We start from the raw sequence: 55,278 nt of genomic DNA, 5'->3' as shown, positions 1-55,278 counted from the left end.
CTCGCACAATGCACACAGTTGGCCGCCCAATTGCCGATGCACCGGATGTTCTGCATAGACACGCAGCGCCTCGGCATCGGCAAACCGGATCACGAAGCCGTCGCGCCAGGCCTGCGACTTGCCCTCGAAATCGCGGTTGGGGCCATAGTCGAACCCAATCGCGCCGGCCAACTCGGCGCACAAATCCGAGAGCCCTTGCACCACATCCCGCCGCGCCTGCTGCGACGTGTCGGTGCGAAAGGTGAAGAAAACGCAGTGCAGGATCATCGGCCGTCCCTTTCTCTGACGCGCGGGTGGTCGGGTCGTCTTCGGTGGTCCAAGGCGTCCGCCCCCAAATGACAGTGCCTGATCTTGACGCAGGAAGCCGATTCGACCGCTTTCCTTTGGCGCACACACAACATATAGTGGCTGCAAACAACGTGTAGTCAAACACGACGGAACCGGGGAACACTGGCATGGCACATATCATCGTGGTGGGGAACGAAAAGGGCGGCGCAGGCAAATCGACCGTCTCCATGCATGTTGCCACCGCGCTGGCGCGGCTGGGACACAAGGTCAGCACGCTGGATCTGGATCTGCGGCAGCGCAGCCTGGGCCGGTATTTCGAGAACCGGCGCAATTTTATGGCCAACGAGCATCTGGACCTGCCCAGCCCGCGCCACCACGACCTGCCCGAGATCGACGCAAGCAAGCTCAAACCCGGCGAGAATATCTATGACCACCGCCTGTCCGCCGCCGTGGCCGAGCTGGAAAGCGACAGCGATTTTATCCTGATCGACTGCCCCGGGTCACACACAAGGCTTAGCCAGGTGGCCCATTCGCTGGCCGACACGCTGATCACGCCGCTGAACGACAGTTTCATTGATTTCGACCTTCTGGCGCGGATCGATTCGAAGGGCGAAAAGATCCTCGGCCCCTCGGTCTATTCCGAGATGGTGTGGAACGCCCGGCAACTTCGGGCGCAGGCTGGGCTGAAGCCCATAGACTGGGTCGTGGTGCGCAACCGCGTGGGCACCCAGCGCATGGTCAACAAGGAAAAGATGCAGCGCGCCATCGAGATGCTGTCGAAACGGATTGGCTTCCGCGTTGCCTCGGGCTTTTCCGAGCGTGTGATCTTTCGCGAACTGTTCCCGCGCGGGCTGACTCTGCTGGACCTCAAGGATGTCGGGGTGAAACAGCTCAACATCTCGAATATCGCCGCCCGGCAGGAGCTGCGCGACATGATGCGCGAACTGAATTTGCCGGGGGTCGAGATCGATTTCTAAGCCGTCGGCGCGTAGATCGTGAACAGCTCTTTGGGCTCGGGAACGCCGCGCAGCATGTAGCGCCCGACCGAGATCAGTTCCTGTTCGCAGGGCTGAGCGGCGCGGGCAACGTCATCCGAGATCAAGATACGCCGGTCTAGCGACCGGTGCATGCCTGCGATGCGCGCAGCCTGGTTCACTGCTGGTCCGATCACGGTGAAATCCAGCCGGCTTTCAGCGCCAATATTGCCATACAGGATTTCGCCCGAATGCAGGGCAAGGGTGAAATTGGCGATCGGTAAGCCGGCAGCAGCCCGTTCCGCGTTGAGCACCGCAATGCGCTCTTGCAGAACAGTCACAGCGGCCAGCGCGGCGCGGGCGTCCTCGTCAATCTCGCCCACGTCGAACATGGCCATCAGACCGTCGCCCATGAATTTAAGGATATTGCCGCCACAGCCCTGAACGACCTCGACCGCCACGGCCAGATAGTCGTTCAGCATGGCGATGATGTCCGAGCCGGGAAGGCGTTCGGCTAGGCCAGTAAAGCCCTCGAGGTCGAAATTCCAGATCACGGCGTCGATCTGCTGCAACGATCCGCGCCGGATTTCCCCCGACAACACGCGCCGACCCGCATCCCCCCCCAAATAGACGCGCAGCAGATCCTGCGCCATTTTTCGGTTCGAGGCCGATTTTAAGGCCAGCCCCAGATGCGGCAGGGCATATCGGATCAGATCCAGGTGAATTTCCTCGAACCCCTCGGCATGGTCCGTCGTCCAGGACATCAGAACGCCCTCGGGCATCTGGTCCAGGGCAATCCGGTTTTCGGGCTCGACCTTCTGCAGAACCAGACCGGATGCAAAGTAATCGGTGGCGCCTTTCTGATGCAACTCGTTCAGAAACGGAAATCGGCTGGGTTCGTTTTGATCTTTCAACCTTTCACGCAGCTCCTTCGCCCCGCTCTGCAGCATCGCGTAGAGTGGGCTTGAAACCCACTGATCGGGCAATTCCTCGCGGTGCTCGTAATTCTCGACGCTGCCCCCTTCGTCCCGGTACCAGTTGAAGCCGGTGCCGCCATAAATGGGGTGATAGGCGCTCTGGGCGGCGTGAAACCGCATAAGGGGAACGCCCGCATCCACAAGCCGCAGGCAATAGCCTTCGAGTATTTCCGACTGTTCGGCCCCTTCCAGCCCCCGGTCCAGCAACCATCCAATCAGGTCATCGGCGCGGGCTTTGGGGTCGGTGGATGGCATCTTGGGGCTCCGTCTGGTCTGACCCCCCACTTGGGGGTTGCGGGGCCAGAATACCAGAGGTCAGTCCATCCCGGCCAGCCGCCGCAGCATCATCCGCAACAGCGCCGCCTCGCCCGTGGTGAACATGCCCGCCAGCCGGGCGTCATAGTCGCGGGCGATGTCGCGCAATTCGCGGTACACCGCCAGACCGGCGGGGGTCAGGGTCAGCCGCTCCATCCGGCGGTCGTTTTCGTCGCGGGTGCGCCGCAGGTATCGGCGCTGTTCCAGCTTATGCACCGCGCGGCTGATCTTGGTCTTGTGCATCTTGGCACGTTCCCCGATCTGTTTGGCGGTCATCTCTCCGTAGTTGCCCAGGTGGAATAACACGCGCCATTCGGTGCGCAGCATCCCATAGCGGTTCTTGTAGACCTTCTGAAAATCCAACGAGCTTTCCTCGGCCGCCTGGTTGAGCAGGAAGGGCAGGAAATTTCGCAGGTCGAAGTCATCTTTTTCGGAGGAATCTGGCTGTGTCATGGTTGTTAGTTACAAAATCAACTATTATCCGACAAGCAGCAAACGGAGGAACCCCGATGAATCGTCCGACTGACCCGCACGCTCTGACCCAAGCCAGCACGCCCGTTGGCACCCACGCAGGCTATATGCCCGGATTTGGAAATGACTTTGAAACCGAGGCGCTGCCGGGCGCACTGCCGCAGGGCATGAACAGCCCGCAGAAATGCAACTATGGCCTTTATGGCGAACAGCTCAGCGGCACCGCCTTCACCGCCAACCCGCCCGAGCGCACCTGGTGCTATCGCATCCGGCCGTCGGTCAAGCATTCGCACCGCTATGAAAAGATCGACCTGCCGTATTGGAAAAGCGCCCCGAATGTCGATCCGGACGTGATCAGCCTGGGCCAGTACCGCTGGGACGCGGTGCCCCATTCCGACCAACCGCTGACCTGGCTGACTGGCATGCGCACCATGACCACCGCCGGGGACGTGAACACCCAGGTCGGCATGGCCAGCCATATCTATCTGGTCACCGAATCGATGGTGGACGACTATTTCTTCTCGGCCGATTCCGAGCTGCTGGTGGTGCCGCAGGAAGGCCGGCTGCGCTTTGCGACCGAGTTGGGCATCATCGACCTGGAACCCAAGGAGATCGCCATCATCCCGCGCGGGCTGGTGTACCGGGTCGAGGTGCTGGAAGGCCCCTGCCGCGGCTTCGTCTGCGAGAACTACGGCCAGAAATTCGAGCTGCCGGGCCGCGGCCCGATCGGCGCAAACTGCATGGCCAACCCGCGCGACTTCAAGGCGCCCGTGGCCGCGTTCGAAGATCGCGAAGTGCCCTCGACCGTGACGATCAAGTGGTGCGGCCAGTTCCACACCACCAAGATCGGCCACAGCCCGCTGGACGTGGTGGCCTGGCACGGCAACTACGCGCCGTACAAATACGACCTGCGCACCTATTGCCCGGTCGGAGCCATCCTGTTCGACCACCCCGATCCGTCAATCTTTACCGTGCTGACCGCGCCTTCGGGCGTACCGGGCACGGCCAATATCGATTTCGTCCTGTTCCGCGAACGCTGGATGGTGATGGAGGACACGTTCCGCCCGCCGTGGTACCACAAGAACATCATGTCCGAGCTGATGGGCAATATCTATGGCCAGTACGACGCCAAGCCGCAGGGCTTCGTGCCGGGCGGCATGAGCCTGCACAATATGATGATCCCGCATGGCCCCGACAAGGAAGCCTTTGAAAAGGCGTCCAACGCCAATCTGGGGCCGGACAAGTTGGACAACACCATGTCCTTCATGTTCGAGACCCGCTTCCCGCAGCACCTGACCGCCTTTGCCGCGAACGAGGCGCCGCTGCAGGATGACTACATCGATTGCTGGACGGACCTGGAAAAGAAATTCGACGGCACGCCCGGCAAGAAATGACACCGGTGGCCCCACGGCCACCGCACCGCACAAGGAAACGCAATGCCTTTGATGAAATCTTGGGTGGCCTCGGCCAATGACGCGAACCACCCTTTTCCGCTGAACAACCTGCCTTATGGCGTCTTTTCGACCGCAGGGTCCGAGCCGCGCTGCGGTGTGGCCATCGGGGACATGATCCTTGACGTGTCCGCCGCCGAGGCCGAAGGGCTGATTACGCTGGGCGACGAGCCGCTGTTCGACCTGCCCTTCTGGAACCCGCTGATGGAACAGGGGCCGGCCGTCTGGGCCGCGCTGCGCGAGCGGCTGACCGCCATGCTGGCGAAGGGGTCGAAAGAACAGGACAAGGTCGAACCGCTGCTGGTTCCGCAAGCCGAGGCCCAACTGCACATGCCCTTTGCCGTCAGCGAATACACCGATTTCTACGCGGGCAAGCACCACGCCATGAACGTCGGCACCATGTTCCGCGGGCCGGAAAACGCACTGCCGCCGAACTGGCTGCACATCCCAATCGGCTACAACGGCCGCGCCTCGTCGGTGGTGGTCTCGGGCACCGATATCCGCCGCCCCTGGGGGCAGTTGAAATCGCCCGACCAAGATCGCCCCGCCTTCCTGCCCAGCCGTCGTTTCGACATCGAGCTGGAGATGGGCGCCATCGTCGGCACCCCGTCCGACGGCCCTATCACGGTGCAGGAGGCCGACGACCACATCTTTGGCTATGTCCTGTTGAACGACTGGTCGGCGCGCGACATCCAGGCCTGGGAATACCAGCCGCTTGGCCCGTTCCAGGCCAAGGCCACCGCCACCTCGATTTCCCCGTGGATCGTGACCAAGGCAGCGCTGGACCCCTTCCGCTGCGACACGCCCGCGCGCGAGGTCGAACTGCTGGATCACCTCAAGGATTGCGGTCCGATGCTCTATGACATCGAGCTGGAGGTGACGATGGCGCCCCCGGGCAAACCGGCGACCACCATCGCCCGCACCAACTACAAGGAAATGTATTATTCCTCGGCGCAGCAACTGGCGCACCACACCACTTCGGGCTGCCCGATGAACGTGGGCGACCTGCTCGGCTCGGGCACCATCTCGGGGCCGACGAAGGACAGCCGCGGCTCATTGCTGGAACTCAGCTGGGGCGGCAAGGAGCCGATCACGCTGGAGACCGGAGAAACCCGCAGCTTCATCGAGGACGGCGACACGCTGACCCTCAAAGGCGCCGCCCGGGGCGACGGCTACACGATCGGCTTCGGCGACTGCACCGGCACGGTGCTGCCCGCCCTTGAAGACCCATACGCACGATAAGGAGCGCCACATGGCCAAGGCATTCGCGTCCCAGGGGGACATGACCGAAAAGAAAATCTCGTTCACCGAGGTGGGTGAAGGTCTGTACGCCTTCACCGCCGAGGGCGACCCGAACTCGGGCGTGATCATCGGCGATGACAGCGTGATGGTGGTCGAGGCCCAGGCCACGCCGCGCCTGGCGCAGAAGGTGATCGACTGCATCCGGTCCGTAACCGACAAGCCGATCACCCATGTGGCGCTGACCCATTACCACGCGGTCCGCGTGCTGGGCGCCAGCGCCTTCGGCGCGCAACAGATCATCATGTCGGACATGGCCCGCGCCATGGTCGTCGAGCGCGGTCAAGAGGACTGGGACAGCGAGTTCCAGCGCTTTCCGCGCCTGTTCGAAGGGCATGAAAGCATCCCCGGCCTGACCTGGCCCACCACCACGTTCAGCGATACGATGACGGTCTATCTGGGCAACCGCCGGGTCGATCTGATGCATCTGGGGCGGGCGCATACGGCCGGCGACATCGTGATCCACGTGCCCGACCAGAACGTGATGTTCACCGGCGACATCGTCGAATATCACTCGGCCTGCTATTGCGGCGACGGGCATTTCGGCGACTGGGGCGACACGCTGGATCAGATCCAGTGGTTCGACGTGGATGCCATCGCGCCGGGGCGCGGCGATGCGCTGGTCGGCAAGGAAATGGTGAATGCCGCCATCGAGAACACCCGCGACTTCGTCGAAAGCACCTATCGCCCGGCGGCAAAGGTGGCCGCGCGCGGCGGCAGCCTGAAAGAGGCCTGGGACGCAGTGCGGGCGGAGTGCGATCCGAAATTCTCGGACTATGCCATCTACGAGCACTGCCTGCCCTTCAACGTGGCCCGTGCCTATGACGAGGCGCGCGGCATCGACACCCCGCGCATCTGGACCGCCCAGCGCGATCTGGAGATGTGGGAGGCCCTGCAGGGCTAAGAAATGGCCCGGCGACTTGATCCAGATCGTGTCGCCGGCCTGAAAACGATGCAACCATGGAGGAGAGCCATCGGCGCCCCGCGCCGGTGGGCGGAGGTTGTGCGCCCGGCGCACAGAACTTGGGGAGAGAGCCCATGAACAAGATTTTTGAACAGCCGCTCTATGCCTATGCCCGCAGCCCCGATCAGGACGCCCCCACCCCGGTGCGGCATCAGGTGATCGTGATCGGCGCGGGCCCGGTCGGGCTGGCTGCCGCCATCGACCTGGCCCAGCAGGGCGTCGAGGTGGTGGTGCTGGACGACAACGACAAGGTCAGTTTCGGCAGCCGCGCAATCTGTTTCGCCCAGCGCACGCTGGAAATCGCCGACCGGCTGGGTTGCGCCCGCCCGATGGTGGACAAGGGCGTGCTGTGGAACACGGGCAAGGTGTTTTTCGACGACCGCAAGGTCTATGAATTCAACCTGCAGCCCGATGAGGGCTATGCCCATCCGGCCTTCATCAACCTTCAGCAATACTACTTTGAGCAGTTCATGGTCGAACGGGTCCGCGAGTTACAGGCCGAGGGCGTACTGATCGAGATCCGTGGCCGCAACAAGGTCGAGGCGATCGGCACCCATGACGACCACGTCAAGCTCGAGGTCGAAACGCCCGAGGGGTCGTACACCGTCGAGGCGGACTGGCTGATCGCCTGTGACGGGGCCAATTCGCCCACCCGCCGGATGCTGGGGCTGGATTTCGTGGGCCGCGTGTTCGAGGACAACTTCCTGATCGCCGATGTGATCATGGAGGCCGATTTCCCGTCCGAGCGCTGGTTCTGGTTCGACCCGCCCTTCAACCGCGGCCAGTCGGCGCTGCTGCACAAACAGCCCGACGACGTCTGGCGCATCGACCTGCAACTGGGCTGGGACATCGACAAGGAACGGGAAAAGCGCCCCGAAAACGTGATCCCGCGCCTCAAGGCGATGCTGGGCGAGGATGTCCAGTTCGAGCTGGAATGGGTCAGCATCTATACCTTCCAGTGCCGCCGGATGGAAAAATTCCGCCACGGCCGCGTCCTGTTTGCTGGCGACAGCGCCCATCAGGTCAGCCCCTTCGGCGCGCGTGGGGCCAATTCGGGCCTGCAGGACACCGACAACCTGTGTTGGAAGCTGAAGATGGTCCTTGACGGCACCGCGCCCGACAGACTGCTGGACAGCTATGATGTCGAGCGCATCCATGGCGCGGACGAGAACATCCTGAACTCGACCCGCTCGACCGATTTCATCACGCCGAAATCGGAAATGTCGCGCATCCTGCGCGACGCGGTTCTGGACCTGAGCGAACATTACGAGTTCGCCCGCCCGCTGGTGAATTCCGGGCGGCTGAGCGTGCCCTGCACTTATGACGGCTCGCCGCTGAATTCGGCCGATGCGCTGAATGGTCCGGCCGAAACGCGCCCCGGCTCGCCCTGCCCCGATGCTCCGCTGGGGGATGCGTTCCTGTTGCCCAAGCTGGCGGGCAAGTTCACCCTGTTGACCATCGACGCCGACGCCCCAGACAGGATCGAGGAAGAGGGCGTGATGGTCGAGCGGCTGGCGCTGTCGGTCAAGGATGACCGGACGCTGGCGCTGAAGCGGCGGTATCTGGGCGACGCGGCAGGCGCGGTCTATCTGATCCGGCCCGACCAGCATGTGGCGGCGCGGCGCGACAGCTATGAAGACAACGCGTTCCGGCAGGCGATCCGCCGGGCCATCGGCAAGGAGTAGGCACAATGGATGAACTGATCCTCACCCCGAATATCGACGGCGCGGATGATTTCTATGCCGATCTACTGGCCGCGCACGACGGTCTGGACAAGGCCGAAAGCGATGCGCTGAATGCGCGGCTGGTGCTGGTGCTGGCCAATCACATCGGTGACCGGACCATCCTGAAACAGGCAATCGACGCGGCCAAAGCCCGATGAGTGACGTCGTCCTGTATGACTACTGGCGGTCCTCGGCCAGCTACCGGGTGCGCATCGCGTTGAACCTGGCCGGGATCGCCTATCGCGCGCAGACCGTCGATCTGGTCAAGGGCGAGCAGACCGCGCCCGCGCATCTGGCCCGAAACCCGCAGGGCTTTGTGCCGGTGCTCGAAATCGACGGCGTGCAGCTGACCCAGTCGCTGGCCATTCTGGACTATCTCGACCGGACGCGGGCCTTGAACCTGCTGCCGGACAAACCGGTTGCGCGGGCCAAGGCGCAGGCGCTGGCCCATGCCATTGCGGTGGATGTGCACCCGGTCTGCAACCTGAAGGTCGCCCGCCACGCGACGCAGTTGAGCGGCGGACGGGGCGACATGCCCGGCGACTGGATGCGCCATTTCATCCGCCCCGGCCTGATGGCCTTTGAGGCGATGCTGGCCGAGTTCGAACAAGCCCCCTATTGCACGGGACCGGCGCCCGGGCTGGCCGATCTGTGCCTGATCCCGCAGATGTACAACGCCCGGCGCTGGCAGGTCGATCTGTCGGACATGCCGCGCATTCTGGCGGTCGAGGCAGCCTGTGCCGACCACCCCGCCTTTGCAGCGGCCCACCCGGACGCCCACGCGCCAGGCTGAGCCGCGCACAGGTTCTGTGTGCCGATGCGTCTGTGCACCGGCGCCTATCAGGCCTAGCCTTATGCCGGAAATCACCGCACGAGACCCCCGATGCCACAGATCACCGGCTATCACGCCCATGTCTATTTCGACGCCGAAACGCAGGACACCGCCCGCCGTGTCTGCGAGGAGGCTGCACGCCTGTTCCCCGCCCAGATGGGCCACATGCACAGCCGCAATGTCGGCCCCCACCCGCGCTGGAGCTGCCAGTTGAGCTTTGCCGCCGATTCCTTCGACAAGGTGATCCCGTGGCTGATGCTGAACCGGCAGGGGCTGACCGTGTTCACCCACCCCGAAACCGGCGAGCACCTGCCCGACCACCGCGATCGGGCGATCTGGATGGGCAAGATGCTGGACCTCGACCTGTCGATCTTTGACCGGCTGGGCGCCTAGCCCAGCGCCCGCGCCTGTTCCCTGAGCTTGAATTTCTGGATCTTGCCGGTCGAGGTCTTTGGCAAGGCGCCGAACACCACCGTCTTGGGTGCCTTGAAATGGGCCATGTGGTCGCGGCAAAACGCGATCAGATCGGCCTCGGTCGCCTCGGCGTCCGGCTTCAGTTCGACAAAAGCGCAAGGCGTCTCGCCCCATTTCTCGTCCGGTTTGGCGACCACGGCGGCCTCCATCACGGCGGGGTGCTTGTAGAGGATATCCTCGACCTCGACCGACGAGATGTTTTCGCCCCCCGAAATGATGATGTCCTTTGACCGGTCCTTCAGCGCGATATAGCCGTCGGGATGCATCACCCCCAGATCGCCCGAGGCGAACCAGCCGCCGCGGAACGCTTTCTGCGTGGCCTCGGGGTTCTTGAGATATCCTTTCATCACGATGTTGCCCTGCATGAAGATCTCGCCCATGGTCTCGCCATCGGCCGGCACCGGTTCGAGCGTTTCCGGATCGGCCACCATCAGCCCGGACAGGGCGACGTATTTCACCCCCTGCCGCACCTTGAGCGCGGCCCGTTCTTCGGCGGGCTTGTCATTCCATTCGTCCTTCCACGCGCAGACGACCGACGGCCCGTAGGTTTCGGTCAGGCCATAGACATGGGTGACCTCGATGCCCATCCCCTCCATCGCGGCGATCACCGCGGCGGGGGGCGGGGCGCCTGCGGTCATCACCTTGATCTCATGATCGAAGTCCTTGAGGTGATCGGGCGCGTTGGCCAGCATGTTCAGAACGATGGGCGCGCCGCAGAAGTGCGTGACCTTCTCGTCCCGGAAGGCCTTGTAGATCGGCTCATCCCGCACGGCACGTAGGCACACGGACGTGCCCGCATTCGCGGCCATGGTCCAGGGGAAACACCAGCCGTTGCAGTGGAACATCGGCAGCGTCCACAGATAGACCGAATGCTGCGGCATGCCCCAGGTCAGGATGTTCGAGGTAGCGTTCAGCGCCGCGCCACGGTGGTGATAGACGACACCCTTGGGGTTGCCAGTGGTGCCCGAGGTATAGTTCAGCGTGATAGCGTCCCACTCGTCCTGCGGCAGCGACCAGTCGAATTCTGAGTCGCCCTCGGCCAGTAGGGCGTCATAGGTCAGCGCGCCCAGTTTTTCACCACCATCGAAACTCGGATCCTCGATATCGATGACCAGAATGTCGTGATCAACCTGCTCCAGCGCCTGCTTCACCACGCCCGAGAATTCGGGATCGACCAGCAGCACCTTGGATTCGGCGTGGTTCAGGATGAAGGCGATGATCGGTGCGTCCAGCCTTGTGTTGATCGCGTTCAACACCGCGCCTGCCATTGGCACGCCGAAATGGGCCTCGTACATTTCGGGGATGTTGGCGGCGATGATCGATACCGTATCGCCCGTGCCCACCCCACGCGCGGCCAGCGCGCTGGCCAACCGGCGGCAACGCGCATAGGTCTGCGCCCAGCTGTAGCGTCGGTCGCCATAAACCACGGCCGGATAGTCAGGGTAAACGGCTGCCGTCCGCTCGATATAGCTGAGCGGGGACAGGGCCGTGAAATTGGCCGGGCACTTGTCCAGATCGCGCTGATAGATGTTGTGGGTCGCCATCCGCCTCTCCTCCCCAAATCGTCGGATTTTTCGTATTGAGCACAAAGGTTGCCGCAAAACAAACCCGTAAAACTACGTGTGGCGAATATACTGGAGCTACGCGATCGGGTAATCTGGCCCTACTGCGTACCGGGCTTTCGGGCTGATCTGCGGTATCTGGTTCATCCGCGCCCGCCGGGTCTCGTGATTCCTGCGCGTCGCATCTTAGTGAAAGGACATGTCATGGACGGCACGTTCAACGAAAACGATCTTTCCCGCGTGGTCGAGGCCGACCGCGCCCATATCTGGCACCACCTGATCCAGCACAAGCCGTTTGAGACGAACGATCCGCGCATTATCGTCGAAGGCAAGGGCATGCGCGTCTGGGATCAAAAGGGCAAGGAACACCTGGATGCCGTCTCGGGCGGCGTCTGGACGGTGAATGTGGGCTATGGCCGCGAATCCATCTGCAAGGCCGTCTACGACCAGTTGATGAAGCTGTGCTATTTCGCCCAGTCGGCGGGCTCGATCCCTGGCGCGATCTTTGCCGAAAAGCTGATCGAGAAGATGCCGGGCATGAGCCGGGTCTACTACACGAACTCGGGCAGCGAGGCGAACGAGAAGGCGTTCAAGATGGTCCGTCAGATCGCCCACAAGAAATACGGCGGCAAGAAGACCAAGATCCTGTATCGCGACCGCGACTATCACGGCTCGACCTTGGCCGCGATGTCGGCGGGCGGCCAGGACGAGCGCAATGCGCAATACGGCCCCTTCGCGCCAGATTTCGTACGCGTTCCGCACTGCATGGAATACCGCAAGCACGAACTGGACGGCGCACCTGACGAGAACTTTGGCGAATGGGCCGCCGATCAGATCGAAGCCGTAATCCTGCGCGAAGGCCCCGACACCGTGGGCGCGCTGTGCCTTGAGCCGGTAACCGCCGGCGGCGGCGTGATCGAAGCGCCCGAGGGCTATTGGCAGCGCGTGCAGGAGATCTGCAAGAAATACGACATCCTGCTGCATATCGACGAGGTCGTCTGCGGCGTGGGCCGCACCGGCACCTGGTTTGGGTACCAGCAATATGGCGTGAAACCCGATTTCGTGACCATGGCCAAAGGCGTGGCCTCGGGCTATGCGGCGATTGCCTGCATGGTGACCACCGAAGAGGTGTTCAACATGTTCAAGGACAATGCCGACGATCCGATGAACTACTTCCGCGACATCTCGACCTTTGGCGGCTGCACCGCAGGGCCGGCGGCGGCGATCGAGAACATGCGCATCATCGAAGACGAGAACCTGTTGGCCAATTGCGCCGCCATGGGAGATCGCATGATGGGCAACCTTCGGGCGCTGATGGACAAGCACAAGGTCATCGGCGACGTGCGCGGCAAGGGCCTGTTCCTGGGGGCCGAACTGGTGGCGGATCGTGCGACCAAGGAACCGGTGAACGAGAAACTGGCCCAGGCGGTCGTGGCCGACTGCATGGCGCAGGGCGTGATCATCGGCGTCACCAACCGCTCGGTGCCGGGCAAGAACAACACGCTGTGCTTCTCGCCCGCGCTGATCGCAACGGCAGACGACATTGACCAGATCACCGACGCCGTGGATGGCGCGTTGGGTCGCGTCTTCGGCTGACGGCGTGTGACGACCGACCGGCGCGTTCGGCGCGCCGGTCTTTCACTGGCCCCGGCCACCTCGAAGCCCGCGCAGCGAGGTGACACCGATCTGGGCCATGGCGATGTCCATCTCCTCGGACAGTACCTCCCACAAACGGTGCAGGGCGGCCTCGCCGCCCGCCGCGATGGCGAATTGCAGGACACGCCCAAGGAACAGGAAATCGGCACCAGCCATCAGCGCCTTGAGCGCATCTTCACCCGACCGCAGGCCGCTGTCGTAGAACAGCGGATAGTCTTCGCCGACCGCCGCCCGTATTTGCGGCAGGACCGAGATCGGCGCGGGCGCGCTCTCCAACTGACGGGCGCCGTGGCTCGAGACCTGAATGGCGTCGACACCGGCAGCCTTCAGCGCAACCGCGTCTTCAACATCCAGTACGCCCTTGACCACCAGCTTGCCCGGCCACCGGTCCCGCAACCGCGCCAGCGTGTCCCAATCGGCCTTTGCACGGCTTTCGGTGCGGTCGAACGCGAACCCCTCCATCAGGAAATTCGCCATCTGCGGCTTGCCCTGCAGCAGGGTCGAGATCGACCAGCGCGGATGCAGCGCGAAATCCAGAAACTGCCGCGGCCCGATCCGGAACGGCATGCGGAAGCCGTGGCGCAGTTCGCGCGGGCGGCGGCCGACTTCGGGCACGTCAACCGTAAGGATCAGGGTCTTGTAGCCCGCGGCCTTTGCCCGATCGACCAGCTTGAACGTGCCGCTGCCATCGCCGCTGAAATACAGCTGAAACCAGGCATGGCCCCGGGCCTCTTCGATCAGCACCTCCATCGGTGTCGAGGCCACCGTGGAAACGCCCAACGGCACCCGGTATTGCGCCGCCAGCCGCGCCAGCATCAGGTCGGCGCCCGGTGCGGACAGGTTGCACATGCCCATGGGCGCAATGCCGAAGGGCCTTTCGGCCGGTTGCCCGAACACGCGGGTCGCCAGAGACCGGGTACTGACATCGCGCAGGATCCGGGGCCGCAAGGTCATCGCGTCCAGCGCCGCTCGGGTGCGCCGGGCGCCGGCCTCGGACCCGGCGGCCCCGTCGATATAGTCGAACACCATCCACGGCAGACGCCGCCGGGCCAACCGGCGGGCATCTTCGGCGCTGTGGATGGCGCTTGCGCCCATCAGGCCTGAACGGCCTTCATGAAGCGGTCGCGGATGACGACCGGGTCCATCGTGATCGGCGGCATCTTGGCGTTTCCGCTTTCACATTTGCTGACGATGATGGTCATCTGGCGGGCGTCCAGCGCCTCTTGCAGCACGCGGCCGGTCTCTTCGGCCTGGCATTCGATCACGCGCTCGCAGCCCGCCGCTTCGGCCATCTTGGCCAGCGAGGTCTTCTGCCCCGCATAGGTCGGCTGATCACCGGTCGAGCCGTAGGAGCCGTTGTCGATGATCAGCAGGATATAGTTGTCGGCCACGTTGTTGGCGATAGTCGGCAGGGTCCCCAGATTGGTCAGGATCGAGCCGTCGCCGTCGATGACGATCACCGGTTTTGGCTGGGCCAGCGCCAGCCCCAGACCGATGCTCGAGGCCAGCCCCATCGTGCCCAGCATGTAGAAATTGGTGGGCTGATCGTCGATGGCATGCAGTTCCTGGCTGGGGATGCCGATGTTGCACACGACTAGTTGGTCACGCAGGATCGGGGCGATTTCCTTCAGGATTTCAGAACGGATCATTGGTCGCCATAGCCTCCCCAGAAATTGGCGTCGGTCAGGATCGCGACGGGCTTGTTGCACATGAAGGTGTATTTCAGGATCGCATCCAGCTCGGCCACGTCTTCCTGATGGTGGAAATGGTAGGTCGGGATGTGCATCTGCGCCAGCAGGGCCTTGGTGTGAACGGCCATCTCGACCTGGCAGGCGATGGGCTCGCGCAGTTCGCCCCGATACGAGATCAGCATCGGCAGCGGCATCCGGTAATACTGGATCAGCGTCGCCAACGTGTTGATCGTGACCCCGATCGCGGTGTTCTGCATGATGATCGCGGGTCGCTTGCCGCCCATCCAGGCCCCGGCGCACAGGCCCATGCCCTCGTCCTCTTTGTTCGAGGGGATGTGGTAGATGGCGTCATGGGCGTCGATCTCGGCGATGACGCCGGCCAGTTGCTTGCACGGCACCGTGGTGACGAACGAGATGTCGTTGGCCACCAGATCTTCGGTGATCTTCTTGTCTATGTTCATGTCCAATCTTCTGTTCCTGGGTTGGGGCGCCGAGGGCGCGATGGACGGGTCAGGCCCTGCGGTGGACGTGGACGGCACATTTTGCATGCCGCACCACGCGCGACGCGGTGGAGCCAAGGAAATAGTCGGTCAGGCCGGGCCGGTGCGAGCCGATGACGACGCAATCGAACCCGTGGTCATTGGCATAGTCGATGATCGTGCGCGCGGTGTGGCCCTTGACCAGTTCGGGCTTTACATCCGGCAGGCCTTTCAGCTTTTCCATCAGGACTTCGCGGGCCCGGGCAAAGCCTTCGGCCACGGCATCCTTGTCCAGATAGACGCTGACCGAGCCCTGAGGCATCTCATAGACATGCAGAGCCACGATCTCGGCGGATCCGCCGCCCAAGGCACGGGCGATCTCGAGCGTTTGCGGCGAAATGCCGTGATCAAGCGCCATGGGGACAAGAATTTTTTTATACATGGTTACCTCCAATTCCGGGCGGTCAGGCCCACGGGGACAGCACGATTTTCGGAACCGCGACCTCGCCCGAGCGTAGCTGGGCAAAGGCCCGGGCGCCATCGGCCAGATCGCGTTCTTCGATCCAGTCCAGAGGACCCAGCGCGCCGTCAAAAATGGCCTGGGCGGTCTGACGGAAATCCTGCGCGGTATAGGTGTAGGTTCCGATGAAGGTGATCTCTTGCAGGGTCATGCGCCGCACGTCCAGCCCACCGGTGTGCTCGCCCAGGCCCACATGCGCGATCACCCCGCCGGGTCGGGCCCGTTCCGATGCCAACGCACGGGTGGCGGCAAAGCCCACGGCGTCGACCACGATCGGGAAATCGCCTTGCGCTTCGGGTACGACATTGGCGCAATCCAGCCCTTGCAAGAACGTCCGCCGCAGGTCGTTGGGTTCGACCACGGTCACATCCACGACATTCATCGCTCGCAAAGCCAGCGCCGCCGCAAGGCCAATCGCCCCACCCCCGATCACCAGCGCACGACGCTCCATTGCCGGGTGCAGCGCCTCGAGCGCGAGGCGTGCGGCGTGCCAGCTGACGGCCAGCGGCTCGGCCAGGGCGGCCTTGGCAAAGGGAACGTGATCCGGCACCTCAACCAGGTTGCCCCAAGGCATCGAAACATATTGGGCAAAGGCGCCTTCGCGCGGGGGCATCGAGATGATCTGACGGTCGGGGCACAGGTTTTCGCGCTCTGCCTTGCAGGCCGGACACTGCCCGCAAGTCACCAGAGGATTGATCGTGACCCGCGTTCCGTCCTTGGGACCGCCGACCACAGTGCCCGCCGCCTCGTGCCCCAGAATCAAGGGCGCCGGGCGGCGCGCATCATGGCCCAGATATGCATGCATGTCGGACCCGCAGATCCCGACGGCCTCGACCCGGATCAGGTGCTCGCCGGGTTGCGGCGCAGCGTCCGGTACGTCACGGTAGGTCAGGTGTTCGACGCCTTCATAGACCAGAGCCTTCATTTCGCCGTGAACCCCCCGTCAACCATCAGGATCTGCCCGGTGACGTAGTCAGATGCCTGCGAGCACAGAAAAAGGGTCGGCCCGTCGATGTCGTCCATGCGGCCATTGCGACCGATGCAGGTCTGCGCCGCGTTGCGGGCCGCGCGGGCGGTGTCATCGAACACCGCCTTCGTCAGCTCGGTCGGAAAGAAGCCCGGGCCGATGGCGTTGGCGGTGATCCCGTGCGGCGACCAGGCTTCGGCCATGGCGCGGGTCAGCTGGGCGATCCCGCCCTTGCTGGCCCCGTAGGCGATCCCGCCGGGAAAGGCCCGCGTCGTCTGCAGCGAGGCGAAATTCACGATCCGACCCCAACCGCGCGCCTTCATCGCGGGCACCATGGCTTGGCTGAGGAAGAACGGCGCACCAAGGTTCAGGCCCAGCGTCGCGTCCCAGCCTTCCGGCGTGACATCATCGGCGGCCTGTCGCGTGTTCACCCCGGCGGCATGAACCACGATATCCGGCGCGCCGAACGGGGCCGAGATTTGTTCGACTAACGATGGCAAGCCACTTCGGTCGGCTACGTCACCTGCGACCACCGCAGCGCTTGAACCGATCTCGGCCTGCAACTCGGCCAGTGCCTCGGCCCGGCGGGCAACGCCCACCACCCGCGCGCCCGCAGCCGCCAGCACCTGCGCAACGCGCCGGCCCAGACCCGAACTGGCGCCCGTGACGCATGCCACCCGGCCGGTCAGATTGAACAGGTCGCGGGGGTCATTCATCTGCGGTCAGGTCAAAGTTTTCGTCCGGGAAATACTTGGCCAGACGCACATCGGCGGCGCGGGCGTGGCCCTCCATCCCTTCCAGCCGCGAGATCCGCGCGGTCGCCTCGGCGATGGGTTTCGAGCCCTCGCGCGTGGCCCGCTGCCAGGTGACGATTTTCATGTATTTGTGCACGCTCAGCCCACCGGTATAGCTGGCCGCGCCCGAGGTGGGCAGGACGTGGTTCGTACCGGTGGCCTTGTCGCCATAGGACACGGTCGTTTCTTCGCCCAGGAACAACGAGCCATAGCAGGTCAGGCGATCCAGCCACCAATCCAGATCCGCGGCCTGCACGGTCAGATGCTCGGGGGCGTAGTCGTCTGAACACGCGGCCATCTCTTCGCGGTCCGCGCACAGGATCACCTCGGCATAGTCGCGCCAGGCGGCGGCGGCGTTGTCGCGGTTCAGCTCGGGCAGATCGGCGATCAGGGTCGGAACCAGATCCATCACCCGGGTCGCCAGATCGCGGTCATCGGTCACCAGCCAGACGGGCGAGTTGTAGCCATGCTCGGCCTGGCTGACCAGGTCGGTGGCCACGACGAAGGGATCGGCCGTGGCATCCGCCAGGATCAGGCTGTCGGTCGGGCCGGCGATCATGTCGATGCCGACCTTGCCGTACAGAATGCGCTTGGCCTCGGCCACGAACTGGTTGCCCGGCCCCACAAGGATGTTGGCGCGCGGCAGCCCGAACAGGCCATAGGTCATGGCGGCCACACCTTGCACGCCCCCCATGGCCAGGATGCTGTCAGCGCCGCTGATATGGGCAGCGTAGACGATCGCCGGGGCCACGCCCTCACCCGGGCGGGGCGGCGAACAGGCGGTGATGTGACGGCACCCCGCCACTTTGGCGGTGGTCACGGTCATGATGGCGCTGGCGATGTGGCTATACCGCCCGCCGGGCACATAGCAGCCCGCCGCATCGACCGGGATGGCCTTTTGACCCGCGATAAAGCCCGGCACGATTTCCAGCTGCACATCCGACACGGTGGCCTTCTGCGCCTCGGCAAAGCGGCGCACGTTGTCCTGGGCAAAGCGGATATCGGCCTTGAGCTTTTCCGGCACCCGGGCGCAGGCGGCTTCGATTTCCTCGGGCGTCATCAGCACGTTGCCCTCGAACTTGTCGAATTTGGCCGCGTATTCCAGCGCCTTGGCGTCTCCGCCGGCCTCGATGTCGGCCAGGATGGTCTTGACCGTGTCATGCACCTCGGACGCGTGGGATTGTGCGGTCAGGGTGGCCTTCTTGAGGTATTCACGCGACATGTTCAGAAGATCCTATTGGTAGATTTCAGGAAGCAAAGTGGTCGACAGCGCCGGAACGTAGGCGATCAGGATGACGACGATCAGCATGGTCAGCACAAAGGGCACGGCGCGGGCTGCGATCTTGAGGATGGATTCACCCGTGATCCCCGACACCACAAACAGGTTCAGCCCCAGCGGCGGCGTGATGAAGCCAACGCCCAGTGCGGTGATCATCATGATGCAGAACTGGATCTCGTTCATGCCGATATTGTCCGCCAGCGGTTTCAGGATCGGGGCAAGGATGACGATGTTCGGTGTCGTCTCCATGACGCAGCCGGCCGCGATCAGAATGCCGATCATCAGCAGGATCAGCAGGAAGGGATCCTCGGTCAGCGAGGTCACCGAGGCCACGAAGCCCTGCGGCACGCCCATGATCGCCAACGCCTCGGCGAGCGGGGCCGAGAAAGCGATGATCGGCAGGATCACCCCGTTCACCTTGGCCGAGCTGACCAGCATCGACGGGAAGTCCGCCAGCGTCAGCGTCCGCAGGATGAACCCCATGATGATGGTGACGACAACGGCAGTCGCGCCCGCCTCGGTCGGGGTCAGGCGACCCGAGAAGATGCCATAGAAGATGATGCCCGGCACGATGAAGGCATACCAGCCCGATTTCAGCGCCTTGCCCAGATTGGCCAGCCATTCGCCCATGGTCATCATGCCGCCGCCCTCATAGCCATAGAGACGGTTCATGATGATGTTGGTCACGAGGATCGAGATCAGGATCGCCAGCCCCGGGATCAGAGCGGCCAGGAACAGGGTCGAGGCCGAGATGCCCAGCACGAGCCCGATGATGATATAGGCGATCGAGGGCGGGATCAGGATCCCGGTACAGGCCCCCGCCGCCACCAGCGCACAGGCATAGGGGCGCGGATAGCCGCTTTCGACCAGTCGGTTGATCGTCATCCGACCCACTGCCGCCGCCCCCGCCGCGTCAGACCCCGAAATGGCTGCGAACATGCCGCAGACCAGAACCGTGGCCGAACCGAACCCGCCCTTGGCAAAACAGGTCAGCGCCTCGGCCACGTCCAGAAACTTGCGAGACAGCCCTGTGCGCACCAGCACGTCACCGGTCAGGATGAACAGCGGCACCGCGGTCAGCGCAAAGGCGTCGATGCCCGTGAACAGGCTTTCGCCCACAAGGCTCAGCGGCAGGTCGCCCGACATGATCAGCATCACGATCGCGGCCGAGCCGATCGCGGCCCAGACCGGAACCGCCAGCGCGATCAGGCCGACGAACAGGATCACGGGCAGGTAGAAATCCCAGCCCAGTTCGACTGTTTGGTTGAGAGAACTCCACAGCATCCGGTTTCTCCTCAGTCAAACAGCTTGTCGCCTTCGAAGACGGGCGTGCCGTCACGAAGGCTTTTGATGTCGTTCATCAACGATTGGATCAGGCGCCAGATCATCAGGGCAAAGCCCATAGGCACCGCCATTAGGAACCAAACCTTCGACACCCGCAGCCCGTCAGTGACCGAGCCGAACTTGGCCGAGACATGCACCGCCTCGTAGGACCAGTAGAGCGCGATGACCGCCACCGCGAACATCACCAGATCACCGAAGATATACAGCACCGCCTTGGGCCGCGGGCCGAGGTAATGCATGATCACGTCGATCCGGATATGGGCGCGTTCCTTGACCGCCGCCGCAGCGCCGACCCAGGCCAGATAGATGAAGGAATAGCGGACGATCTCCTCGCCCCAGATCGAGGAATAGGCGAAGATCTCGCGCCGCAGCACCTCGATCGCCATCGTGATGACGAGCATTACGTAGAACACCAGCAGCAGCCAGCGTTCGGCGTTGCGGTCTATGGTTTTGAGTAACGACATCGCTTCCCTCGGCAAGGCTGGGGGGATGGGCCTGAAGGATCAGGCCGTGCAGGTCTGGAAAAGGCGGGCGCACGTCCGGCGCCCACCCGGTCCGTATCAGGCGTCGTGGACGTAGTATTTGCCTTGGGTGCCGGCCGCTTCGACCAGCTTTTCGAAGGCGTCCATCGATCCGGCCAACTCGGTCTTGAAGGGGTCCCATTCCGACCGCTGATAACCGCCGGCCTCCTGCCACTCGGCCAGTTGATCGTCGGTCAAAGAATGGAACTCGACCCCGGCCTTGTTCAGCTCGGCCATGGCATAGGCGCGGGCCGAGGGGACCTTGGCAAGGTTCTGATGGCTGGTCATCTCCGAGCCCCACATGATGCCCTCTTGCACATCGGCCGGCATCGAGTTGAACCATTCCAGGTTGCAGGAATAGACCTGGCTGTCCGGCACCGCCTGGGTGAAGGTGACGTGAGACAGAATGTCCTTGAAACCAAACACATAGAGCGCACCGACCGACGGGTCGAGCGCATCCGCCACACCCTGCTTGATGGCCGAGGGGGTCTCACCCCAGGCAACGGGCGTCGGGTTGGCACCGACCATGCGATAATACTGCTGCAGCATCTTGGACCCGGGCACGCGGAATTTCACGCCGCTCATGTCCGAGGGGGTAATGATGGCATTTCCGCCCTGGCGTACAGCCACAACGCGCGGGTCGATCACGACATAGAACAGCGCCTTGAAGCCTGCGGCCTCGACCTTGGGGTGCACTTCGTTCTTCCAGGTTTCGGAATGCACCAGATTGGTGAACCGCTGATTCGAGCCGCACAGATACGGCATGTTGATCAGGTCCACGGTCGAAGCGAAGGGTGCGAAGTTCGACAGCGAATGCTGCGCGGCCTGGATGGTTCCGCCCTGCACCTTCTGCACCAACGCGCCGCCCGCGCCCAGCTGCCCGCCCGGGGCCAGCTTGACATAGACTTTGCCGTTGGTTGCGTTCTGGATGTTCTCCTTCAGATCCAGCTGCATGATCGGATAGCTGCGCGAGGCGCCCAAAACATAGGCCGTGGCCACCGTCATCACATGCTCGGCAGCTTGTTCGCGCTCCTTTTCCTCCTTCGCGGTCTGCGCCGCAGCCTCGGATGACCACAACACGCCGCTTGCGCCCGCCACCAGTGCGGCCGTGAACGCGCCACTGGCACTGAGTTTCAGGAAATTGCGGCGTTCAGCTGACGCCAGTTCCATTTGATCTTTGTTCATTGGTTGCCCTCCCATTGGAAAAATTCAGCCGCCGTTCTCCTCGCGTTCGGCCTCTTTTTTCAGAATTGCGACAACGAACAGGATCGACGCCGCGAACAGAACCAACATCTCACCCACATCCCCAAGAAACGCGCGGCCTGCAAACGCACCCAGCGCCACGTTCGCGAAATAGACGACGAAGACGATGGCGGATGCGGCAAGAAACATGTTCGGGACCTAGAATGGAATCGGCTCTGGCTACACTTGTAAGCGCTTACATGAAAAATGCAAGCGTTTACATTTCGACTTTCAACCCCAAATGGAACCGGATAGAATTGAATAAAACGAAGATCAGGTTCGGAAATGCCAAAGCAGAAAGCCGCCCCGACATTGGATGACGTTGCCAGAAAGGCGGGCGTTTCCACGGCTACGGTTTCGCGTTGCATCAACACCCCGGACAGGGTGGTTGAATCGACCCGCAAACGCGTGCAGTCGGCGATCGAGGCCCTGGGCTATACACCGAATTTCGCGGCTCGGGTCATGGCGGCCAAGCGCACGTTTACCATCGGCGCGATCATCCCGACGATGGAAAACGCCATCTTTGCGCGCGGTCTGCAGGCCTTTCAGGAAGAGCTGCACCAACATGGATATACGCTTCTGGTGTCAAGTTCGGCCTACAAACCGGCAACCGAAGAAGAGCAGATCCGAACTCTGGTCGCCCGCGGCGCCGATGGCCTGCTGCTGATCGGTCACGACCGGGCGCCGCACATTTACGAATTCCTTCAACGCCGCGATATTCCGGCGCTGGTTGCGTGGTCGTTTTCCCCGGACGGGCGTCTGCCCTCCATCGGTTTCGACAACCGGGCGGCCATGTACGAGCTGGCGAAAAGGGTCCTCGACCTCGGGCACATTCGGCTTGCGGTGATATCCGGCATCACTCACGGCAACGACCGCGCGCGCCTTCGACTGGACGGGGTGCGCGACGCTGTTCGGCAGCACGGGCTTGACCCGCAGGTGCTTCAGGTCATCGAGACCCCGTACGAGATCGAAAACGGCGCCGAAGCGTTCGCGGATCTCATGTCGCAAGACATGCCACCGACTGCTGTCATGTGCGGCAACGATGTTCTGGCCGCTGGCGCCATGCTCAGGGCTCAGGATATGGGGTTGAAAGTGCCGCAGGATGTCTCGATCACCGGGTTCGATGACATCGAACTGGCCCGGATCCTGCGCCCGGCGCTGACGACCGTGCATGTGCCGCATCGGGAAATGGGTGGAAAGGCCGCCAAGGCATTGATCGAAATGGTTGAAAAAAGGGCCCCCGCTGCCGGTGAACACCTGTACACGCATATCGTCAAACGGCAGTCCCTGGGTCCTGCCAACTCGGTGTGATCCGTGTGACTGGATCAGGCGGCCTGGTCTTCCATCGTCCGGAAATCACCCTTCAGCCACAAATGCCGTTTGCACATCGGCTCGGTAAAATACTGCCGGATCAAGCTGCTGAGGGCCTTGTGGATCAGTTTTGAGGTGGTGTCCGGATAGACCTCGGTCGTGAACAGGGAAACGATCCTGACAAAGTTTCGACCCGGAAAAGGCGTTGCCCGGACCGAGTCATGATAGCGATGCGCCCGGTGGAAGCATCCAGCGGTGGTGATCGCCCATCCGCTGCCTTCTGCCACCAGCCCCATGATCGACTGGTTGCATTCCAACTCGAACCGGTTGGGCAGATTGTACTTGTTGCGCGTCAGCTGGATCTCGATCTGCTTGCCGATCGTGTAGTCACGCGAATACCGCAGCAGCGGCAGGTCGGAATGGGGCGAGAACAGGTCCTGAATGTCTCCCTTGAACTTCTCGGGCACGATCACGATGAACGGATCACGCAGAAGTGGGTACTCGATCAGCCCCTGCGTGCCGCCCGGCGGTCGGGTCGCCACACCTGCGTCCAGTTTGTGTTCCTGCAATTTCTCGATGATCTCGTGGCTGGGCCGTGTGAAATGCCGGAAATTGCAGCGCGGCAGCGCATGGGCTAGGAACCGGATCAGTTCGGGCGCGATCTGGTTGTCGAAATCATCCACCAGGGCCAGCCGCAGATCGGTGGCGTGGCGCCAGTTGCCAGACCGGATCTCGGCCTCGCCCCGCTTCAACACGGTCAGGCCATCCCGTACATAACGCGAAAATACCTCGCCAGCCGGTGTCAGGCTCATCGGACGGCGACCGTGATCGACGAGGCCGACGCCCAAAGCGTCTTCGAGACTGCGCAGATGGTTGGACACGGTGCTGATCGACAGGCCAGTTTCCGAGGCCACCTGTTGAATCGACCCAGACTTGGCTACCAGGCGAAACACCTCCAGCCAACGCAGGCTCAGCGGTTTGGACACGGGGCAAAACCCTCCCGCAATTTCGATTTCATCGAAACTAGCGAAACAGAGTTTTGGCTTTCGGGCAATGGTGAATGTTGGCCACCCGCTTTAGCTGCGCATGTGGGTGAAGTCGGGATCGTAGGGGCAGGCAGGGATCACCCGCGCCGGAACCCTGTCACCACACAGGTCCAGCATCATCTCGCTGCCTTCGGTGGACAGGTGCGGCTCGACAAAGGCATGTGCCAGGTTCAGCCCGGTGCGATGCCCCCAGTCGCCCGAGGTCACCGTTCCAACCACCCGATCCCCGGCCATCAGCGACGCGCCGGGATGCGCGGGCGCGTGCGTGGCCTGCACTTGCAGCGCAACCAACTTGCGCGACGGCCCGTTGGCCTGCCGTTCGATCAGCGCCGCGCGCCCGATGAACTCCGGCTTGTCCAGCCGGACAAAGCGGTTCAGCCCGGTTTCAAGCGGATCGAACTCCGTGATCAGATCCGCTTTCCAATGCAGGAAAGTCTTCTCAATCCGCATCGACTCGACCGCCCGCGCGCCGAACAATTGCAGGCCAAAGGCCTGTCCGGCCTGTCGCAGCGCAAGATAGGCCGCGTAGAGCGAGGCGTTGGGTACATGGATCTCATAGGCCAGCTCACCCGAGAAACTGACGCCCATCACGGTGGCGGGCGCGATCCCGACAAAGCACTCGCGTACGCTGAGCCACGGGAAGGCGTCCCGCGACCAATCCCCGCGCGAGCAGGCCGACAGCACGTCACGCGCCCGTGGTCCGGCCAGGACCAGGATGGTCTGGTCGTTGGTCAGGTTGCGTAACTGTACGTCCTCGTCGGGGGCGATGTGTCGGGACAACCAATCCATGTCATGCAGCTCGGCCGCGGCGGCCGAGCCGTACCAGACGCGATCCGGCCCACGGTCGCTGGCGGGCAGATTGGCGATGGTCGCCTCGGCCTTGACCATGCCCTTGTGGTTCAGCAGATAGGCCAATCCCACCCGCCCTTGTCGACGGGGCAGCGCGCCGCAGATCATCCGGTCGAGGAACGCATGCCGGTCGGCACCGGTAATCTCGATCCGGTTGAACCCGTTGACCTCGGCCAGCCCGACATTCTGCTGCACATTGGCGACCTCGGCGGCGATCACGTCGAATGTTTCGTCAAAATCGAAACTGAGCGTCGGCGTGAAATCGGGCGTGGGCTTGATGTACTCGACTCGCTCCCAACCATTCACCACGGTAAACGCCGCGCCCTCGGCGGCCAGAACCGGGGTCAACGGCGTTGTCTTGGCGGGCCGCCCGGCGGGACGGTGTTCGTGCGGAAAGTGAAAGCGGAATTCGTTCTGGTAGTCCTCGATCGCCTTCAGCGCGGTCAGCTCGACATTGGCGTGCCCGGCGAACCGGCGCGGGTCGAGGCACCAAGTGTCATAACAGGCCTCGCCATGCACGATCTGCTGGGCCAGCAGCCAGCCGTGGCCGCCCCCCTCGCCCAGCCCGGCCCGCAGGCCGATGATGCAATAGGCGTTGCGCTTGCCGGGGATCAGCCCCACCAGGGGCGCACCGTCGATCGTATAGGTGATCGGGCCGTTGACGACCGTGTGGATCCCCGCCTCCATCAGGGCGGGCATGCGGGCAAACGCGCCTTCCAGCACATCGGTCACCCGGTCCAGATCGTCCGGGCACAGCGCGTTGACGAAGTTCGGGTCGATCCCGTCCATGCCCCAGGTCTTGCAGTCTTGCTCGTAGAAACCCAGCAGCAGCCCGTTCTTCTCCTGCCGGCAGTAATAATCGCTGATCGGGCAGCGCAGCAGCGGCATGCGGTGGCCGGCATCGCGGATCGCGGGGATTTCCTCGGTCAGGAAATACTGGTGCTCCATCGAGGCCACGGGATGGTGCACGCCCATCATCGCGCCAACCTCGTTCACGCGGTAGCCACAGGCATTCACCACGATGTCGCAGTCGATGTCGCCGTGCTCGGTATGAACGGTCCAGGTGTCGTCTTTGTGCTGGGTCAGAGCCGTGACTGGCGTGTTGCGATAGACTTCGGCCCCGGCCTTGCGCGCCCGCCGCGCCAGCGCCTGACACAGCTGGGCGGGGTCGATGTCCCCGTCCAGCGGATCCCACAACCCGCCCAGCAGATTGTCGGTGGAAATGAGCGGGTGGCGACGGGCGCATTCCTGCGCGTCGATCACCTCGAAATGCACGTCCATCCCCCGCGCCATCGAAGCGAAATGGCGATAGCCCTGCATCTGCGCCTCGGTATTGGCCAACCGGATGCCGCCGTCGCCATGGTGGTAGTTGATCGGATAGTCCGGGTCTTCGGCCAGTTCCTTGTACAGGTTGATCGAGTGGGTCTTGAGCCCCACCATCGTCTGGTTCATTCCGAAATTCGTCACCTGTGCGGCCGAATGCCAGGTGGTGCCGGATGTCAGCTCGTTTCGCTCCACCAGAACCACGTCGCTCCAGCCTTCTTGCGTCAGGTGATACAGGGTTGAACAGCCGGCGATTCCGCCGCCGATCACCACGACCTTGGTGCGCGATTTCATGGGTGTGCTCCTTCTGACGTTCCCCAAACCCTGCCGAACGGCGCGGCGGGCGGGCAATGGTGCAGTCACCGGTCCCGAAAAATCGAAACGGGGATTGAGATTTCTCAAAACGGCATTTCCGCTTTGGCCGCACCCCGCGTTGCCGCGTAACCTGCAGGGCAGGATCGGATCAGGAGCCTTCGGAGATGCCAGAACAGGGCAAACGCGGCGGGCGGCGGGCGAGGCTGGCGCAACGGGCGGCCAAACCGGCCTTTGACCCCTGCGCGCCCGGCCAGATCGGCGGGCAGTACAAACCCCTGACCTTGCCCGAGATCGCGGCGATCCACGACACCGCCCTGCGCCTGCTGGAAACGCTGGGCATGGGCGAGGTGCCCGACCGCCTGGCACAAGACCTGATCGCCGCAGGTGCGCGGCCAGGCCCGCCGGGACGGCTGGTCTTTCCTCGCACGATGGTCGAAGGCGCGGTCCGACAGGCCGCCAAACGCTTTACCCTGCACGGGCGCGACCCGGCCCGGTCGATCAAGGTGGGCGGCGACCGCGTGCATTTCGGCACCGGCGGAGCGGCGGTCCAGACGCTGGACCTGGACAGCGGGCTTTATCGCCCGTCGACCCTGGCCGACCTGCATGATTTCACCCGCCTTCAGGACACGCTGGCCAATGTCAGCTGGTTCACCCGATGCTGTGTCGCCACCGACGTGCCGGACAATTTCGATCTGGACGTGAATACCGCCTATGCGCTGATCCGGAATACCACCAAACCGGTAGCGACCTCGTTCACGCTGGCCGAACATGTCGCGCCCATCGTGCGGATGCTGGACATCGCCGCCGGAGGCCAAGACGCCTTTGCGGAACGCCCGTTTTTGAAGGCGCATATCAGCCCGGTGATCTCGCCCTTGCGGTACGGCGAAGATGCGGTGGACGTGGTCTATGAATGCATCGCGCACAACATCCCCATGTCCTGCATCACAGCAGCCCAAGCCGGGGCGACCGCGCCCGCCACCATGGCCGGGTTTCTGGCCCAGTCGCTGGCCGAAACCCTGGCCAGCCTGGTCATGGTCAACGCGATCCGGCCGGGCTTTCCCATGGTGTTTTCGAACTGGCCGTTCATCATCGATCTGCGCACCGGCGCTTTTTCGGGCGGCAGTGGCGAAACCGCCGTGTTGAACGCGGCCTCGGCCCAGATCACCAACTGGCTGGGGCTGCCCTCGGGCGTGGCCTGTTCGATGACCGATGCCAAGGCCATCGACGCGCAATACGGCGCCGAAAAAGGCATCACCTCGCTGGCCGCAGCACTGGCCGGCGGCAATTTGATCTACGAAAGCTCGGGCATGACGGCCTCGCTGCTGGGGGTCAGCTTCGAGGGGTTCGTGCTGGATGACGAGATGCATTCGCACACCTATCGCGCCCTGCGCGGGATCGAGGTGACCGAAGAAAACCTGGGCTTTGACGCGATCTGCCAGTCGGTTCTGGGCGAGGGCCATTTCCTGGGCAGTGCCCACACCCATGCAGCGATGGAGCGCGACTATTTCTACCCCGCTCTTGCCGATCGGGCCGAGCCGCGCAGCTGGCAGGACAGCGGCGCACGCGATGCCTGGTCCAACGCCCGCGACCGCGCGCGTGAAATCCTGCGCACGCATCACCCGCAATACCTCAGCCCCGAACAGGAGGCCGAGATCCGAACCAATTTCCGGATTCTGTCCTGATCCGACGCCGTTGTGTCGCGGACCGGGTGTTTTTGACGCGGGCTTGCCGCTAGGCTCGGGCAAACGACGACACAGGGGGCCCCATGGCAAATGCGTTCTTTCAACCCGTCTCGGCGATGGAGCTGGCGCGCTTTGCCGGTGTCCCCACTTTCATGCGCCTGCCGGCCCTGACCCCGGACGACGACCGGATGGATCTGGTCGAGCTTGGGCTGGTCGGCATCCCCTGGGACGGGGGCACCACCAACCGGCCCGGCGCGCGGCACGGGCCACGGCAGTTACGCGACCAGTCCACCATGATCCGCGCCATGAACCCGGTGACCGGGGTTGCCCCGTTCGAACTGGTCAACTGTGCCGATCTGGGCGACGTGCCCCCCAACCCGGTGGATATCGAGGATACGTTGGACCGCGTCACCCGCTTCTACACCGACCTGATGCTGCGTGGCATAGTACCCCTGACGGCGGGCGGTGATCACCTGACCACCCTGCCCGTCCTGCGGGCGCTGGCTAGCGACGGCCCGCTTGGGCTGATCCAGTTCGACAGCCATACCGACCTGTTCGACAGCTATTTCGGCGGGCATAAGTATACCCACGGCACCCCGTTCCGCCGCGCAGTCGAGGAAGGGCTGGTCGATCCCGAACGCTTCGTGCAGGTGGGCATTCGCGGCACCGCCTACAACACCGAGGATATCGAATGGGGCGAGGCGCAGGGCATCCGCATCATCCGCATCGAAGAACTGTTCGACCGCGGCATCGACGATGTCATGACCGAGGTCCGCTCCATCGTCGGTGACGCGCCCTGCTATTGCACCTATGACATCGATTTCGTGGACCCCACCCATGCCCCCGGCACCGGCACGCCCGAGATCGGCGGCCCCAACAGCTTTCAGGCCCAGCAGGTCATCCGCAAGCTGGAAGGGGTGAACCTTGTGGGCGCGGATCTGGTCGAGGTCTCGCCACCCTTCGACCCATCGGGCGGCACCGCATGGCTGGGCATTTCGCTGATGTTCGAACTGCTGTGCGTGCTGGCCCAGGCGATCGACGCGCGGCGCTAGGCCCGGGCGACGTTCTCGGCGATCATCGAGATCATCTCGAACATCACCGCAGCCGCCGTCAGCGCGGTGATGTTGTTGGGGCTATCCTTGGTCGGCATCATGCAGACCACATCGCCGCCGACGATGTTGAGCCCCCGCGCGGCATGCAGGATGCCCACGGCCTCGTCGATGTCAAAACCCTTTTCGCCGGGTTCCAGGTTCGACACCCCCGGCGCGATGGTCGGATCCAGGCAGTCGAGATCGAAGGTAATGTAAACCGGCCGGTCGCCCAGAACCTCGCGCGTTTGGGCCACCACATCGGCCAAGCCACGCTGGCGGAACTCGCGCATGGTGACGATGTTGTAGCCATAGTCATACGAGGGTTGTAGCCAGTCCAGGCTGCGCGGATGCCCCCGCAATCCGATCTGCATCGACCGGGTCGGGTCCACCTGCCCCTGATCGGCCAGGTAAGCTCCCCAATGCGCAGCCGACTTCTTGGCCCCCAGGAAATGATCGACTTTGGTGAACACATCCGTATGCGCGTCCAGATGCAGAAAGCTGACTGGTTGCCCGCCCGCCAGTTTGCCTCGGCCCAGCGCCTGTACGATCCCACCCGTAATCGAGTGATCGCCGCCCACCGAAACGGGCCGCGCCCCGGCGGCGTCGATGTCACGGTAGAAGGCGGTGATGCGCTCGATGCAGTCCTCGTTGTCGTTGGCGCGCGGGAACGGCACGTCGCCCACATCGGCAATGCGCGCGCTTGACCACGGATCGATCTGGAACAACGAATGCACCCGGCGCTGCACGGCCGAGACATGACGCAGCGCACGCGGGCCCAGATGCTGGTCGCGCTCGGTGGTGCCGTTACCGGCGGAATGCGGCACGCCCACAAGAGCGATATCCTGATCCTGCGGCCCCACATGGGGGCACCGGAACAGGGTGGGCACGCCCCACCAGTACAGGTTGTCCATCATGGATTGTTCGTAGCGGTCCGCCATCGTGTCTCCCCGCCCTGAAATGAAACCGCCCCCACTGGTGACCCGGGGGGCGGCTGTCGCGTCAGATCTTTTCGTCTTCGCGTCGGAAGGCGCCCTGGACGATGCGGTCCATGACCATGGCCAGGAACAGGATCGCAAAACCGCCCAGCAGGCCCGGCCCCTTGGCCGCGTATTGCAGCGCCTCAAGGATTTCCTTGCCCAGACCCCCGCCGCCGATCAGCGAGATGATCACGACCATCGACAGGCACATCAGGATGGTCTGGTTCACGCCGGTCATGATCGAAGGCAGCGCCAGCGGGATTTCCACGTCCTTCAGCAACTGCCATTTCGAGGCGCCAAAGGCCACGGCGGCCTCTTTGATGCTTTCCGGCACCCCGCGCATGCCCAGCGCCGTCAGGCGGATCACCGGCGGCATACCGAAGATGATCGTGGCCAAGATGCCTGGCGGGTTGCCGGTGCCAAAGAAGGCGATGATCGGGATCAGGTAGACGAAGGCCGGCAGGGTCTGCATCAGGTCCAGCACCGGCTCGGCCGCGCGATAGGCGCGTTTTGATTTGCCGAACCAGATGCCCAGCGGAATACCGAAGGTGACGCACAGCAGCACGGCCGCGCCCACCAAAGCCACCGTCTCCATCGCCACGTCCCAATAGCCCAGCAGCGCGATATAGGCCAACGACGCGGCAGTGAAGATCGCCACGCGCGGTCCCGCCGCGCGCCACGCGGTCACGCAGATCACCAGCATGACCACCGGCCAGGGCGATCCGATCAGGGCCACCGTCAACCCGTCCAGAACCGAGCGTACACCGGCAACGATCCCGTCGAAAATGTCTCCGCCTGCGGCAGCTGCAGCGTCGATCCGGGCCTCCATCCAACTGGCCAGGGCCGAGAACAGCGTGCCCTGATCAGGCCCGAGGATCATTTCCGACACTGCCTTTTCAGGGAAAGCGTCCAACAGAGGCAGCGATGCGTTCACAGTGAATTTGTACACGATCAGCGGGCCGATCGCTGCCACCAGAACCGCGCCTAGAACCGTGTTCCGGGTCGAGCGGCCGCTTTCGGTGCTTTCGGGGTCGATCCGCCAGTTCGAATACTGTTTTTCGTACACCCGGTCAGCGTAGAACCCCTGCACCAGCTTGAAAACCAGCAGCATCAGAAGACCGGTGACCATGATCCCCAAGGCTTCGGACTGCGCCAGCTGCGCTTTCTCAAGGCTGCTGTCCGCCGCTTTCTGGATATTTGCGGCCAGTTTGTTGAATCGGTCGATGTCTGCCTTCTCGATTGCATCCGCCGCGCGAGCCAGCAACTCGTTTGCGCGTTCCTGCTGACGGGCCGCGCGTTCGGCCAGATCTGCCCCCGGGTTGCCCCAAGCGCCGCGACCGATCTGCACCCAAGCGATGATCTCAAGGATCAGGAAGGTCCAGAACATCCCCCAGATCGCCCGCGAGGCGGACCAGAACGGCCCCAGCACCGCCGCCCACAAGTTGAACGTGTTCGGGATCGGACTGGTCGCATCATGGATCTTGTGAAAGGCTTTGACGTAGTAGTCACCATTAGGGCCTGCGAATTCGTGGATCGACCGATCCAGCGCCTCGCGGTCCACCTCGATGTCGGAGGCGGCCGTGACTTTCAATTCCGTGGTTGCATCAGTCATTTTTGCCCCCCTGAATTCCGCGCAGCAGGCGTGGTTTGGTCACGACGCCCACATCCTGACCGCCGTCGGTGATCACCACCGGAAGCTCGGTGTTCACGGCCAGATCGATCAGCTGGTCGAGGTCTGCGCCCTCATCCGCGCGCGGCGCGCCATCCAGCGGGCCGGAGTAACTGTCCAACGACTCCATGATCGAATGCGCCTTGACCAGTTTGAGCTTGGATATGCCCTGCACGAACTCGCGCACATAGTCATCGGCCGGGTTCATCACGATGTCCTCGGGCGTGCCGATCTGGACGATCACACCGTCCTTCATGATGGCGATGCGATGACCGATACGGATCGCCTCGTCCAGGTCATGGGTGATGAACAGCGTGGTCTTTTTCAGCTGTGCAACCAGAGCCTTGAACTGGTCCTGCAACTGCAACCTGATCAGCGGGTCCAGTGCCGAGAACGGTTCGTCCATCAGCAGGATTTCCGGGTCCGAGGCCAGCGCGCGCGCAATGCCTACGCGCTGCTGCATCCCGCCCGACAGTTCCTTCGGCAGCCGGTCCTCATAGCCGGTCAGATCCACCAGGCCCAGCGCGTGATCGGACACTGCCCAACGCTTGGATTTCGAGACTTTGCGGATCTCCAGCGGATAGGCCACGTTGTCGCGCACCGAGCGGTGCGGCATCAGCGCCATGTGCTGGAACACCATCCCGATCTGCTGGGCGCGGATGCGGCGCAGTTCGGACTCGGAGATCTTGGACACGTCCTGCCCCATGATCTCGATCTTTCCGGCCGTGGGCTCGATCAGGCGATTGACATGGCGCACAAGGGTCGATTTGCCCGAACCCGACAGGCCCATGATGCAAAAAATCTCGCCACGTGGCACTTCGAACGTGGCGCCTTGAACGCCGACCACGCAATTGAATCTTTCAAGAACTTCAGGTTTTCGAATACCTTCATTTCGGACTGCGGCCATGGCTTCTTCGGCCCGTGCGCCGAAAATTTTCCAGACATTTTCTAGTTTTACGACAGGTTCGTCCATTTGCCCCTCATCTACGGGGTTGCATCCCGGCAAACAGGCAAAGGGCCGCCGCGATCAGTCGCGACGGCCCCCTGCGTTTCTGATTTAGTTCGTCAGCCAGCCGATAACGGTGTCTTCGTTTTCAGCCACCCACTGGCGGGCGAAATCGGCTGCTTCCACGTTGTCCACGGCCAGCGCCTTTCCCATCGCGCTCAGATCGTCACCCTGCATCTGGTAGTTGCGGAACAGGGCCGCGACCTCGGGGTGGCTTTCCTCAAGCTCTTTGGCGTAGTGCAGGTGCAGAGTTGCCCCGTTCCACGCGGTCGAGGCCTCGGACTTGTCCAGCCAATCCGGGTCATCGGTGGGCTGAACGATCGTCCAGGTGGCCGGATCATGCGGTGGCTCTTCTAGCACGGTCAGTTCCTGCGTCACAAAGATGTAGTGCGGGCTGTAGCAGAACCCGATCCACGGATCACCGGCCTTGGTCGCGTTTGCCAGGTTGGCATAGGCGATGGTTTCCTCGTACTCGGTCAGCTCAAAGATCTGGTCATAGCCGTAGGATTTGGCGCGGATCTTCTCGACCACGGTCGACGCCCAGCCGGGCGCGCCGATCCAAACCTCGGGAGTGCCGTTTCCGTCAGTGTCAAAGATCGCCATCTTGTCCGGATCGCTCAGGTCGTCGATGGATTTGATGTCATATTCCTCGGCAATGTAGGTCGGAACGCACATACCCTGCTCGGCCTGGACCGGGTTCTCGTTCATCACGACGGTGCCTTTTTCTTTGACATAGGTGTCGTGCAGGTTCTGCTGGTTTGGCATCCAGACTTCGGGGTGGACGTGCATCGCACCCGAATCCATCGCTTCGAACACGATGGGGTTGGTGCCGTTCTGCAATTCGACATCGAGGCCGAGGTTGTCTTCGATGACAACTTCAAGAATGTGCGCGGTGGCATTCACCGACGCCCAGTTCGGTACGCCGATCACGATATCCGCGGCAACCGCAGGCATGGCAATCGCCATCGATGCGCCCCCAAGCAGCATGGTCAATTTCTTCATGGCATTTCTCCGTGTTGGTCATCTGCGGTGCTGGTCTTGCATCACGCCCCCAGCCCGGTTGGGACCGCCGCGCGCATGCCAGCATCTCGGTTGTTTTCGCGCACGGCCATTCAAAGGACCGCTGCATGAAAAATGAAGCACGCGGGCCCGAACCCTTTCAAGCGCCACGATCTGATGCGGTCACATGTGCGACTTTATCTAATGCCTGTTCCGACTTTTTCGAAATGATGCCCGGCCGTTTTTGACGCCGGCAGTCTGGCCGGTTGCGCCAACGAAAAAGGCCGCCCCATGCGGGACGGCCTTTCTTTCACTGTCTCTCGAAAGAAGATCAGGCAGCCAGAGCGGCCTGTGCCTTGGCAACGATCGCGCCGAACGCTTCCGGTTCGTGCACGGCCAGATCGGCCAGGACTTTGCGGTCCACTTCGATGCCGGCCAGGTTCAGGCCGTTGATGAAGCGGGAATAGGTCAGAGCTTCGTCATGCGAACGAACAGCGGCGTTGATGCGCTGGATCCACAGAGCGCGGAAGTTGCGCTTGCGGTTCTTGCGGTCGCGGGTTGCGTACTGGTTGGCCTTGTCGACGGCCTGACGGGCAACCTTGAAGGTGTTCTTGCGGCGGCCATAGTAACCTTTGGCGGCCTTGATGACCTTCTTGTGACGGGCGTGAGTTACGGTTCCACCTTTAACGCGGGACATATCGGTATCTCCTCTTAGCGGTCGTAGGGCATGTAGCCCTTGACGATCTTGGCGTCGGGGGCGGACAGGGTGGTGGTGCCACGGGCGTCGCGGATGAACTTCTTGGTCCGCTTGATCATGCCGTGCCGCTTGCCGGCCTGAGCCGACATGACCTTACCGGTCGCGGTCACCTTGAAGCGCTTCTTGGCGCTCGATTTGGTCTTCATCTTGGGCATTTCCGTCTCCTTTCAGGGTTCGGTCCGAAACGCGACTCGGCATGCCACATCGGCCGGTCGCGCGATCAGATGCGCCGTTTACGCAAGTTCGGTCATGCTGGCAAGGGGTTTTTGACCCGGTTTTTCCCTTTTCGCACCGGTGTCGGGAACCGGGGCGGCAGGGCCGCCCCGGTTGGTATCATCAGTCGGCGAACTTGCGGATTTCGCCGCTTTTCAGCCGCGCACTGTACGAGGCCAGTTCCTGGCGCACCACTTTCATCAGGAAGTAGAGTGCAAAGACGTTAACCACGGCCATTGCAAAGATCGCCGCATCCGAGAAGTCGATGACCGGCGTCAGGTTGGCCGCCGCCCCGATCACTACGAAGATGCAGAAGATGATCTTGAACACCAGTTCCTTGGTGTGGCCTTCGCCGAACAGATAGGTCCAGGCCTTGAGGCCATAGTAGGACCAGCTGATCATGGTCGAGAAGGCGAACAGGATCACCGCGACGGCCAGGATGTAGGGGAACCAGCTGAAGGCGCTGCCGAAGGCGGCCGAGGTCAGGCTGACGCCCGCGTTTCCATCCACGGTTGCGATCGCCGTGCCCTCTTCGTTCAGCATGTACAGGCCGGTTGCCGGATCGATCACCAGCTGCTGGGTGATGATGATCACCAACGCGGTCATGGTACAGATCACCACCGTGTCGATGAACGGCTCGAGCAGCGAGACGAAGCCTTCGGTGATCGGCTCCTTGGTGCGGACGGCCGAGTGCGCGATGGCCGCCGAACCCACTCCTGCCTCGTTCGAGAAGGCGGCGCGTTTGAAGCCTTGGATCAGGGCGCCGACCATGCCGCCGGCCACGCCCAGACCAGTGAAGGCACCGGCGAAGATCTGACCGAAGGCCCAGCCGATCTTGTCGGCATTCATGCCGATGATGACCAGCGCGGTCACAACATACAGGATGCCCATGAACGGCACGACCTTCTCGGTCACGCGAGCGATCGACTTCAGGCCGCCCACGATGACCATGAAGACAACGGTCGCAAAGACCAGGCCGGTGATCCAGCCGGGATAATCGCCGACGATACCCGCGATCTGCTGGTGCGCTTGGTTGGCCTGGAACATGTTACCTCCGCCCAGCGCGCCAAGGATACAGAAGATCGAGAACAGGACCGCCAGGATCTTGCCCCCGGGAAGCCCCAGCTCGGCAAAGCCCTTGGACATGTAGTACATCGGGCCGCCCGAAACGGTGCCGTCCTCGTACTCGTTGCGGTACTTCACGCCCAGCGTGCATTCGGTGAATTTCGACGCCATGCCCAGAAGGCCGGCGAGGATCATCCAGAAGGTCGCTCCGGGTCCGCCGATGCCGATCGCCACCGCGACGCCCGCGATGTTGCCCAAGCCGACCGTACCCGACAGCGCCGTTGCCAGCGCCTGGAAGTGACTGACCTCGCCCGCATCGTTGGGGTCGGAATAGTCACCTTTGACAAGGCTGATCGCATGGCCGAAGAACCGCATCTGCACAAAGGCGAAGTACAGCGTGAACACCGTTGCGGCCACGACCAGCCACAGCACGATCCACGGGAAGCTCGTGCCCGGAAGCGGCGCGAAGATGAAGCTGACGAAGGGGCCCGTCAGATTTGAGAAGGCCTGGTTGATCTTTTCGTCCAGACCGGGGGCCTCCTGCGCAAGTGCGGGGTTGGCCAGCAGGGCCGCGGCCGCACCGGACAGGCCCAGAGTTTTGATCGATTTCATGTCTGCTCCTCCCCTCAGTTTACGACCGTGACCGGGACGTCGGCATGCATGACGAGATTCTGGGTCGAGCTGCCGAAGATGCGTTTCTTGAACCCGTCGGCGGATGACCGGCCGACAACGATCTGCGATGCGCCGTTCTTGACGGTGATCGCGTTCAGCGTTTCGGCCACGTCACCATGCCGGACGACGCCCTGTGCGTTGAAGCCTTCGGCCTTCAGCGCTGCCACTGCGGGTTCGACCACGCGGCTGTTGGCAAGGGCGATTTCTTCCTCGCGCCGCTTGTGCCGCAGGGCGTTTTCCTCGGGCGTCTGGAATGTGTAGGGCGACCATTCGATGACATAGGCGACAATCAACTCGCACTCGTCGATCCGCTTTGCCAGGGTCTTGGCAAATTCGAGAGCACGTTCGCCGGTCTCTGTCCCGTCCAGTCCTATGACAATTTTCGTTGTCATCTCGTTCCTCCGTTTTTTGTTGATTTGGCCGAGGCCCGTGCCCCCGGCAGGGCAGCCGGAACCTGGAACTCGTCGTCGAGACTGCCCTGTGGTCAAGTATCAGGAATAATCACTAGGGAAAGGGGATGATTTTGGTCTAATCTCAGGAAAAAATGCCGCTCCACCTAAAAATTTCAGGGAATTTGACTGATGGATAGGGATTTGGACAAGATCGACCAACGCATATTGGCCGAGCTGGAGGCCAATGGCCGCCTGCCCATAGTCGAACTGGCAGCGCGTGTAAACCTGACCAACACGCCCTGTTCTGAACGGGTGAAACGGCTTGAGAAAAACGGCTATATCACTGGCTACAGCGCGGTGATCGACAAAGAGAGGCTGGGGCTGGCGCACCTGACTGTGGTTCAGGTGTCACTGGCCGCCACGGCCGATCACTCTCTGGACCGGTTCAACGACGCGGTACGCCGGGTGCCCGAGATCGAGACCTGCCTGATGGTGGCGGGCTCATTCGACTATCTTCTGACGGTGCGTACACGCGACATCGCCCATTTCCGCATGGTGCTGGGCGACAAGATCAACAAGTTGCCGGGAATTCACCAGACAAGTTCCTTCACGGTCATGGAGACCGTGAAGGAACCCGTCGGGTCAAAGACACGTACCGCCTAAAGGCGCATCATTCCGGGTCGGTGGCGTAGATCAGGCGTTCGTCACAGGGCGCGACGCGCAGGATGTTGGTCGAGCCGGGTACGTTGAACGGCACGCCGGCGGTCACGACGATCTGGTCGGACTGGCTGGCAAAGCCGCTGGCGCGCGCCGCGCGGGCGGCATTGACCACCGCCCCCTTGAAGCGTTCCAGTTCCGGCGTCATCACGCAGTGACACCCCCAGGACAGGCACAGCCGCCGCGCCGTGCCCCGCAGCGAGGTCATGGCGATGATCGGCACATGCGGTCGTTCGCGGGCAGTCAGCAGGGCGGTGGTGCCGCTTTGGGTAAAGCAGCAGATCGCCTTTATGTCGGTCTTCTCGGCGATCTCACGCGCTGCGGCGACGATGCCGTCGGCCACGGTCGTGCCCTTGGTGGCGCGCGAGGCAGCGATGATCTCGGCATAGGTCGGGTCGGCTTCGACCTCGATGGCGACCTGGTTCATGGTCTTGACCGCCTCGATCGGATAGGCGCCCGCGGCGGATTCGGCACTTAGCATGATGGCGTCGGCGCCCTCATAGATCGCGGTCGCCACGTCGGAGACTTCGGCGCGCGTGGGCATCGGGCTTTCGATCATGCTTTCCAGCATCTGCGTCGCCACGATCACCGGCTTGGCCGCCGCACGGCAGCGGCGCACTAGGCGCTTCTGGATCGGCGGCACGGCCGAAACCGGCAGTTCGACCCCCAGATCGCCGCGCGCCACCATGATCCCGTCCGAGGCATCCAGGATTTCCTCAAAGGCCTCGACCGCGGCGGGCTTTTCAATCTTGGACAGGATGGCGGCGCGTCCATCGGCAAGGGTGCGGGCCTCGAACACGTCCTTGGCACGCTGCACGAAGCTGAGCGCCAGCCAGTCGACGCCCAGTTGGCAGACGAATTCCAGATCATCCCGGTCCTTTTCCGACAGGGCCGCCAGCGGCAGCACCACGTCGGGCACGTTCACGCCTTTGCGGTTCGAGATCGTGCCGCCGATCTCGACCTTGCAGTCGGCAAAATCGGCGCCGCACTTCTCGACGATCAGGCGGATCTTGCCGTCATTGACCAGCAGATGCGCGCCGGGCTCGAGCGCCTGGAAGATCTCGGGATGCGGTAGGCAGACGCGGGTGGCGTCCCCCGGCGCATCATCCAGATCAAGGCGGAACGGCGCACCTTCGACCAATTCCTCGGCGCCATTGGCAAAAACGCCCACGCGCAGCTTGGGTCCCTGCAGGTCGGCCAGAATGGCGATCGGGCGGTCCACGTCCTTTTCCACCTGCCGGATGATCCGGTGGCGTTCGCGAATCTCGTCATGACTGCCATGGCTCATGTTCAGGCGGAACACGTCGGCGCCGGCCTCGTGCAGCGCGCGGATCGTATCATAGTCGTTGGACGCCGGGCCCAGCGTCGCCACGATTTTCACATTTCTCAGGCGTCGCATCGCGCTTGCTCTCCTTGATGGCCAAATGTTACCGCAAACAGTGTTCGGGTCGCTTATTGCGCAATTCCCTTTCCGAGGCAACTGCCCTACACCTGCGACAAACAAGATGACAGGCTCATGACATACACTCCGTTTTACGTGCACGGGGCGGATCGCCCGTCCCGCTGGCTGATCACGTGCGACCACGCCACCAACACCGTACCACCGCAGATCAACGGCGGCGACCTCGGCCTTCCGCGTGAGGACATGGAGCGCCACATCGCCTATGACGTGGGCGCCTACGAGGTGTCGAAACATCTGGGCGAGATCCTGAACGCGCCGGTGATCGCGGCCAATTTCTCGCGGCTGGTGATCGACCCGAACCGGGGCGAGGACGACCCGACCCTGTTGATGAAGCTGTATGACGGGTCGATCATTCCGGCCAACCGTCATGCCGACGCCGCCGAGCGCGAACGGCGCCTGAACCTGTGCTATCGTCCTTATCACGAGGCGCTGGCCAAGATGGCCGCCCTGCCCCACGCCGTGATCGTCTCGATGCATTCCTTCACGCGCCAGTTGCGGGGCCGCCCGCCGCGCCCGTGGCATGTCGGCATCCTGCACACCGCGGACGAGCGGTTCTCGGCCCCGCTGATCGACCGGCTGCGGGCCGAGGGGGATCTGTGCGTCGGCGTCAACGAACCCTATACCGGCGTGCTGCCGGGGGATGCGATCGACCGGCACGCCACCGCCTTTGGCCGCCCCAACGCACTGATCGAGCTGCGCAACGACCTGATCGCCGATCATGCCGGGCAACGCGCCTGGGCCGAGCGGCTGGCACCGATCCTGCAGGACGCGCTGGCCGCAAGCGGTCTGTAACGCTCGTAAAATCCGCGACCAAACGACGCCCGCTCTCTTGAGCGGCGCGCGGGCAATCCCCATTTTTTGGGGTGAAAGGAGGCCGTCATGACACCTGAAACCCTGACAGCCTTTTTCGGCTGGATGACCGTTCTGAACTTTGCGGTCCTGCTGCTGTCGACCCTGATGGTGGTGGCCCTGCAGGACCGCATTGCCGCCATTCACAGCCGCATGTTCCAGATGGACAAGGCCGAGGTCAGAAAGGCCTATTTCAAGTATCTTGCGAACTACAAGATCCTGACCCTGATCTTCTGCCTGATGCCCTGGATTGCCCTCAAGCTGGTCTGAACCGGCGCGCGTTGTGCAATGGTCACGGGCTTGCTAGGTCTGGATCAAATCCCTCAAACCGGAGCCCCACCATGGACCCCAAGACCGAGATCGAACTGCAGGCTGCCGCTTTCCGCCGCCTGCAAAAACACCTGATGCAGGACCGCACCGACGTTCAGAACATCGACATGATGAACCTGGCCGGGTTCTGCCGAAACTGCCTGGCGCGCTGGTATCAGGAGGCCGCCAATGAAAAAGGCATCGAAATGGGCAAGGACGAAGCCCGCAAGATTTTCTATGGCATGACCATGGATGAGTGGAAATCCAAATACCAGACCGAGGCCAGCCCCGAAAAACAGGCCGCCTTCAAGGTCGCGTTCGAGGAAAACGTCGGCAAAAAAGACTGACGCCAAAACAAAAAAGGCCCGCCAGATCGGCGGGCCTTGGTGTTCAGATCGCTGCTTTGCGGCTTTCGTCCAGATAAATCTCGCGCAGCCGCGTGGCGATCGGGCCGGGTGTGCCGTCGCCCAGCGCTACGCCGTCGATCTCGACCACAGGCATTACGAAAGCGCTGGCCGAAGTGGTAAAAGCCTCATCGGCCTCTTTTGCTTCGTCAATGGTGAACAGGCGCTCCTCGACTTCCATCTGCGCCTCGGCCGCCATGCGCAGTACGGCCTTGCGGGTGATCCCGTGCAGGATGTCGTTCGACAGCGGGCGGGTGACGATCTTGCCGTTCTTGACGATATAGGCGTTGTTGCTGGTGCCTTCGGTGACATACCCGTCTTCGATCATCCAGGCATCGTCACACCCAGCGGCCTTGGCCATCATCTTGCCCATGGACGGGTACAGCAGTTGCACCGTCTTGATGTCGCGGCGGCCCCAGCGGATATCCTCGATCGAGATGATCTTGGCCCCTTTCCTGGCCGCGGGGTTGTCAGCCAGACCGGGCTTGTTCTGAGTGAACAGCACCAGCGTCGGCTTGGTGTCGGCCGAGGGGAAGACGAAATCGCGGTCGCCGTCGCTGCCTCGGGTGACCTGCAGATAGACCAGCCCCTCGTTGATGCCGTTCAGCTCGACCAGCTTGCGATGGATTTCGAGCAGTTCGTCCTTGCTGCAGGGTTCGGCCATCTGCAATTCGTCCAGCGACCGCTTCAGGCGCACCGCGTGACCCTCGAAATCGATCAGCTTGCCATCCAGCACGCTGGTCACCTCATAGACGGCATCCGCCATCAGAAAGCCTCGGTCGAAGATCGAGACCTTGGCTTCGGTCTCGGGCAGGTATTCGCCGTTCACGTAAACGGTGCGGGTCATGTCATATCCTTCTCGTCCTTGGGCTGCGCCCATTCCTCGCCACAGCGCGTCACCCCCAGAGCGCCGCCTGCGGCGGGTGTACGCCGGCCTCGTCGAAAACCAGCGGTGTATCGCGGTCTTCGGCCAACAGAAGCGGGCCGTCAAGGTCCGTCACCAGCGCCCCCTGCGCCACCAGTGTCGCAGGCGCCATCGCCAGAGAGCTGCCGACCATGCAGCCCACCATGATGCCATAACCCTCGGCCTGCGCCGCGCGGCGCAGTTCCAGCGCCTCGGTCAGACCGCCGGTCTTGTCCAGCTTGATGTTGATCACGTCATATTTGCCCTTCAAGCCGGGCAGGCTGGCGCGATCGTGGCAGCTCTCGTCAGCGCAGACCGGCACCGGGCGCTCCAGCCCGATCAGCGCCTCGTCATCGCCGGCGGGCAGCGGCTGTTCGACCAGCGCGACGCCCAAACGCACCAGATGCGGCGCCAGATCGGCATAGACCTCGGCCGACCAGCCCTCGTTGGCATCCACGATGATCCGGGCATCAGGCGCCCCGGCTCGCACGGCCTCGAGCCGCGGCATGTCGTCGGGCGTGCCCAGCTTGATCTTCAACAGCGGACGATGCGCATTCTTCGCCGCCTGCGCCCGCATCGCGTCGGGCGTGTCCAGCGAAAGAGTATAGGCGGTGATCTCGGGCTTGGGCGCGGGCAGGCCGGCCAGTTCCCAAGCGCGCTTGCCCGCCCGCTTGGCATCAAGGTCCCACAGAGCGCAATCGACCGCATTGCGCGCGGCACCGGCGGGCAGCAGGTCCATCAGCGACTGGCGCGTGAACGTGTCGGGCAAACCGCGGATCTCGGCCTGGACCGACTCCAGCGTTTCGTCATACCGGGCATAAGGCACACATTCGCCCCAGCCTTGATGCGCCCCATCCGTCAGGCGCACCGTCAATACCTTTGCCTCGGTCCGCGACCCGCGCGAGATGGTGAACACCTGCGCCAACTGGAACACATCACGAGAGACGTCGATCTGCACGCGCCCACTCCTTTGTCATTGCAGTTTCCAGCGCCGGAGGCGGGTACGCCCGCCATCGGCGCCCCGGTTGGATCACATCGCGGCCAGCGCGTCCACCAGCTTGCCCGCGCCGAACCGGTACGGATCCGTAGCCGGCAGGCCCATCTCGGCCTCGACCTTGGCGATGTAGGCTTTCGCGTCCTCCTCGCTTAGGTGCTGTGTGTTGATCGACACACCCGCGACCTGGCAGGCAGGGTTGGCGACGCGCGCCAAAGGCAGGGCCGTATCGCGCAGCTGCTCCAGCGTCGGCAGGGAATATTCCGGCAGACCGCGCATGTGGGTGCGGGTCGGCTCGTGGCACAGGACCAGAGCATCCGGCTGACCGCCATGGATCAGCGCCATGGTCACGCCGGAATACGAGACATGGAACAGCGACCCCTGCCCCTCGATGTGATCCCAGTGATCGGGATCGTTCTCGGGTGTCAGGTATTCGACGGAACCGGCCATGAAATCGGCCACCACGGCGTCAAGCGGAACGCCCTGCCCGGTGATCAGAATGCCGGTCTGGCCGGTGGCGCGGAAGGTCGATTTCATGCCGCGCTTGCGCATCTCGGCATCCATCGACATGGCCGTGTACATCTTGCCCACCGAACAATCAGTGCCCACCGCCAGACAGCGCTTGCCGTTGCGTTTGCGCCCGTTGGCAATCGGATAGCCCACGGTAGGGACGCGAACGTCATGCAGGGTGCAGCCATGAGTCTGGGCCGCGGCCACCAGATCGCCTTCGTCGCGCAGCAGGTTGTGCAGGCCCGAAGCCAGGTCATAGCCCATTTCCAGCGCGGCGATCAGGACCTCTTTCCAGGCCTGGCTGATGACGCCACCGCGGTTCGCGACACCGATCACCAACGTCTTGGCGCCGGCGGCCTTACCTTCGGCCAGGGTCATGTCGGTCAGGCCCAGATCGGCCTTGCAGTCCTCCATCCGCAGCTGACCCACGGCGTTTTCCGGGCGCCAGTCCCGAATGCCGATCGCGACCTTGGCGGCCAATTGGTCGGGGGCATCGCCCAAAAACAGCAGGTACGGTGTCTCGATCATCGCGCGCTCTCCTTTTCTTCCGCCCCAACCTATTGAAGGCCGTCAACGAGCGTTTCTCGTTTTCCTCCGACCTGCCGCACATCGAACGGAGAATTTTGCAAGATTCCCCCAAACAGCGCAAAAAGCTTCGAAATTTTCGAAATGATGAAACTTTGACCGCCGCGTTCCGGTGGTTGCGCACCGCTTTCTGCAACAGCATTGCCGCAACTGCACAATCAGGCTTGCGCAGGGTCGCGCAATTTAATACCCAATTGCCAACTGAAATCGTAATTTCATTACCCAGCGAGGTGCCGATGAGCTTTCGTATCCAACCCGCCGCCCCGGCGCGACCAAACCGCTGTCAGCTGTTCGGCCCCGGATCCAACACCAAGCTGTTCCCCAAGATGGCCGCCTCGGCTGCGGACGTGATCAACCTCGACCTAGAAGATTCGGTGGCCCCGTCCGACAAGGACACCGCCCGCGCCAACGTGATCGAGGCGCTGAACACCGTGGATTGGGGCAACAAGTACATGTCGGTGCGCATCAACGGGCTGGACACGCCCTATTGGTACCGCGACGTGGTGGACCTGCTGGAACAGGCCAGCGACCGGCTGGATCAGATCATGATCCCCAAAGTCGGCTGCGCCGAGGATGTCTATGCGGTTGACGCCTTGGTCACTGCGATTGAACGCGCAAAGGGCCGCACCAAGCCGATCAGCTTTGAAGTCATCATCGAATCCGCCGCCGGTATCGCCCATGTCGAGGAAATCGCGGCCTCCTCCCCGCGCCTTCAGGCGATGAGTCTGGGCGCGGCCGATTTCGCTGCCTCGATGGGGATGCAGACCACGGGAATCGGCGGCACGCAGGAAAACTACTACATGCTGCGCGAGGGCCAGAAATACTGGTCGGACCCGTGGCACTGGGCACAGGCTGCCATCGTGGCCGCCTGTCGCACCCATGGGGTGCTGCCGGTCGACGGGCCGTTCGGCGACTTCTCGGACGACGAAGGCTATATCGCGCAGGCGCGCCGTTCGGCGACGCTGGGCATGGTCGGCAAATGGGCGATCCACCCCAAGCAGATCGCGCTGGCCAATCAGGTCTTCACCCCGTCGGACGAGGCGGTGGCCGAAGCGCGCGAAATCCTGGCCGCGATGGAGCAAGCCAAGGCCAATGGCGAAGGCGCCACCGTCTACAAGGGGCGATTGGTCGATATCGCCTCGATCAAGCAGGCCGAGGTGATCGTGGCACAGGCCGAGCTGATCGCCGCGAACGGTTGACCGACCCATCGCGCCCAAACGAAAAAAGGCACCCGATCGGGTGCCTTTTTTTGCAAGGTTCAAAGACCCTCAGCGGCCAAAAACGTCGTTTGGCGTCCAAGTGAATCGCTCGCCCTGCTTGCCCCATTTCATCATCAGGCAAGAGGTCCCGTATTTCTGGAAATAATTGATCTTGAGCGGATACCACCCGGCTTGCGGCACCTCGACCTCGGTGCGTTGGTTGGCCTCGCACCCTTGGCGCCCGTTGAAGTAGCCGATCTGCTGGCCGCCGACATAGGCATCGATCCCGTCATTCGACCAGGTTTCCAATTCATAGATGCCCGGCGAGTCAAAGCGGATGTAGCCCGTAATCTCTGCCGCCACGTTGTAGGCTTGATTGTAGGTCAGAACCGGGTCGCCCTCCTCGGTATCGCGATAATCAAGTCCCCGCAGCGGCGCGCCCGGCTGGGCCTTCTTCATCATCTGCTTGGCCTTGGTGACTGTTTGAATCTTGCGCGGCGGATTGCCCTCCCACGCATATTTCACGTTCAACCCGGACTTCAGTCCCGAAGGTTGCGGATTGGCGGGCTGCAGCTTCAGCGGCGCGGCGTAGGACGCGCCTGCCACAAGTGCAACGACCGCGGCAGCCACCCCCTTGCAAAAAACGTTCATCGTCATCTCCCTGATCTGCGCCGCTTGAACCAGGCCCAGGTTGATTGCGGCGATCTGCTTTGCGCCCAGACTACGGCGGGCCGGACTTTGCTGCAAGGCGCTGCGCCCATCCACCTGGCGATGGTTGCGTGAATTTGCCGCCTGCGCGGGACAAGCCGAGTTGCATCCGGGGCGACCTCGGGTCATATAGCGTGGAACTTTCGCGTTGAGAGGCGTCATGACCCAGTATCTGGATTTCGAAAAACCGCTGGCCGAGATCGAAGGCAAGGCCGAAGAGCTGCGCGCCCTGGCCCGCGCCAACGAAGAGATGGACGTGACCGAGGAAGCCGCTGCGCTGGACGCCAAGGCGGCCAAGCTGCTGGACGAGCTGTACCGGGACCTGACCCCCTGGCGGAAATGCCAGGTGGCCCGTCACCCCGAACGCCCCCATTGCAAGGACTATGTCGAGACCCTGTTCACCGAGTTCACGCCCTTGGCCGGCGACCGCAACTTTGCCGACGACCTGGCGGTGATCGGCGGGCTGGCGCGGTTCAACGACCGGCCGGTGATGGTGATCGGACACGAGAAGGGCTCGGACACCAAATCGCGGATCGAGCGCAATTTCGGCATGGCCCGCCCCGAAGGCTATCGCAAGGCGGTGCGCCTGATGGACCTGGCCAACCGGTTCGGCCTGCCGGTGATCACGCTGGTGGATACGGCCGGCGCCTATCCCGGCAAGGGCGCCGAAGAGCGCGGCCAGTCCGAGGCGATTGCCCGGTCAACCGAGATGTGCCTGAAGATCGGAGTACCGCTGGTGTCGGTAATCATCGGCGAAGGGGGCTCGGGCGGTGCGGTGGCCTTTGCCACGGCCAACCGGGTCGCGATGCTGGAACACTCGATCTATTCGGTGATCTCGCCCGAGGGCTGCGCGTCGATCCTGTGGAAAGACGCCGAGAAGATGCGTGAAGCCGCCGAGGCGCTGCGCCTGACCGCGCAGGACCTGCACAAGCTGGGCGTCTGCGACCGGATCATCCCCGAACCCAAGGGCGGCGCACATCGCGATCGTCCGGCCACGATCAAGGCGGTGGGCAAGGCAATTGCCGACATGCTGAAAGAGCTGGACGGCAAGGATGCCGCCGTGCTGATCAAGGACCGGCGTCAGAAATTCCTGGATCTGGGCTCCAAGGGGCTGGCAGCCTGAGCCGTCAGCCGCCCAAGGACTGCAACAGGCTGACCGAGGGTTCACCCGTCACCGGCAGGCCGCCGGCGCGCTGATAGGCGCTGATGGCGGCCTTGGTGTTGTTCCCGATCACCCCGTCCGCGCCCTGCGTATCATAGCCCGCGGCCGTCAAACGGCGCTGCAGCGTCTTGCGGTCCTCGAGCGTCAGACCATTTTCATCCGGTCCGAATGACGCCTGGAACGGCCCTCCGCCCGCTATCCGGTCGGCCAGATGCCCGACGCCGATCGCATAGCTGTCGGAATTGTTGTAGCGCTTGATCACCTGGAAATTGCGGAACACGGCAATGCGGGGTCCGGGTTTCTGCGGCTGCAGGATAGCGACAGGCGTACCAGAACTGGCGGCCGGTGATCCGACCTCGCCACCCCAAGGCTGGCCCCGCACCCAGCCCGCGCGCGACAGGTAGGCCGCCGTCGAGGCCAGCGAATCCGTCGGGTCGTCGGACCAGATGTCTCGCCGCCCGTCACCTGTGAAATCGACCGCATAGGCCAGGTACGAGGTTGGGATGAACTGCGTATGCCCCATGGCGCCCGCCCAGCTGCCGGCCATCGTGTCGGGCGTCGTGTCACCGTTCTGCAGGATCTTCAGCGCCGCGATCAGCTGCTTTTCAAAGAACGCACCCCGCCGGCCGTCATAGGCCAGCGTCGACAGGGCAGAGACCACCGGCACGTCACCGCGCCGCTCGCCATACCGGCTTTCCAACCCCCAGATGGCCACGACAATTTCCTTGTCCACGCCATAGCGCGATTCGATCTGGGTCAGCGTCCCATTGTGACGCTGCAGCATCTGGCGGCCCTTGCTGATTCGCTCGTCCGAAGCGGCGATGGCCAGATAGTCCTCGAGCGGGCGCTTGAACTCGACCTGATTGCGGTCGCGCTCGATCACGTCGGGCAGATACCCCGCGCCTCGGAATGCCCGGTCGATGGTCGCCTGCGAGATCCCCTGACCGGCCGCGCGAGCCTTGAAACCGGCAACCCAGGCGTCCCAGCCGGCGTTGGGCACCGGCTGCATCCGCGTGACCGTGGCGTGGGTCTGCGCCGTCCCGCCCGCGCAGGCCGTCAGCAGGCCGGAACCAAGCCCCAGTGTAAACATCCGTCGATCGATCATGGCTGGCATCTGCTCTTGTTCGTTGTTGCCGCCAGCCTAGCGCAACCGCCCTTCCGACGCCAGCTTGGCGCCGTGCGGCCAGCCAGATTTGCGCCTCTGCGCAGGTCTTTGCTCAGCTGACCAGCAGACGCAGACCCTGAGTGACGTCCGAGCGTACCGCCAGCCGCAGGCCAGGCTCGTCCCCGGCCTTGAGCGCGGCGATGATCAGCTTGTGATAATGCGGCGGTTCGGTCCGGCGCAAGCGGCCATAAAGCGCCCGCATGGTCGGCCCCAGCTGCAGCCAGACGGTTTCCGCCATGGCCAGCATCGCCGGCGCTTGTGCGCGCAAGTACAGCGTGCGGTGGAATTCGAGATTGGCGCGGATATAGCCCACCGCATCACGCTTGGTCACCATTTCCGCGACCGACATGTTGATGCTCTGCAGCCGGTCGATCAGGGCCATGTGGGCCCGCGGCAGGGCGCGGCTGGCCAGTTCGACCTCGAGCAGCGCCCGCAGGGCGGCCAGCTCCTCGATCCGGTCGTTGCTGAGCTCGGGCGTCGACACCCGCCCCGAACTGGACAGAAACAACGCTCCCTCGGCCACCAGCCGGCGCACCGCCTCGCGCGCGGGGGTCATCGAAACATCGAATTCCTTGCCGATGCCGCGCAGGGTCAGGGCCTGCCCCGGCGCGATTTCGCCGTGCATGATGCGCGACCGCAAGGCGCGATAGACCTGGTCATGGGTGGCGGATTGCGAGTCGGGGTTTCGGGCGGTCTGCATGGCTCCATGTGATCACAAATCCCGACGGGGTCAACCGGAGCCTGCCTCGAACCGGTACCGGTGCAGTTCGGCCCCGTTGTCGCGCAGCCAGCGCCGCGGTGCTTGATATGGGCCGAACAGACGCTCGACCTGCGTCCAGAACGCCGGCGAATGGTTCATCTCGGCCAGATGGGCCACCTCGTGCGCGGCGACATAGTGCAGAACCTCGGGCGGGGCCAGAATCAGCCGCCAGGAAAACATCAAGCCACCCGCCGAACTGCACGACCCCCAACGCGAGCGCGTATCGCGCAGGGTGAGGCTGGAATAAGCCCGGCCCAGCATCGCGGCATAGTCATCGCAGGCCCCGGTCAGGCGATCCCGCGCCAGCTCTTTCAGGAACCGGGCCAGCCGCCGGGCCTCGGCCCCCTCGGGCACGGCAATCCGGTCCGCCTCCAGGACGACGCGCCGCCTCTCCGCAGGCACGATTCGCCGGGGCACCCCCTCGACCGGCAGTGTCTGGCCGAATTGAATGACCGCCGGCTCGGGACGGGCGCGAAGATGCTGGCGGATCCAGTCTTCTTTCGTGCGAGCAAAGCCGATCGCCTCGGATTCGGGAACGCTCTGCGGGTAGGTCAGCGTAACCCGGCCGTCCAATTGCGAGATTCGCAGGCTGATGCGGCGCGCGCGCGCCGATTTCCGAAGCGTCAGGGCGACAGGCGGGTGGCCGGGCAGTGAATGTCGCCCCATGGTGCATTCTCCTTGGCGCAAAGGCTTTGACAGTGCCCGCCGCATGTGGCAGGTGACCTGAATCGTTGATACGACTCACCTGATATCAAGGGGAATTGACATGCCCAAGGAAGAATGGGGCGTAAAGCGCGTTTGCCCGACCACCGGAAAGCGGTTTTACGACCTGAACAAGGACCCGATCATCAGCCCCTACACCGGCGAGATCGTTGAATTGGAAACCGGCAAGAGCCGGATGATCGCGGCGGATGCCGAAGATGCCGCATCCGTCAAGGCCCGCGAGGCCGAGTCGGATGACGACCTGGTACTGGACGATGACGACGCCGTCGATGTCGATCTGGACGACGACATCCTGGAAGACGATGACGATGACAACGTCTCGTTGGACGACATCACCGACGTCGCGTCGGAAGATGAAGATTCCTGAATTGGCGTGGGCGGCACCCGGTGCCGCCCCGCCCGGATCGGCGCATCGGATCGAACATCGACTTTTTTGACAGATTTTCGATTTTTGCTCTTGCACTCACCGACGCCGTTTCATAAACGTCCGTCCACCGCCACGGCGGTACCGGAATGGGGCCTTAGCTCAGTTGGGAGAGCGCTTGCATGGCATGCAAGAGGTCAGGGGTTCGACTCCCCTAGGCTCCACCAAATTTTTCCGCAAAACCCGCTATCCGACCGTCGCTGAGCCCATTTGGGCTTTTGGACGGGGTTACCAAGATCGACGCCCGTTCTGACGTGACCGGCGCGTTCGGAACCGGTGTGGTATGGCCTACGCCAAGCGGCCTGAGAACGTGAACGACGGCGACTTGCCAGCCGCCGCCCGTCAGCCAGGCACGTACCCTTGCGCCCTAGAACAGCTGAAGATCCTTTGCTCCGCTGCGGATCTCGGCGAGGTTCGGCATGTTCTGAACGACGACCGGCGCCGGAACTGTCCCAGGCATTGCCACGGTCGGTTTCGCCGCGACTGCCTTGCCGAAGGCCGGGCGATCCAGCTCTCCGCGGATATCCAGCAGCAAGGTCTTGTGGTCGGGCATCGTCTTGAGGATCTTTGCAAGATCCATCTTGGCCCCTTTCCACCATTGGAACCAGATCGGCTTTTTCAGCGGCCGCAGACGTTCGCGGATGCCGGGGCCGTATCCGGTGTCATAAACCTGCTTGCCCAGCAGAACCGTCTGATACACGCGATAGTCGAACAGGGTGGCGAATTCGATGTCGCGCTCTAGGGGCAGACGATTCTGCCACAGGTCGAGATTTTCGGCCAACCGATCCGGCACTTTCAACTGAGTGCGCGCGTCGATCCAGTACTGGTCATCCGTGCGATTGCCCAGACGATAATGCAGGCAGATGAACTCCAGAACCTCGTCATAGAGCTTGTTCATCTGCCGGTTGTACCGTGTCCTCAAAGAGGGCTCGATGGCCTTGGTCGGCAGATGTTCGGCAAACCAGCGCACCGCGTGATCGATCATGTGGATCGCGGTGCTCTCGAGCGGTTCGATGAACCCGCCCGCCAGACCGATCGCCACGCAGTTCTTGACCCAGGCGTTGCGCACGCGTCCGATCCGCATCGGGATCACGCGCGGAGTCGCGCCTTTGCCGCTGTCCCCCAACCATTCCAGGTACTCATCCGCCGCCTGATCGTCGGTCCGATGCGCCGAGGAAAACACATAGCCGGTGCCCACGCGGTTGAACAGCGGCACCCGCCATGTCCACCCGGCACCAAGGGCAGTGGCGCGCGTCAGGCTTTCGATCTTGTCCGGGTCGGGGTGTTCGATCTGCAACGCCATCGCGCGGTCGTTGGGCAGGTAATCCGAATAGTCCATGAAAGGTTCGCCAAGCGCCTGGTTGATGATCAGGCCGCGGAACCCGGTACAGTCGATGACCATTTCGATGTCATGACGGCCATTGCGTTCGAGCATCAGGTGGCTGACATTTCCCTGCTCGTCCAGTTCGACCGACTGCACCTCGTCCTGGATGTGCTCGACGCCGCGCTTGGTGCAGACCTTGGTCAGCATCCCGGCAAATTTGACGGCATCCAGGTGATAGGCATACCCGAACCGCTGCTCGAACTCCGGCTGCCCCAGCGGCCGCGCGCCCTTGCACAGGCGACCCAGATCATCATGCGGTGCGATCGACTGGGTAAAATCCCGATCACCATTCCCGAAACGCAGGAAATATTCGGCGGCGTCCAGCCCCTCGATCATCTGGCCGTGGGCAAAGGGGTTCACATAGTCGATGCGATTGCCCTTGGCATCCTTGTTCCAGTTGCAGAACTTGACGCCCAGCTTGAAGGACGCATTGGTCTCGCGGAAGAAATCCCGCTCGGAAATGCCGGCCTGACGCAGCGTGACCGGCATCCGCGGCACGGTAGCCTCGCCAACGCCGACGGTTGCGATATTGGGGCTTTCGATCAAGCAGATACGCGGCCGGTCCTTTGGCGCCGATGTGCGTGAGAACACCATCTCAAGGATAAGCGCGGTCATCCAGCCTGCCGTGCCGCCACCAACGATGGTGATTTTGCTCAAACGGTTGTTCATGTGGTTCTGTCCCTGTTGGTTTTATTTTTGGGCGTTATAGCAGCATATCCCGCTTCCACGAAGCATCAAGGTTGGCCGCGAGCCGATGGGCGGGCCCTTGAGCAAAACGGTTCGTCTGAACAGGAAAGCCAAGTGCCTGAAGCGACGTGCCGGTCAATGACAGGGGCACCCCGAAGGATATTCAAAGGGCGCGGAATCTTTCGCCGCCGTAAATCTTGGCCCGCCGGAGTTTGGGCTGTTTCCAGCTCCAGCACTCTGCAAAACCGGTCTTCACACGGACCGCGCATATCAATGGGTGTGCTTCATCCAGCAGGATATGACAGCGAAGTGGAGCATGCCCGCTTTTGTCGACGGACCGCCGCGCGGTCGATTACCACACGCTCCACTTGCATAATTTTTGTTTCTCACTGCAGATGCGTTGACCAATCTTGGTGATGATGTACGCGCGCAGGTATGCCTGTCTTTCGAAATCTACGCTACTCCGAACTCTGACAGTCGGCATTTTTTGCTGGAAATGCGTCGCTGAAAGCAAGGCGCTTACACCTAATGCGGGATGGTCCGCTGCGCTTACGGGGTCCGGCTCATTCTTCCTGCGATTGCTCCTTGAAACCTGGCCCTGAAAGACTCACCGGCTCCTTAGCTCAACTGGATAGAGCTACAATAGCGCCCAATTCACGTACCTGATTGATATTAAATGGCTAAAAACTGGTAATATCACCAGAAAATTACCAAGTTGACTTGTCTACTGACATTGTCAATAAAAGCTCACCTGCGCCCACGTAATTCAACTGGATAGAATATCCGACTTCTAATCGGGCTGTTGGGGGTTCGAGTCCTCCCGTGGGCGCCACTTAACTAATTCTCCTGACGTTCGACATCCAAAGTCCGTGTTTCCGACAAAAAACGGGTTTGCTGGCGTGCCCACTTCGTGGTGGTCTGGTTTGATTGTTAGTTCATCGTGGACCTCAACGACACCTTGGAAGCGGTTCTCAGCCAGCAGAGAGGCCAGAACATGTAAGTCTTTTGCCGCCGCGCAATCCGGCCAAATCGGCAGCACAGCCAGCAACACGAAGACCCAAATACGAACGATAGGACCTTTCTTCATGTTCGCGTTCTCACCAAAATCACCGGGTTCAAGGCTCTGCGCAGTTAAAGCATGCCGGATCGCGAGGATCGCCCGCACCGTCATATTGCGCCACTTTTGGATAGGCACATACGGGACGCGCGCCGGTACCGTGACCCAATGTCTCGCGCCAGACCGCCAACACGCTGTCGGGCGCAACTCCGGTTTCCACCCACTCATCGATCACGTCGAGATAATCGACCCAATCCGGGCCTATACCGCCGGAACAGTGATCCACACCCGGCATGATGAACAACCGCACGTCATCCAAGGCACTGGGGTCATTTGCCAATACTTCTTCAAAATACTGGATCGTGCCATAGGCAGTTGCTGCCATGTCGTTCCACGAGTTGAAAAGCAACAACTTGCCGCCGTGGTCTCGAAATGCCGCAAGGTCGGGGTCAGTTGCATTCAACGTCTGCGCGGCGTCTGCGCGGCCGTCTTCACATCTTCGCGGAAAGTATCCCAGTCCTGTTCGGCATAACTCCAGTCAGAGTCGTGATAGACAAGGTATTGCAAAACCCCATTGCCGAACCCGAACAAAGCGTTTGGCATTGGCGGCAATTCAAATCCGCCCGCCGTTTCTACGCCCTCCTGGAAATGGCTCAGGTCCATGCCCACGTCCAGACCGCCAGTCATCCAGTTCCCCCAGCCTGACGGGCTAAGCTCACCGCCCACAGGGAACCCCGGAAAGAGCTGCCCTTGCGGGTCCTTCGGACCATCGTAAATGGCATTGGCAGCGGCGATCTGCTCTTCAGACAGACAACCGCTGTTCTGACCCTCGGTACAAGCCAATGTGGATACATCGAAGTCGCATTGGCGCGGGTCCATGAGGATGCCATCCTCAATGCCATCCAACGCATCGCATTGGGTCAGAACGGCCTCCCCAATCAGTTGCTGATCCTCAGGCCCAATCACGGCGCGCCCGAGATCGTTGGGGTCAGGGAACATGGCTTGGCTGATCAGCACCGCACCGGCACCCAGCGCGTGGGTCCAGTTATAGGCCGGCGCGCCTGCAACGATACCGTCGAAATCGTCCGGATAGCGCTGTGACTCCATCATTCCCTGCCCGCCGCCGCGCGAACATCCAATGAAAAGGTCGCGGGCACTGGGCTTTCCGTAATATTCCGCTGTCAGCGCCTTGGCCGTGACTGCCGTTCGATGCACGGCTTGGTGGCCAAAGCTTACGACTCGCTCAAGGTTGTTCAGGGCCCAGCTTGCGTCGATTGGGTGACCTTGATGGCCAGTGTCGGTACCCACCGTGGCATAGCCTTTCTGCAACGCACCATAGGCCAAAGCCACGTTGACGACCGAACCGACGAAACCACCACCTCCCATGACAAATTTTCCATTCCACATGTCCGGCAACAAAAGCTCGAAATTGGTCTCGGTCCCGATCACCCCTGCAACCTTGCAATGAGCGACCGGTTCCGGCAGTTCCTGCACCGTTAGATATTTCACATCGGGAAGTGGTGGCAGCGTATCCACGCTACACTCGGATTGAGCCCATGCTGTTTGCGATATCGGAACAGCCAAACTTGCCAAAACCATTTTTCAAAAAAATTCACCAATCTTCCCCCCGTTTTGCGCAAACGCAAAGAATTCTGCACGTTGGCAAAAATATCAAAATGATATGTATCAAAGAATTTTCCGAATCAAAGCGTGGCAGTCAATGTCCACGTAAGGCTCTTGCCAACGACTTGACCTGATCAACGAAAACTATTCGGCGCTTTTCTTGCTGAAACCACGTTTTGTTCAGGAGAGCCCCAAGAAAGTCCCTACGGGCTCCCTGTCACAGAATTGCCACACACCCATTTACCGCTCCTGCTGCTTCCACAGTGCTTCCACAGTGCTTCCACGGGAGTTTGCGGAACGCCGAAAGCCCTGCGTGATGCGGGGTTAAGCGTTTGTTTTGCGACGATATATTGGTTGCGGGGAGAGGATTTGAACCTCTGACCTTCAGGTTATGAGCCTGACGAGCTACCTGGCTGCTCCACCCCGCGCCATTTTTTTGGCGTTCGGCCTGCAGAGATTTT

The 55,278-nt window shown here is 62.6% G+C and carries 55 protein-coding genes and 3 tRNA genes (1 of these 58 only partly in view); 21 read left to right on the top strand and 37 right to left on the bottom strand.

What is annotated here, in order from left to right; translation table 11 throughout:
- A protein-coding gene (locus AC2FMD_RS15955) for a Dabb family protein (RefSeq protein WP_496795241.1) crosses the window boundary here: on the bottom strand, nucleotides 1–267 show its 5' portion. 51 nt of this gene lie to the left of the window's left edge; the window shows 267 of its 318 coding nt (coding positions 1–267); it begins with the start codon at nucleotides 265–267; the stop codon falls past the left edge of the window.
- Nucleotides 268–455: 188 nt separating this feature from the next.
- Here AC2FMD_RS15955 and AC2FMD_RS15950 point away from each other — a divergent pair, with 188 nt between their 5' ends.
- Nucleotides 456–1,265, top strand: coding sequence for a division plane positioning ATPase MipZ (locus AC2FMD_RS15950; protein WP_496679377.1), 810 nt, complete (start codon nucleotides 456–458; stop codon nucleotides 1,263–1,265).
- On the opposite strand, the gene AC2FMD_RS15945 is transcribed toward AC2FMD_RS15950, so the two are convergent.
- Both AC2FMD_RS15945 and AC2FMD_RS15940 read right to left on the bottom strand, forming a co-directional pair.
- On the bottom strand, nucleotides 1,262–2,494 hold the full coding sequence (locus tag AC2FMD_RS15945) for an adenylate/guanylate cyclase domain-containing protein (protein ID WP_496688736.1): 1,233 nt from the start codon (nucleotides 2,492–2,494) through the stop codon (nucleotides 1,262–1,264). The two genes, AC2FMD_RS15950 and AC2FMD_RS15945, sit on opposite strands and share 4 nt — an antisense overlap.
- A gap of 60 nt (nucleotides 2,495–2,554) precedes the next feature.
- A complete protein-coding gene (locus tag AC2FMD_RS15940; RefSeq protein WP_496711197.1) occupies nucleotides 2,555–3,007 on the bottom strand; it encodes a MarR family winged helix-turn-helix transcriptional regulator in 453 nt (150 codons plus the stop codon).
- A 56-nt stretch (nucleotides 3,008–3,063) separates the two neighbouring features.
- On the opposite strand from AC2FMD_RS15940, the gene hmgA reads away from it, so the two are divergent.
- The 7 genes from hmgA to AC2FMD_RS15905 all read left to right on the top strand — a co-directional run bounded on the left by hmgA (nucleotide 3,064) and on the right by AC2FMD_RS15905 (nucleotide 9,688).
- Nucleotides 3,064–4,419: a homogentisate 1,2-dioxygenase gene (gene hmgA, locus AC2FMD_RS15935; RefSeq protein WP_149776335.1), complete on the top strand. Its 1,356-nt coding sequence runs from the start codon at nucleotides 3,064–3,066 to the stop codon at nucleotides 4,417–4,419.
- A 42-nt stretch (nucleotides 4,420–4,461) separates the two neighbouring features.
- The gene (gene fahA, locus AC2FMD_RS15930) at nucleotides 4,462–5,718 is read left to right on the top strand and encodes a fumarylacetoacetase (protein WP_496742005.1); all 1,257 of its coding nucleotides are present in this window, start codon (nucleotides 4,462–4,464) and stop codon (nucleotides 5,716–5,718) included.
- A 10-nt stretch (nucleotides 5,719–5,728) separates the two neighbouring features.
- Nucleotides 5,729–6,679, top strand: a complete 951-nt coding sequence (locus AC2FMD_RS15925; protein ID WP_496688732.1) for an MBL fold metallo-hydrolase — start codon at nucleotides 5,729–5,731, stop codon at nucleotides 6,677–6,679.
- A gap of 134 nt (nucleotides 6,680–6,813) precedes the next feature.
- The gene (locus AC2FMD_RS15920; protein WP_496795240.1) at nucleotides 6,814–8,424 is read left to right on the top strand and encodes an FAD-dependent oxidoreductase; all 1,611 of its coding nucleotides are present in this window, start codon (nucleotides 6,814–6,816) and stop codon (nucleotides 8,422–8,424) included.
- Between the two features lie 5 nt (nucleotides 8,425–8,429).
- The gene (locus AC2FMD_RS15915) at nucleotides 8,430–8,621 is read left to right on the top strand and encodes a DUF2783 domain-containing protein (RefSeq protein ID WP_149776332.1); all 192 of its coding nucleotides are present in this window, start codon (nucleotides 8,430–8,432) and stop codon (nucleotides 8,619–8,621) included.
- The gene (gene maiA, locus AC2FMD_RS15910; RefSeq protein WP_496742009.1) at nucleotides 8,618–9,256 is read left to right on the top strand and encodes a maleylacetoacetate isomerase; all 639 of its coding nucleotides are present in this window, start codon (nucleotides 8,618–8,620) and stop codon (nucleotides 9,254–9,256) included. The genes AC2FMD_RS15915 and maiA overlap by 4 nt, the downstream gene beginning before the upstream one ends.
- 90 nt (nucleotides 9,257–9,346) lie before the next feature.
- On the top strand, nucleotides 9,347–9,688 hold the full coding sequence (locus AC2FMD_RS15905; RefSeq protein WP_496742011.1) for a DOPA 4,5-dioxygenase family protein: 342 nt from the start codon (nucleotides 9,347–9,349) through the stop codon (nucleotides 9,686–9,688).
- On the opposite strand, the gene AC2FMD_RS15900 is transcribed toward AC2FMD_RS15905, so the two are convergent.
- Nucleotides 9,685–11,313 carry an acyl-CoA synthetase gene (locus AC2FMD_RS15900; RefSeq protein ID WP_496795239.1) on the bottom strand — a complete coding sequence of 543 codons (1,629 nt, stop codon included), beginning with the start codon at nucleotides 11,311–11,313 and terminating at the stop codon, nucleotides 9,685–9,687. The genes AC2FMD_RS15905 and AC2FMD_RS15900 overlap by 4 nt on opposite strands.
- Nucleotides 11,314–11,535: 222 nt before the next feature.
- On the opposite strand from AC2FMD_RS15900, the gene AC2FMD_RS15895 reads away from it, so the two are divergent.
- Nucleotides 11,536–12,927: an aminotransferase family protein gene (locus AC2FMD_RS15895; protein ID WP_496795238.1), complete on the top strand. Its 1,392-nt coding sequence runs from the start codon at nucleotides 11,536–11,538 to the stop codon at nucleotides 12,925–12,927.
- Between the two features lie 42 nt (nucleotides 12,928–12,969).
- Here AC2FMD_RS15895 and AC2FMD_RS15890 read toward each other — a convergent pair whose 3' ends face one another.
- From AC2FMD_RS15890 to AC2FMD_RS15840, 11 genes are all read right to left on the bottom strand, one after another.
- Nucleotides 12,970–14,082 (bottom strand): alpha-hydroxy acid oxidase, encoded by a 1,113-nt coding sequence (locus AC2FMD_RS15890; protein WP_496795237.1) that lies wholly within the window; start codon nucleotides 14,080–14,082, stop codon nucleotides 12,970–12,972.
- Nucleotides 14,082–14,636 carry a sulfopyruvate decarboxylase subunit beta gene (gene comE, locus AC2FMD_RS15885; protein ID WP_005981189.1) on the bottom strand — a complete coding sequence of 185 codons (555 nt, stop codon included), beginning with the start codon at nucleotides 14,634–14,636 and terminating at the stop codon, nucleotides 14,082–14,084. Before comE ends, AC2FMD_RS15890 begins: the two co-directional genes overlap by 1 nt.
- The gene (gene comD / locus AC2FMD_RS15880) at nucleotides 14,633–15,139 is read right to left on the bottom strand and encodes a sulfopyruvate decarboxylase subunit alpha (RefSeq protein WP_496679396.1); all 507 of its coding nucleotides are present in this window, start codon (nucleotides 15,137–15,139) and stop codon (nucleotides 14,633–14,635) included. Before comD ends, comE begins: the two co-directional genes overlap by 4 nt.
- Nucleotides 15,140–15,188: 49 nt before the next feature.
- The gene (locus tag AC2FMD_RS15875) at nucleotides 15,189–15,599 is read right to left on the bottom strand and encodes a universal stress protein (protein WP_149776325.1); all 411 of its coding nucleotides are present in this window, start codon (nucleotides 15,597–15,599) and stop codon (nucleotides 15,189–15,191) included.
- 22 nt (nucleotides 15,600–15,621) lie between these two features.
- Entirely contained in the window at nucleotides 15,622–16,602 is a 981-nt protein-coding gene (locus AC2FMD_RS15870) for a zinc-dependent alcohol dehydrogenase (protein WP_496742017.1), read from the bottom strand.
- The gene (locus AC2FMD_RS15865) at nucleotides 16,599–17,360 is read right to left on the bottom strand and encodes an SDR family NAD(P)-dependent oxidoreductase (protein ID WP_496742019.1); all 762 of its coding nucleotides are present in this window, start codon (nucleotides 17,358–17,360) and stop codon (nucleotides 16,599–16,601) included. The genes AC2FMD_RS15870 and AC2FMD_RS15865 overlap by 4 nt, the downstream gene beginning before the upstream one ends.
- Nucleotides 17,353–18,660, bottom strand: a complete 1,308-nt coding sequence (gene hisD / locus AC2FMD_RS15860) for a histidinol dehydrogenase (RefSeq protein ID WP_496688714.1) — start codon at nucleotides 18,658–18,660, stop codon at nucleotides 17,353–17,355. The genes AC2FMD_RS15865 and hisD overlap by 8 nt, the downstream gene beginning before the upstream one ends.
- A 12-nt stretch (nucleotides 18,661–18,672) precedes the next feature.
- Entirely contained in the window at nucleotides 18,673–20,001 is a 1,329-nt protein-coding gene (locus AC2FMD_RS15855; protein ID WP_496679407.1) for a TRAP transporter large permease, read from the bottom strand.
- A gap of 11 nt (nucleotides 20,002–20,012) precedes the next feature.
- Nucleotides 20,013–20,525: a TRAP transporter small permease gene (locus AC2FMD_RS15850; RefSeq protein ID WP_496679409.1), complete on the bottom strand. Its 513-nt coding sequence runs from the start codon at nucleotides 20,523–20,525 to the stop codon at nucleotides 20,013–20,015.
- 96 nt (nucleotides 20,526–20,621) lie between these two features.
- The gene (locus AC2FMD_RS15845; protein WP_496742021.1) at nucleotides 20,622–21,767 is read right to left on the bottom strand and encodes a TRAP transporter substrate-binding protein; all 1,146 of its coding nucleotides are present in this window, start codon (nucleotides 21,765–21,767) and stop codon (nucleotides 20,622–20,624) included.
- A gap of 24 nt (nucleotides 21,768–21,791) precedes the next feature.
- The gene (locus AC2FMD_RS15840; RefSeq protein WP_170365134.1) at nucleotides 21,792–21,974 is read right to left on the bottom strand and encodes a hypothetical protein; all 183 of its coding nucleotides are present in this window, start codon (nucleotides 21,972–21,974) and stop codon (nucleotides 21,792–21,794) included.
- A gap of 135 nt (nucleotides 21,975–22,109) precedes the next feature.
- On the opposite strand from AC2FMD_RS15840, the gene AC2FMD_RS15835 reads away from it, so the two are divergent.
- Complete coding sequence (locus AC2FMD_RS15835) at nucleotides 22,110–23,135, top strand: LacI family DNA-binding transcriptional regulator (protein ID WP_496742023.1); 1,026 nt, start codon at nucleotides 22,110–22,112, stop codon at nucleotides 23,133–23,135.
- Between the two features lie 14 nt (nucleotides 23,136–23,149).
- Here AC2FMD_RS15835 and AC2FMD_RS15830 read toward each other — a convergent pair whose 3' ends face one another.
- Entirely contained in the window at nucleotides 23,150–24,121 is a 972-nt protein-coding gene (locus AC2FMD_RS15830; RefSeq protein ID WP_496679415.1) for a LysR family transcriptional regulator, read from the bottom strand.
- 90 nt (nucleotides 24,122–24,211) lie between these two features.
- Nucleotides 24,212–26,647, bottom strand: a complete 2,436-nt coding sequence (locus AC2FMD_RS15825; protein ID WP_496795236.1) for a GcvT family protein — start codon at nucleotides 26,645–26,647, stop codon at nucleotides 24,212–24,214.
- A 185-nt stretch (nucleotides 26,648–26,832) separates the two neighbouring features.
- Between AC2FMD_RS15825 and AC2FMD_RS15820 the strand changes: the two genes are divergently transcribed.
- Together AC2FMD_RS15820 and AC2FMD_RS15815 are read left to right on the top strand one after the other, a co-directional pair.
- A complete protein-coding gene (locus tag AC2FMD_RS15820) occupies nucleotides 26,833–28,350 on the top strand; it encodes a trimethylamine methyltransferase family protein (RefSeq protein WP_496742025.1) in 1,518 nt (505 codons plus the stop codon).
- 83 nt (nucleotides 28,351–28,433) lie between these two features.
- Nucleotides 28,434–29,402, top strand: a complete 969-nt coding sequence (locus AC2FMD_RS15815) for an agmatinase (protein ID WP_496742026.1) — start codon at nucleotides 28,434–28,436, stop codon at nucleotides 29,400–29,402.
- Here the strand turns inward: AC2FMD_RS15815 and AC2FMD_RS15810 are convergent.
- The 8 genes from AC2FMD_RS15810 to AC2FMD_RS15775 all read right to left on the bottom strand — a co-directional run bounded on the left by AC2FMD_RS15810 (nucleotide 29,399) and on the right by AC2FMD_RS15775 (nucleotide 37,191).
- On the bottom strand, nucleotides 29,399–30,379 hold the full coding sequence (locus AC2FMD_RS15810) for an arginase family protein (RefSeq protein WP_475142816.1): 981 nt from the start codon (nucleotides 30,377–30,379) through the stop codon (nucleotides 29,399–29,401). The two genes, AC2FMD_RS15815 and AC2FMD_RS15810, sit on opposite strands and share 4 nt — an antisense overlap.
- Nucleotides 30,380–30,440: 61 nt before the next feature.
- Complete coding sequence (locus AC2FMD_RS15805; protein ID WP_496742028.1) at nucleotides 30,441–32,030, bottom strand: ABC transporter permease; 1,590 nt, start codon at nucleotides 32,028–32,030, stop codon at nucleotides 30,441–30,443.
- The gene (locus tag AC2FMD_RS15800; RefSeq protein ID WP_496742030.1) at nucleotides 32,023–33,060 is read right to left on the bottom strand and encodes a quaternary amine ABC transporter ATP-binding protein; all 1,038 of its coding nucleotides are present in this window, start codon (nucleotides 33,058–33,060) and stop codon (nucleotides 32,023–32,025) included. Before AC2FMD_RS15800 ends, AC2FMD_RS15805 begins: the two co-directional genes overlap by 8 nt.
- Nucleotides 33,061–33,144: 84 nt before the next feature.
- Entirely contained in the window at nucleotides 33,145–34,095 is a 951-nt protein-coding gene (locus tag AC2FMD_RS15795; RefSeq protein WP_496679430.1) for an ABC transporter substrate-binding protein, read from the bottom strand.
- 328 nt (nucleotides 34,096–34,423) lie between these two features.
- Nucleotides 34,424–34,789, bottom strand: a complete 366-nt coding sequence (gene rplT / locus AC2FMD_RS15790) for a 50S ribosomal protein L20 (protein ID WP_093965154.1) — start codon at nucleotides 34,787–34,789, stop codon at nucleotides 34,424–34,426.
- A gap of 14 nt (nucleotides 34,790–34,803) precedes the next feature.
- Nucleotides 34,804–35,004, bottom strand: a complete 201-nt coding sequence (gene rpmI, locus AC2FMD_RS15785; RefSeq protein WP_039523697.1) for a 50S ribosomal protein L35 — start codon at nucleotides 35,002–35,004, stop codon at nucleotides 34,804–34,806.
- A 181-nt stretch (nucleotides 35,005–35,185) separates the two neighbouring features.
- Entirely contained in the window at nucleotides 35,186–36,739 is a 1,554-nt protein-coding gene (locus AC2FMD_RS15780) for an alanine/glycine:cation symporter family protein (protein WP_496795235.1), read from the bottom strand.
- A gap of 14 nt (nucleotides 36,740–36,753) precedes the next feature.
- Complete coding sequence (locus tag AC2FMD_RS15775; RefSeq protein ID WP_496688705.1) at nucleotides 36,754–37,191, bottom strand: universal stress protein; 438 nt, start codon at nucleotides 37,189–37,191, stop codon at nucleotides 36,754–36,756.
- Between the two features lie 189 nt (nucleotides 37,192–37,380).
- Here AC2FMD_RS15775 and AC2FMD_RS15770 point away from each other — a divergent pair, with 189 nt between their 5' ends.
- Nucleotides 37,381–37,854, top strand: a complete 474-nt coding sequence (locus tag AC2FMD_RS15770) for an Lrp/AsnC family transcriptional regulator (protein WP_496679437.1) — start codon at nucleotides 37,381–37,383, stop codon at nucleotides 37,852–37,854.
- A 7-nt stretch (nucleotides 37,855–37,861) separates the two neighbouring features.
- Here the strand turns inward: AC2FMD_RS15770 and pyk are convergent, their stop codons facing one another.
- Nucleotides 37,862–39,307: a pyruvate kinase gene (pyk, locus tag AC2FMD_RS15765; RefSeq protein ID WP_496679439.1), complete on the bottom strand. Its 1,446-nt coding sequence runs from the start codon at nucleotides 39,305–39,307 to the stop codon at nucleotides 37,862–37,864.
- 117 nt (nucleotides 39,308–39,424) lie between these two features.
- Between pyk and AC2FMD_RS15760 the strand changes: the two genes are divergently transcribed.
- The 3 genes from AC2FMD_RS15760 (at nucleotide 39,425) to AC2FMD_RS15750 (ending at nucleotide 40,875) form a co-directional block, all read left to right on the top strand.
- On the top strand, nucleotides 39,425–40,162 hold the full coding sequence (locus tag AC2FMD_RS15760) for an N-formylglutamate amidohydrolase (protein WP_490361237.1): 738 nt from the start codon (nucleotides 39,425–39,427) through the stop codon (nucleotides 40,160–40,162).
- Between the two features lie 87 nt (nucleotides 40,163–40,249).
- Nucleotides 40,250–40,489 (top strand): DUF6868 family protein, encoded by a 240-nt coding sequence (locus tag AC2FMD_RS15755; RefSeq protein WP_496679444.1) that lies wholly within the window; start codon nucleotides 40,250–40,252, stop codon nucleotides 40,487–40,489.
- A gap of 71 nt (nucleotides 40,490–40,560) precedes the next feature.
- Entirely contained in the window at nucleotides 40,561–40,875 is a 315-nt protein-coding gene (locus AC2FMD_RS15750) for a DUF1244 domain-containing protein (RefSeq protein ID WP_496679446.1), read from the top strand.
- A gap of 43 nt (nucleotides 40,876–40,918) precedes the next feature.
- Here the strand turns inward: AC2FMD_RS15750 and AC2FMD_RS15745 are convergent, their stop codons facing one another.
- The 3 genes from AC2FMD_RS15745 to dgcN all read right to left on the bottom strand — a co-directional run bounded on the left by AC2FMD_RS15745 (nucleotide 40,919) and on the right by dgcN (nucleotide 43,868).
- Nucleotides 40,919–41,779, bottom strand: coding sequence for a D-amino-acid transaminase (locus tag AC2FMD_RS15745; protein WP_496679448.1), 861 nt, complete (start codon nucleotides 41,777–41,779; stop codon nucleotides 40,919–40,921).
- 49 nt (nucleotides 41,780–41,828) lie between these two features.
- Nucleotides 41,829–42,794 (bottom strand): N-acetyl-D-Glu racemase DgcA, encoded by a 966-nt coding sequence (gene dgcA / locus AC2FMD_RS15740; protein WP_496688699.1) that lies wholly within the window; start codon nucleotides 42,792–42,794, stop codon nucleotides 41,829–41,831.
- Nucleotides 42,795–42,866: 72 nt separating this feature from the next.
- Entirely contained in the window at nucleotides 42,867–43,868 is a 1,002-nt protein-coding gene (gene dgcN, locus AC2FMD_RS15735; protein ID WP_496742034.1) for an N-acetyltransferase DgcN, read from the bottom strand.
- A gap of 293 nt (nucleotides 43,869–44,161) precedes the next feature.
- On the opposite strand from dgcN, the gene AC2FMD_RS15730 reads away from it, so the two are divergent.
- Nucleotides 44,162–45,124, top strand: a complete 963-nt coding sequence (locus AC2FMD_RS15730; protein WP_170453006.1) for an L-malyl-CoA/beta-methylmalyl-CoA lyase — start codon at nucleotides 44,162–44,164, stop codon at nucleotides 45,122–45,124.
- A 69-nt stretch (nucleotides 45,125–45,193) separates the two neighbouring features.
- Here AC2FMD_RS15730 and AC2FMD_RS15725 read toward each other — a convergent pair whose 3' ends face one another.
- Nucleotides 45,194–45,775 (bottom strand): PA14 domain-containing protein, encoded by a 582-nt coding sequence (locus AC2FMD_RS15725; protein ID WP_496711176.1) that lies wholly within the window; start codon nucleotides 45,773–45,775, stop codon nucleotides 45,194–45,196.
- Between the two features lie 217 nt (nucleotides 45,776–45,992).
- Here AC2FMD_RS15725 and AC2FMD_RS15720 point away from each other — a divergent pair, with 217 nt between their 5' ends.
- Nucleotides 45,993–46,955 carry an acetyl-CoA carboxylase carboxyltransferase subunit alpha gene (locus AC2FMD_RS15720; RefSeq protein WP_496742036.1) on the top strand — a complete coding sequence of 321 codons (963 nt, stop codon included), beginning with the start codon at nucleotides 45,993–45,995 and terminating at the stop codon, nucleotides 46,953–46,955.
- Nucleotides 46,956–46,959: 4 nt separating this feature from the next.
- On the opposite strand, the gene AC2FMD_RS15715 is transcribed toward AC2FMD_RS15720, so the two are convergent.
- The 3 genes from AC2FMD_RS15715 to AC2FMD_RS15705 all read right to left on the bottom strand — a co-directional run bounded on the left by AC2FMD_RS15715 (nucleotide 46,960) and on the right by AC2FMD_RS15705 (nucleotide 49,585).
- The gene (locus tag AC2FMD_RS15715; RefSeq protein ID WP_496795249.1) at nucleotides 46,960–48,099 is read right to left on the bottom strand and encodes a lytic murein transglycosylase; all 1,140 of its coding nucleotides are present in this window, start codon (nucleotides 48,097–48,099) and stop codon (nucleotides 46,960–46,962) included.
- Nucleotides 48,100–48,211: 112 nt separating this feature from the next.
- Nucleotides 48,212–48,859 carry an FCD domain-containing protein gene (locus AC2FMD_RS15710; RefSeq protein ID WP_490361228.1) on the bottom strand — a complete coding sequence of 216 codons (648 nt, stop codon included), beginning with the start codon at nucleotides 48,857–48,859 and terminating at the stop codon, nucleotides 48,212–48,214.
- Nucleotides 48,860–48,889: 30 nt separating this feature from the next.
- Nucleotides 48,890–49,585, bottom strand: a complete 696-nt coding sequence (locus AC2FMD_RS15705; RefSeq protein WP_496688693.1) for a M48 family metallopeptidase — start codon at nucleotides 49,583–49,585, stop codon at nucleotides 48,890–48,892.
- 100 nt (nucleotides 49,586–49,685) lie between these two features.
- Between AC2FMD_RS15705 and AC2FMD_RS15700 the strand changes: the two genes are divergently transcribed.
- Nucleotides 49,686–50,009: a TIGR02300 family protein gene (locus tag AC2FMD_RS15700; RefSeq protein WP_496742040.1), complete on the top strand. Its 324-nt coding sequence runs from the start codon at nucleotides 49,686–49,688 to the stop codon at nucleotides 50,007–50,009.
- 148 nt (nucleotides 50,010–50,157) lie between these two features.
- A tRNA-Ala gene (locus AC2FMD_RS15695) sits at nucleotides 50,158–50,233 on the top strand.
- A 200-nt stretch (nucleotides 50,234–50,433) separates the two neighbouring features.
- Here the strand turns inward: AC2FMD_RS15695 and AC2FMD_RS15690 are convergent.
- Nucleotides 50,434–52,119: a tryptophan halogenase family protein gene (locus AC2FMD_RS15690; protein WP_496795234.1), complete on the bottom strand. Its 1,686-nt coding sequence runs from the start codon at nucleotides 52,117–52,119 to the stop codon at nucleotides 50,434–50,436.
- 773 nt (nucleotides 52,120–52,892) lie between these two features.
- Here AC2FMD_RS15690 and AC2FMD_RS15685 point away from each other — a divergent pair.
- Nucleotides 52,893–52,969 (top strand) — tRNA-Arg (locus AC2FMD_RS15685).
- 283 nt (nucleotides 52,970–53,252) lie between these two features.
- Here AC2FMD_RS15685 and AC2FMD_RS15680 read toward each other — a convergent pair.
- The 3 genes from AC2FMD_RS15680 to AC2FMD_RS15670 form a co-directional block, all read right to left on the bottom strand.
- Nucleotides 53,253–53,657, bottom strand: coding sequence for a tannase/feruloyl esterase family alpha/beta hydrolase (locus AC2FMD_RS15680; protein ID WP_496742044.1), 405 nt, complete (start codon nucleotides 53,655–53,657; stop codon nucleotides 53,253–53,255).
- The gene (locus AC2FMD_RS15675; RefSeq protein WP_496795233.1) at nucleotides 53,654–54,730 is read right to left on the bottom strand and encodes a tannase/feruloyl esterase family alpha/beta hydrolase; all 1,077 of its coding nucleotides are present in this window, start codon (nucleotides 54,728–54,730) and stop codon (nucleotides 53,654–53,656) included. The genes AC2FMD_RS15680 and AC2FMD_RS15675 overlap by 4 nt, the downstream gene beginning before the upstream one ends.
- Before the next feature lie 438 nt (nucleotides 54,731–55,168).
- Nucleotides 55,169–55,245 (bottom strand) — tRNA-Met (locus tag AC2FMD_RS15670).
- Nucleotides 55,246–55,278: the final 33 nt, after the last annotated feature.

The sequence above is a fragment of the Ruegeria sp. BHSC276 genome (genome assembly GCF_059612945.1).
Note: the sequence above shows the minus strand (reverse complement) of the source record. Positions and strands in the feature narration are given on the sequence as shown.

Coding starts and splice junctions, on each gene's coding strand:
- AC2FMD_RS15950 (WP_496679377.1), top strand. CDS start 456: ATGGCACATATCATCGTGGTGGGGAACGAAAAGGGCGGCGCAGGCAAA.
- AC2FMD_RS15945 (WP_496688736.1), bottom strand. CDS start 2,494: ATGCCATCCACCGACCCCAAAGCCCGCGCCGATGACCTGATTGGATGG.
- AC2FMD_RS15940 (WP_496711197.1), bottom strand. CDS start 3,007: ATGACACAGCCAGATTCCTCCGAAAAAGATGACTTCGACCTGCGAAAT.
- hmgA (WP_149776335.1), top strand. CDS start 3,064: ATGAATCGTCCGACTGACCCGCACGCTCTGACCCAAGCCAGCACGCCC.
- fahA (WP_496742005.1), top strand. CDS start 4,462: ATGCCTTTGATGAAATCTTGGGTGGCCTCGGCCAATGACGCGAACCAC.
- AC2FMD_RS15925 (WP_496688732.1), top strand. CDS start 5,729: ATGGCCAAGGCATTCGCGTCCCAGGGGGACATGACCGAAAAGAAAATC.
- AC2FMD_RS15920 (WP_496795240.1), top strand. CDS start 6,814: ATGAACAAGATTTTTGAACAGCCGCTCTATGCCTATGCCCGCAGCCCC.
- AC2FMD_RS15915 (WP_149776332.1), top strand. CDS start 8,430: ATGGATGAACTGATCCTCACCCCGAATATCGACGGCGCGGATGATTTC.
- maiA (WP_496742009.1), top strand. CDS start 8,618: ATGAGTGACGTCGTCCTGTATGACTACTGGCGGTCCTCGGCCAGCTAC.
- AC2FMD_RS15905 (WP_496742011.1), top strand. CDS start 9,347: ATGCCACAGATCACCGGCTATCACGCCCATGTCTATTTCGACGCCGAA.
- AC2FMD_RS15900 (WP_496795239.1), bottom strand. CDS start 11,313: ATGGCGACCCACAACATCTATCAGCGCGATCTGGACAAGTGCCCGGCC.
- AC2FMD_RS15895 (WP_496795238.1), top strand. CDS start 11,536: ATGGACGGCACGTTCAACGAAAACGATCTTTCCCGCGTGGTCGAGGCC.
- AC2FMD_RS15890 (WP_496795237.1), bottom strand. CDS start 14,082: ATGGGCGCAAGCGCCATCCACAGCGCCGAAGATGCCCGCCGGTTGGCC.
- comE (WP_005981189.1), bottom strand. CDS start 14,636: ATGATCCGTTCTGAAATCCTGAAGGAAATCGCCCCGATCCTGCGTGAC.
- comD (WP_496679396.1), bottom strand. CDS start 15,139: ATGAACATAGACAAGAAGATCACCGAAGATCTGGTGGCCAACGACATC.
- AC2FMD_RS15875 (WP_149776325.1), bottom strand. CDS start 15,599: ATGTATAAAAAAATTCTTGTCCCCATGGCGCTTGATCACGGCATTTCG.
- AC2FMD_RS15870 (WP_496742017.1), bottom strand. CDS start 16,602: ATGAAGGCTCTGGTCTATGAAGGCGTCGAACACCTGACCTACCGTGAC.
- AC2FMD_RS15865 (WP_496742019.1), bottom strand. CDS start 17,360: ATGAATGACCCCCGCGACCTGTTCAATCTGACCGGCCGGGTGGCATGC.
- hisD (WP_496688714.1), bottom strand. CDS start 18,660: ATGTCGCGTGAATACCTCAAGAAGGCCACCCTGACCGCACAATCCCAC.
- AC2FMD_RS15855 (WP_496679407.1), bottom strand. CDS start 20,001: ATGCTGTGGAGTTCTCTCAACCAAACAGTCGAACTGGGCTGGGATTTC.
- AC2FMD_RS15850 (WP_496679409.1), bottom strand. CDS start 20,525: ATGTCGTTACTCAAAACCATAGACCGCAACGCCGAACGCTGGCTGCTG.
- AC2FMD_RS15845 (WP_496742021.1), bottom strand. CDS start 21,767: ATGAACAAAGATCAAATGGAACTGGCGTCAGCTGAACGCCGCAATTTC.
- AC2FMD_RS15840 (WP_170365134.1), bottom strand. CDS start 21,974: ATGTTTCTTGCCGCATCCGCCATCGTCTTCGTCGTCTATTTCGCGAAC.
- AC2FMD_RS15835 (WP_496742023.1), top strand. CDS start 22,110: ATGCCAAAGCAGAAAGCCGCCCCGACATTGGATGACGTTGCCAGAAAG.
- AC2FMD_RS15825 (WP_496795236.1), bottom strand. CDS start 26,647: ATGAAATCGCGCACCAAGGTCGTGGTGATCGGCGGCGGAATCGCCGGC.
- AC2FMD_RS15820 (WP_496742025.1), top strand. CDS start 26,833: ATGCCAGAACAGGGCAAACGCGGCGGGCGGCGGGCGAGGCTGGCGCAA.
- AC2FMD_RS15815 (WP_496742026.1), top strand. CDS start 28,434: ATGGCAAATGCGTTCTTTCAACCCGTCTCGGCGATGGAGCTGGCGCGC.
- AC2FMD_RS15810 (WP_475142816.1), bottom strand. CDS start 30,379: ATGGCGGACCGCTACGAACAATCCATGATGGACAACCTGTACTGGTGG.
- AC2FMD_RS15805 (WP_496742028.1), bottom strand. CDS start 32,030: ATGACTGATGCAACCACGGAATTGAAAGTCACGGCCGCCTCCGACATC.
- AC2FMD_RS15800 (WP_496742030.1), bottom strand. CDS start 33,060: ATGGACGAACCTGTCGTAAAACTAGAAAATGTCTGGAAAATTTTCGGC.
- AC2FMD_RS15795 (WP_496679430.1), bottom strand. CDS start 34,095: ATGAAGAAATTGACCATGCTGCTTGGGGGCGCATCGATGGCGATTGCC.
- rplT (WP_093965154.1), bottom strand. CDS start 34,789: ATGTCCCGCGTTAAAGGTGGAACCGTAACTCACGCCCGTCACAAGAAG.
- rpmI (WP_039523697.1), bottom strand. CDS start 35,004: ATGCCCAAGATGAAGACCAAATCGAGCGCCAAGAAGCGCTTCAAGGTG.
- AC2FMD_RS15780 (WP_496795235.1), bottom strand. CDS start 36,739: ATGAAATCGATCAAAACTCTGGGCCTGTCCGGTGCGGCCGCGGCCCTG.
- AC2FMD_RS15775 (WP_496688705.1), bottom strand. CDS start 37,191: ATGACAACGAAAATTGTCATAGGACTGGACGGGACAGAGACCGGCGAA.
- AC2FMD_RS15770 (WP_496679437.1), top strand. CDS start 37,381: ATGGATAGGGATTTGGACAAGATCGACCAACGCATATTGGCCGAGCTG.
- pyk (WP_496679439.1), bottom strand. CDS start 39,307: ATGCGACGCCTGAGAAATGTGAAAATCGTGGCGACGCTGGGCCCGGCG.
- AC2FMD_RS15760 (WP_490361237.1), top strand. CDS start 39,425: ATGACATACACTCCGTTTTACGTGCACGGGGCGGATCGCCCGTCCCGC.
- AC2FMD_RS15755 (WP_496679444.1), top strand. CDS start 40,250: ATGACACCTGAAACCCTGACAGCCTTTTTCGGCTGGATGACCGTTCTG.
- AC2FMD_RS15750 (WP_496679446.1), top strand. CDS start 40,561: ATGGACCCCAAGACCGAGATCGAACTGCAGGCTGCCGCTTTCCGCCGC.
- AC2FMD_RS15745 (WP_496679448.1), bottom strand. CDS start 41,779: ATGACCCGCACCGTTTACGTGAACGGCGAATACCTGCCCGAGACCGAA.
- dgcN (WP_496742034.1), bottom strand. CDS start 43,868: ATGATCGAGACACCGTACCTGCTGTTTTTGGGCGATGCCCCCGACCAA.
- AC2FMD_RS15730 (WP_170453006.1), top strand. CDS start 44,162: ATGAGCTTTCGTATCCAACCCGCCGCCCCGGCGCGACCAAACCGCTGT.
- AC2FMD_RS15725 (WP_496711176.1), bottom strand. CDS start 45,775: ATGAACGTTTTTTGCAAGGGGGTGGCTGCCGCGGTCGTTGCACTTGTG.
- AC2FMD_RS15720 (WP_496742036.1), top strand. CDS start 45,993: ATGACCCAGTATCTGGATTTCGAAAAACCGCTGGCCGAGATCGAAGGC.
- AC2FMD_RS15715 (WP_496795249.1), bottom strand. CDS start 48,099: ATGATCGATCGACGGATGTTTACACTGGGGCTTGGTTCCGGCCTGCTG.
- AC2FMD_RS15710 (WP_490361228.1), bottom strand. CDS start 48,859: ATGCAGACCGCCCGAAACCCCGACTCGCAATCCGCCACCCATGACCAG.
- AC2FMD_RS15705 (WP_496688693.1), bottom strand. CDS start 49,585: ATGGGGCGACATTCACTGCCCGGCCACCCGCCTGTCGCCCTGACGCTT.
- AC2FMD_RS15700 (WP_496742040.1), top strand. CDS start 49,686: ATGCCCAAGGAAGAATGGGGCGTAAAGCGCGTTTGCCCGACCACCGGA.
- AC2FMD_RS15690 (WP_496795234.1), bottom strand. CDS start 52,119: ATGAACAACCGTTTGAGCAAAATCACCATCGTTGGTGGCGGCACGGCA.